The sequence below is a fragment of the Mesorhizobium sp. B2-3-6 genome, assembly GCF_006442305.1.
In the GTDB taxonomy this organism is placed as follows: Bacteria; Pseudomonadota; Alphaproteobacteria; order Rhizobiales; family Rhizobiaceae; genus Mesorhizobium.
Map to the genome: position 1 here is coordinate 111514 of NZ_VFVW01000002.1, position 57671 is coordinate 169184.

Genomic DNA, 57671 nt, shown 5'->3' on the forward strand with positions numbered 1-57671 from the left:
GCCGACTACTGCGTCGAGCTTCATGAGACCCACGGAACGACCTTCTTCGAAGGGAAGTTCTCGACGCAGGATCCAAAAATCTCGCTGAAGATGATCGAATTGATCCGCAGGAAGCTCGGCGACGATGCAATGATCCGCATCGATTCCAACCAGGCCTATTCGCTCAGCACCGCCCGGCGACTGACGCGGCCGCTGGAAGAGCTTAGCGTGCGCAATTGGGAGGATCCAGTGGCGACGATCGAGGAGATGCGCGAACTCAGGCGCCATTGCTCGATCCCGTTCTCGACCCACAACATCGACATCGCCCGCGCCATGGACCTCAAGGTGCCCGACGCCTTCGTCGGCAATCCAACCGCGCATGGCGGCATCGGCCGCATGCTGCGCTTCGTCGGCGCCTGCGAGCACGCCGGCATCGATTTCTGGTGCTACAGCGGCGACAGCGGCATCGGCAGCGCCGCTTACCTGCATCTGTGCGCGGCACTCGGCTGGATACGGGAACCGAACCAGTCGCTGTTTCGCATGCAACCGACCGACATCACCGAGGAAGGACCGTTTTGCCCGAGGAACAATGTCGTGCCTGTGCCGGAGGAGCCCGGTCTCGGCATCACATTGTCGCGAGAACGGCTCGCTGCCTGCCATCGCGATTTCGTCGAGAACGGGCCCTGCAACAAATATCATGATCGGGCAAAGCCCGGAACTTACCGTCGTTTGCCGCTGAACTAGATGAGGGCGGCCGGCCAAAACAGAAGAAGCCAGCCACCGCGATCCCGATCGGAAAGGGTGGCCACGGACCAGAGGAAGCAGTGCAGCCCAGAAACCGGCACGTCCACGCCAAGGACTGGATGGACCGGACAAAACCGCGTGCTACAGTCCCGGTCTACAGGCCTCTGGCGACCGGAAACGGTGTAGTCGCGAATTTTCGTCAACCATAAGAAACAGGGGAAAGGGTCAAACCCATGAGCAAGAATTATCGCATTCTCGACCTCATCCGGCGCAACCGCTCGCCGCTCGAAAATCACCTCATCGACGGTCTCGTCGACGGCCGTGTCAGCCGCCGCGACTTCATCCGCCATGGCAGCCTGCTCGGCCTGTCGCTGCCGCTGCTGGGCGGCATCACCACGGCCGCGGGCCTCGGCGCCATGCCGTCGCTCGTCCGGGCGCAAGGCGCGCCAGGCGCCACAATCCGCGTTGCAAGCAGCGTGCCGGCGGCGACGATCGATCCTGTCACCATCGCCGATGCCGGCGGCCTGCTGATCATGCAGCAAGTCGCGGAGTTCCTCTGCGTCGACGGCCCCGATCTCGTGCTCAAGCCGGCGCTGGCTGAAAGCTGGAAGCCGAACGACAACGGCTCGGTGTGGACTTTCAAGCTGCGCAAGGGCGTGAAGTTCCATAGCGGCGGCGAGATGAAGGCCGACGACGTGGTGGCCAGCATCGACCGGATTGCCGACCCGGCCAACTCGTCCAACGCACTGTCGGTGTTCACCGGCATCCTGTCGAAGGGCGCCAGCAAGAAGGTCGACGACTACACGGTGGAATTCCACCTCGACGCCCCGAACGGCAATTTTCCCTACATGGTGTCGTCCGATAATTACAACGCCGTGATCGTGCCGGCGAGCTACAAGGGCGACTACGAAAAGAGCTTCGACGGCACCGGGCCCTTCAAGATCGACAAATACACGCCAAAGGTCGGCGCGTCCTTCGTCCGCAACGAAGGCTACTGGGGCGAGAAGGCGCTGCCGGAACGCACCGAATTCACCTTCTTTGCCGACATGCAGCCAATGATCCTGGCGCTGCAGGGCGGGCAGGTCGACATCATCAACCAGATGCCTGTCCTGTCTGGCGTGGCGCTGCTCAACGATCCCAACATCGACATCATCAGCCTGAAATCGTCGGCGCACCAGCAACTGCACCTGCGCTGCGACGACGGGCCGATGAAGGATGCGCGCGTGCGCCGCGCCATCGCGCTCAGCCTGGACCGCGACAAGCTGGTCGCGGGCCTGATGAAGGGGCGCGCCGTGGCCGGCAACGACAGCCCGTTCGCCCCGGTTTATCCCTCGACCGATGCGAGCGTGCCGCAGCGCAAGCAGGACATCGCGCAGGCCAAGCAGCTCATGGAGGCGGCGGGCGCGGGCAAGGGCTTCAAGATGACGCTGACCACCGAGCGCTATCTCGAAATCCCCGAATACGCCCAGCTCATCCAGAACTGGGTCAAGGAAATCGGCATCGAGCTCGAGCTCAACATCCTCGACCAGAGCGCCTATTACGGCGACGCCGTGTTCGGCAAATCGAACTGGCTGGACTCGGAAATGGGCATCACCGACTACGGCCACCGCGGCGTGCCGAACGTCTATCTTGCCGCCCCGCTGAAGAGCGAAGGCACATGGAACGCGGCGCACTTCAAGAACAAGGACTACGACGCGCTGGCGACCAGCTATATCGCGGCCCTCGATCTCGAAGCGCAGAAGGCGACGGCAGGCAAGATCCAGAAACTTCTGCTCGAGGAGACGCCGGTCATCTTCGGCTATTTCTACGACTATCTGACGGCGACGGCGAAGGGCGTGGCCGGCGTGCAGCCGACCGCGATGTCGCAGCTGTTCCTCGAAAAGGCGTCGAAGGCCTGAGCGGAAGGGAAAGCCAATCCTATAACAGCCAGCTTCCTGACGGGAGCTGGCTACTCAGGGAGTGTTAGCCATTCTCTCGTTCCTTGTCCGGCGCGTCTCGCTTTCGCTCGTCACGCTGTTCCTGCTCAGCATCATGGTCTTCCTGGGCGGGCAGGTGCTGCCCGGCAATGTCGGGCGCGCCATATTGGGGCCGTTCGCCGACCAGCGCGCCGTCGATGCGCTCAACCATTCGCTCGGCGTCGACCGGCCACTGCTTGCCCAGTACTGGAGCTGGATTTCAAACTTCGTCCAGGGCGACATGGGCACGTCCTACATCTTCCGCTCGCCAGTCGCCCCCTTCGTCATCGATGCGCTGGGGAATTCGATGAAGCTGGCGGCGGTCGCCTTCGTGCTGGTGGTGCCGATCGGCATCCTTGGCGGCGTCGTCGCGGCCCTCAACCTCAACCGGCCGCTCGACCGCATCATCAGCCTTGGCGGCTTGTCGGTGACGGTGCTGCCGGAGTTCGTCACCGGCATCATCCTGATCCTGATCTTCGGCGTCTGGCTGCGCTGGCTGCCGATCTCGGCGGCATGGCCGCGCGATGCCGGTTTCTTCACGCAGCTTTACTACCTGATCCTGCCGGCGCTGCCGCTGTTCCTGGTGCTGTTCGGCTATATCGCGCGCATGGCGCGCTCGGGCATGATCGAGGCGCTCGATTCCGACTATACGCGAACCGCTGTGCTCAAGGGCCTGCCCTGGCGCACGGTGATCTGGCGCCATGTGCTGCGCAATGCGCTGCTGCCGACCATCACCGTCATTGCCACCCAGACCGGCTATCTCATCGGCGGGCTGGTGGTGATCGAGACGCTGTTCCGCTACCAGGGTATCGGCTCGCTGATCTTCACCGCTGCGCGCGGCAAGGATTTCCCGATGCTGGAATCGGGCATCCTGACCATTGGCATCGTGTATGCCGTGGCCACCCTTGTGGCCGACTTCCTCTATTCCGTGCTCAATCCACGCATCCGGCTGGGGTCAGAACAATGAGCGCCGTCCAGACCAGTCCCGCCAGACAGGACGACACCCGCCAGCGCAGCCCCCTGGCGGAGGTTTTGTCCTCGCTGCTTCGCTCCGGCACCTTCCTCGTCGGCATCACCATTGTGCTGTTCTGGGTCGCCTGTGCGCTGTTCGGCGAACATTTCGCGCCCTACGATCCGCTCGCCGACGACATCATCAACGCGCTGGCGCCGCCTTCGGCCGAACACTGGTTCGGCACCGACCAGATCGGCCGCGACGTCTTCTCGCGCGTCATCGTCGGCTCGCGCGACATCCTGACCGTGGCGCCGCTGGCGACATTGCTGGCGACGGTGGCCGGCACGGCGCTCGGGCTGCTCACCGGTTACTTCCGCGGTATCGTCGACGATGTCGTCAGCCGCATCCTGGAAGCCTTCATGGCAATCCCGGTGGTGATCGTGGCGCTGCTCGCCATCGTGGCGCTCGGCACGTCCAAGACCACCGTCATCGTGGTCATCGGCCTGAGCTTCGCGCCGATCATCGCGCGCACCGTGCGCTCGGCGGTGCTGGCTGAGCGCGAGCTCGACTATGTCGCCGCGGCCCAGCTCAGGCATGAGAGTGCGCTGCATACGATGTTCGTCGAGATCCTGCCCAACGTCATTCCGCCGATCCTGGTTGAAACGACCGTGCGGCTTGGTTATGCCATTTTCGCGGTTGCCACGCTTTCCTTCATGGGCTTCGGCATCCAGCCGCCGTCGCCGGACTGGGGGCTCTCGATTTCCAGCAATTACGGCATGATCGGCGGCGGCTTCTGGTGGACCGTGCTGTTCGACGCGCTCGCCATCGCCTCGCTGGTGATCGGCGTCAACCTGGCGGCCGACGGCGTGCATGGAGCCTTCAATGACTGAACCCTCCAAGACCCGGAAGGCGCAGGCCCAGAACGCACTCGACCTCAACGACCTGTCGGTCGCTTATCGTGTTTCCGGCCGAAACCGGGCGGTGCTGCGCAATCTCAGTCTCACCATCGGCCAAGGCGAGGCCTATGGGCTGGTCGGCGAATCCGGCTGCGGCAAATCCACGGTCGCCCTTTCCGTCGTGCGCTACCTGCCGCGAAACGGTTCCATATCAGGCGGCGCGATCTCGCTCGACGGACAGGACGTCATGAAGCTCGATGCCGAGGCGCTCAGAAAGATGCGAGCCGAAAGCGTCTCAATGGTCTATCAGGACCCCGGCAAGGCGCTGAACCCGTCGATCCGCATCGGTCGCCAGCTGACCGAGATCTTCGAGCTTGGGGGCAAAACGGGGCAGGCAGCCGAGGATCGCGCAATCGCCATGCTGAACCGGGTGCGGATCTCCGATCCGGTCAGCGTCATGCAACGCTATCCGCACCAGCTTTCCGGCGGCATGCAGCAGCGCGTGGCGATCGCCATGGCGCTGGCCAACGATCCTTCGATGCTGATCCTGGACGAGCCGACGACCGGCCTCGACGCGACCGTCGAAGCCGAGGTGCTCGACCTGATCGCGCAGCTGCGGCAAGAATTGTCGGCCTCGATCCTGTTCATCAGCCACAATCTCGCCGTCGTCTCCAACATGTGCGATCGCGTCGGCGTGCTCTATGCCGGCATGCTGGTCGAGGAAGGGCCGACGGAGGCCGTCTTCAACGATCCGCGCCATCCCTATACGGTAGCGCTGCTGCGCTGCCTGCCGCGCGGCGGCCAGCGCAAGGACCAGGGCCGCCTCGACACCATCCCGGGCTTTTTGCCCGGCATCGGGGCCGACATCAAGGGCTGCCCCTTCACCGACCGCTGCGCTCTCGCTACCGACCGCTGCCGCAACGAGTTGCCGCCGCTCTACGAACTGGGCGGCCGGCTGTCGCGCTGCCACTATCACGAGAAGGCGCAATCCCTGCCGCGCGCGACGCCCGGCGACGCGCCCGCCGCGCCGAAAGCCGCAGCCGCGCCGGTATTGCGGGTCGCCGGGCTGAACAAGACCTTTGCCAGCCATGGCCATTCGCTGCGCGCGGTGAAGGACGTGTCGCTCGATCTCAGGCCGGGCGAAACGCTCGGGCTGGTCGGCGAGTCCGGCAGCGGCAAGACCACTTTCGCCAGGCTGCTGCTCGGCCTCGTGCCGCCCGACGACGGCGGCAGCATCGAGCTCGAGGGCAAGGCGCTGGCGCCGCGGCTGGGGGACCGCAGCGACGACCAGGTCAAGGCGATGCAGATCGTCTTCCAGAACCCGGACTCCGCACTCAACCGCTCGCATTCGATAAGGCATCTGATCGGCCGCGCGCTGAAGCGGCTGGCCGGCTTGAGCGGCAAGGCGCTCGAGGCGCGCCTCGACGACCTCGTCCGCTCGGTGCGGCTGACCGACCGGCATCTGGCCGTGAAGCCGCGCCAGCTGTCGGGCGGGCTGAAACAACGCGTTGCCATAGCGCGCGCCTTCGCCGGCGATCCACGCATCGTCGTGTGCGACGAGCCGACCTCCGCGCTCGACGTGTCGGTGCAAGCCGCGATTCTCAACCTGCTCGCCGATCTGCAAGCGAAGGAAGACGTCAGCTACATCTTCATCTCGCATGACCTTGGCGTGGTGCGCTACCTCTCAGACAAGATCGCCGTGCTCTATCTCGGCCGCATCATGGAACTCGGCCCGTCGGAAGACGTCTTCTCCGGCCCGCATCATCCCTACACCGAAGCGCTGCTGTCGGCCGTGCCCAGGCTCGACCAGACCGAGACGGCGCGCATCCGTCTCGACGGCGAAATCCCCAGCGCCGCCAATCCGCCGCCGGGCTGTGTCTTCCACACGCGCTGCCCACGCAAGATCGGCCCGATCTGCGAACAGCAGGAACCGCCGCTGGCCGAGGCGCGCCCCGGGCACTCGATCCGCTGCCATATTCCCTACGCGGAACTCGCCAGGCTGCAGAGGCCGGCAGCGGTCGATACCGAGCCGGCGTAGCCGAACATACGGCCCCTGCCCTTCACGGATGGCCGGCCATGCTGAAGGACCGGTCGCCTTCGGCAAAGCCCTGCTCGCCGGCCCAATCCCTCGTCAGCGCCCGCAATCCCGCCAAGGCCACGTCGAGCACATCCGACGACGCCGGATTGCTGGGATAGGCAAGATAGATCGGCCGCTGGAACACGGGCGTGTTCGCGACGCGTTTCATTTCGCCGCGCTCGATATGGCCGCTGACGGCGCTGAGCGGCAGATAGGCGGCGGCTTGCTGCGACAGCACGTGCTGCAAACCGATGAAGACCAGGCCGGCCGAAATGGCCGGCTTGACCATGCCGGCAAACGCCCGATCATGCTCGATGCGGAATTCGAGCCCCCAGTCCATCAGTATGTAGTTCTCGGTCCATGGCTTCGTCTGCGCGGCATGCTGGACAAGCACGACCTGATCGACGGCCAGCGTTTCGTAAACGATTCCGGGATGCGGCCGCGGCAGATAGAGGATGCAGATGTCGAGCAGGCCTTCGGCCAGTTGGTCGATCGCCAGATCGGGAAAACTGCCCTCGAGCCGTAACGCAACGTTCGGCCGCTCGGCGCGCATCCATTCGACCCATGGCGAAGTGATGCGCTCCCACAGATAGGCGGGCGCGGTCAGCCGGAGCAGTGTTTCATAGCCATCGGGAACGGCGATGTCCTGCCTCGATTGCTCCCAGGTGCGGGTGATGGCGGACGCATGCGGCAGGAACTGGCGGCCGGCCGGCGTCAGCGTGATGCCATCGCGGTCGCGGATGAAAAGCCGTCGCCCCAACTGCTCCTCCAGCACTCTTATCCGCGCACTGACGGTGGACTGGGCAAGGTTCAGCCGATTGGCCGCGACGGTGAAGCTGCCATGCTCGGCAATCTCCAGGAAACTGCGCAGGTTTTCGGTGTCCATGCCTTGGCTCTCCGCATCGAAAATTCCGATGGCCCCTATCAAAAAATATCGCTTTCCGCTCGCGGTCAACGATGAACTAGATGGCCTGCCCCAAGACAAGCGAGGATTGCAGCCATGCCGAAGCATTTCGAGAGGATCGACATCGCCCGCCGGAATCTCACTGCAATCGAAAATTCCGCTGTCGACGAATTGCTGGCCGGCCGGCTCGACCGGCGCGATTTCCTGCGCCATGGCAGCGTTCTCGGCCTTTCGCTGCCGTTCTTGGGCAGCCTTGTCGCCGCCGCCGGTCTCGGCACGCAAGAAGCCCGCGCCGAAGGCAAAGCGGGCGGCACGGTGCGCGCCGGCGTGGCGACGCCAGGCGGGGCCATCGATCCCGTCACCTACTACGACAGCGGCAGCTACCAGCTGGTTTTCCAGACCGCCGAATTCCTCTGCGTCACACAGCCGGACCTCACGCTGAAGCCGGTGCTGGCGGAAAGCTGGTCGCCGAACGAGGACGGCAGCGTCTGGACGTTCAAGCTGCGCAAGGGCGTGAAATTCCACAATGGCGAGGACTTCAAGGCCGACGACGTCGTCGCGACCTTCGACCGGCTGGCCGACCCGGACGGGGCCTCGAACGCGCTTTCGGTGTTCAAGGGCCTGCTGTCGAAGGGCGGCACCCGCAAGGTCGACGACCACACCGTCGCCTTCCATCTCGACGTGCCGAACGGCAGCTTTCCCTATTCGGTGTCGATCGACAACTACAATGCCGTCATCCTGCCGGCGAGCTACAAGGGCGACTACGAAAAGACCTTTGAAGGCACCGGCCCGTTCCGGCTGGAGAGCTACACGCCGAAAGTCGGCGCTACCTTCATCCGCAACCCCGATTATTGGGGCGAGAAGGCGTTGCCCGACCGGCTCGAGTTCAAATTCTACGGCGATGTCCAGCCGCGCATCCTGGCGCTGCAGGCCGGCGAAGTGGACATTCTCGACGCCGTTCCGCTCGATGTCAGCCAAGTGGTGCTGAACAGCCCCGACATCACCGTGCTGCGCGTCGCCTCGACCGCGCACCGCCAGCTCCACATGCGCTGCGACATGGCGCCTTTCACCGACAAGCGCGTGCGCCAGGCGCTGGCGCTGTGCATCGACCGTTCCAAGCTGGTGGATGGGCTGTGCCGCGGGATGGCGGCGACCGGCAATGACAGCCCGTTTGCGGCGGCCTTCCCCGCGACCGACAGAACGGTGCCGCAGCGCGCCCAGGACATCGCCAAGGCCAAGCAGCTTATGGAAGCCGTGGGCCTCAGCAGCGGCTTCGACATCACGCTGACGACGCTGCGCTACTCCGACATTCCCGGCTACGCGCAGCTGTTCCAGAACTTCGCCAAGGAGATCGGCGCGCGCGTCTCGCTCAACATCGAGGACCAGGACAAATATTACGGCAAGGCGGTGTTCGGTCAATCGGACTGGCTGGACAGCCCGCTCGGCATCACCGACTACGCCCATCGCAGCGTGCCGAACGTCTTCCTGAAAAGCCCGCTGGTCAGCGACGGCCCGTGGAATGCGGCGCATTTCAAGAGCGCCGCCTATGACGGCATGGTCAATTCCTATCTCAAGGCGCTCGACATCGGCGCGCAGCGGGCGGCGGCGTCAGACATCCAGAAGCTGCTGCTCGACGAGACGCCTGTCATCTTCAGCTATTTCCCCGACCTCCTGGTGCCGGTGCGCAAGAATGTCAGCGGGCTGCCGCCGATCGCCGCCGGCCTGCTGCTCGACCGGGTGTCGCTGGGATAGAGGCTGGATGGACAATTTCTGCTTTCGGGCGGCGAGGCTATCCGCCAGCGGGGCTGCGAAGGGCGATGGGGGGCCATCGTTCGAGCCGCTCGACTCAGGAGAAGCCCGCCGCCCGGAAACCCACTCCGAGACGACTCAATCCAGGTCCATCTCGCTTTGCGCCAGCACTCTATGACAAAAGAAAAGAAACGGGAGACTACCATTCGCAAGCCTCATTTGCGCGGCCGCGGGCCGCATTTTCCCTTGCTCGACACGATCGTGCAGTATGAGTTCGAGCCCGGCTACGTCGCCTTCACCATGCCGATGCAGAAGCGGCTGCGCGTGCAAGTGGGATCGATGATCGTCGCCGACACGACCAGGGCGCTGGTGTTCTACGAATCCGATCACCTGCCGGTCTACTATTTCCCGATGAGCGACGTGCGCGAGGAATTCCTGCTGCCGAGCAGGACGACGACGGAAGATCCGTTCAAGGGCCTGGCCACGCACTACTCGCTCAACACCGGCATCACGCTGGTCGAGGATGCCGCCTGGCGCTATCTCGACCCGGTCAAGGGCTGCCCACCGATCGCGGACTACATGTCCTTCTACTGGCCCAAGATGACGCATTGGTATGAGGAGGACGAGGAGATCTTCGTCCACGCCCGCGACCCGTTCCGGCGGGTCGACTGCCTGCCGTCCTCACGGCGGGTGCAGGTCATCCTGGACGGCGAGCAGGTCGCCGATTCACGGCGCGGCGTGTTCCTGTTCGAGACCGGCCATCCGGTACGCCATTATCTGCCGATCTCCGACACGCGGCTCGATATGTTCGCGCCCAGCCGCTACATCTCGCGCTGCCCCTACAAGGGCATCTCCAACTACTATCACGTGACGACGGGCAAGAAGCGCCACGAGAACCTCGTCTGGTACTATCCCGAGCCGGTGCATGAGGCGGAGCGCATCAAGGGCCTGGTCTGCTTCCATCACGAACTGGTCGACAAGATCCTGGTCGACGGCGTCGAGATCCCGAAAGAAGCCACGGCCGCCTCCGACGGCTATTTCTAGCCGTGTCGCAATGCCCGCGCTGAAGGCTTGATCGGAACGCGGGACAGCGCATACCCTCCCTGAAGCAGGGAGGGTTATCGATGGATCTTTTCAAGCTGGACGGCGATGTCGCGCTGGTTACCGGTGCCGGCAGCGGCATCGGCCAGGCAATCGCGATCGGATTGGCGCAGGCCGGCGCCGACGTCGCCTGTTTCGGCCATGCATCGAAGGGCGGGCTGGAGGAGACCGCACAGCGTATCACCGCGCTTGGGCGCAAGGCGCTGGTGCTGACGGGCACGGTGACGTCCGAGAGCGATCTCGCGGCGGCGACCGACCGCGTCGAGAGCGAACTCGGCGCCCTGACGATTGCCGTCAACAATGCCGGCATCGCCGGATCGGAGCCGGCCGAGACAATGGCCCTGGAGACGTGGCGGAAGGTGCACGAGGTCAATGTCGCCGGCGTGTTCCTTTCCTGCCAGGCCGAAGCGCGCAAGATGCTGGCGCGGCGCAAGGGCTCGATCGTCAACATCGCCTCGATGTCGGGCACCATCGTCAATCGCGGGCTGACGCAGGCGCATTACAATTCCTCGAAGGCCGCCGTCATCCACATGTCGAAGAGCCTCGCCATGGAGTGGGCCGACCGCGGCCTGCGCGTCAACGTGGTCAGCCCGGGCTACACGCTGACGCCGATGAACAAGAGGCCCGAGGTGGCGGAGGAGATCAAGATCTTCAAGCGCGACACGCCGATGGGGCGCATGGCGACGCCCGAGGAAATGGTCGGGCCGACCGTGTTCCTGGCCAGCCGCGCGTCGAGCTTCGTCACCGGCCTCGACCTGATCGTCGATGGCGGCTACGTCTGCTGGTAAGGTGGCTCGGCAGGTGGGTTGGGTGCGACCTCGCCTGCGGTCCGAATTATGCATCCAGCAAGCCTTAGTCATTGCGCGCGATAAGTGTTGGTATATATAATTTCATCTCATGAAACGGTTCTGGCGATGGGGCTTGCCGGGCCGATAGCCGAGGTCAGGGGACCCTGATGGCTCGCATTTTGCAGGGCGTCATAAGGCTGGCAATCGACCCGCAGGTGATCGTTGTCGCAGCGATCCGTCGGCAGCTATGACGCCGACCTTTCAGCACCATTTCCGCAAATCAAACACTCAGCACAATCCACCTGCGCCGGTTTTGGCCGCGCGATGGCGGAAACGGCCTTGCGCAACGGCAGGTCTTTCCAACACAATCAAGAAAAAACCCAGCAAGGGCAGAAAGACGCAAGAAGGGAACGAACGATAACCGTCACAGCTTGAAGGAGAACAAGCATGTCATTTCGGAGCGGAGTTTCTAAACTGTCCATGGGCGCCGCCGCGCTCGCGGCACTGAGCCTGCCAACGCTTTCCGTCCACGCCGCAGCCCCTGAATCCAACGATCCCATCAAGATCGCGCTGTTCGACTGGACCAGCGTCAATCTCAACGCCAAGATTCTCGGCGGTATTCTCGAAAAGCTCGGCTACACCGTCGAATATCCGACCGCCGATTACCTCTCCAGCCTGACCACCGGTCTCACCAATGGCGACCTCGATATCGGCCTGGAATTCTGGGACACGACCGCCGGCGAGGCGATGAAGGCTTCCGACGCCACCGGCCAGACCGAGCGCCTCGGCAAGCTCGGCCCCAAGGCCAAGGAAGAGTGGTGGTTCCCCGAATATATGAAGGAGAAATGCCCGGGCCTGCCCAATTGGGAAGCGCTGAAGGATCCGAAATGCGCCGAGGCCTTTTCGACGGCCGAGACGGCGCCCAAGGGTCGTTATCTCGGCGGTCCGGTGACCTGGGAGGGTTTTGACGACGAGCGCGTCGAGGCACTCAAATTGCCATTCACCGTCATCCACGCCGGCACCGACGCGGCGATGTTCGCGGAGCTCGATTCCGCTTACCAGCGCAAGGCGCCGATCATGCTGTGGATCTATTCGCCGCATTGGGCGCCGGCCAAATACAAGGGCGAATGGGTTCAATTCCCCGAATACACGCCCGAATGCTACAGCGACCCGAAATGGGGCACGAATCCCGACGCCAAATATGATTGCGGCAAGCCGCATGGCGAGATCTGGAAATATGCCTGGAACGGCATGAAGGACAAATGGCCCGTCGCCTACAAGGTGGCCAAGGCCTACACGGTCGACACCGACGAGCTCAACAAGATGAGCGGCGAGATCGACCTCGGCGGCAAGACGCCGGAGGACGTCGCCGCCGCCTGGATCGCCGCCCACGAAGCCGATTGGAAAGCCTGGGCACAGTGATCGCTCCGACTGGAGAATGAGACCCGGCCGTCGATCGGCCGGGTCTCAATCGTCGATATTCCAGAAGGACGCTTGAATGCCTGACAAGACCGAACAGGAATCGAACGCTGCGGGCGCGCCAAAGGATGCCCGCTCGATAAAGCTGGCCTGCCGCAATGTCTGGAAACTGTTCGGTTCGAACGCAGCCAGCTTCATCCGCGAGCGCGACGGCAAGGCCAGCATGGCCGATATCGCCGCTGCCGGACTGGTCGGGGCGGTACGCGGCGTCGATCTTGAAATCCGCCAGGGCGAGGTCTTCACCATCATGGGGCTCTCGGGGTCGGGCAAGTCGACCCTGGTGCGCTGCATGTCGCGTCTGGTCGAGCCGACGCACGGCAAGGTCGAGTTCGAGGGCAAGGACCTGCTCAAGATCTCCGATGCGGCGCTCATCGAACTCAGGCGCCACCGCATGGGCATGGTGTTCCAGAATTTCGCGCTGCTGCCGCATCTCAACGTGCTGGACAACATCGCCTTTCCGCTCAGCATCCAGGGGCAGGACCGCGCGACGCGCGAAGCACGCGCCCGCGACGTGATCGAGCTTGTCGGCCTGCGCGGCCGCGAGCATTTCTATCCGCGCGAGCTGTCAGGCGGCCAGCAGCAGCGTGTCGGCATCGCCCGCAGCCTGGCGACCAAGCCGGAGATCTGGTTCCTCGACGAGCCGTTCTCGGCGCTCGACCCGTTGATCCGCCGCGAGATGCAGGACGAGCTGATGCGATTGCAGACCATGCTGCACAAGACCATCGTCTTCATCACCCATGATTTCGACGAGGCGATAAGGCTGGCCGACCGCATCGCCATCATGAAGGATGGCGAAGTCATCCAGATCGGCACGCCGGAGGAGCTGGTGGTCAATCCGGCGACCGACTATGTCTCCGAATTCACCCGCGACGTCGACCGCGCCAAGGTGATCTCGGCGAAGAGCCTGATGCGCGCCTGCGACGGCGCCGAGCATGGCGGCACGGTGGCGCCGGAGGCCAAGATTGCCAGCTTCTCGGCCAGCATCGTGGCGGGCGGCAGACCGTTCGCGGTGATCAACGGCAGCGGCAAGCCGATCGGCGAGGTGACGCCGCAAGCGGTTGTCGACCTGCTCGCCGGCATCGAGAGGTCAGGAGCCGGTGCATGACAGTAACGGCAAGCGCCAGTGGGACGAGGCCGCGACCGGCGCAGACCCGGCTGCTGGTCTGGGCCGCAGCGCTTGGCGTGGTGCTGGTCGTGTTCCTGCTCCAGGACAGTCTCCCCTGGGCCGTCAATTATCCGGCCGAGGCGATCGTGCCGGTCGCCGACTGGATCAGCGCCCTGATGCGCTGGATAAAAATAAACCTGTCATGGCTGACGCGGTCGATCACTGCCGTGCTCGGCGTGCCGCTCGACTTCGCGCTCGACCTTCTGGCTAAGAATTTCAAGATCGGCCACGGCGCCGACGCCTATGTGCTGCCGCGCCTGTCCTGGATCGGCATCTGCGCGGCGGCCTTCCTCGCCGGGCATGCCGCTGGCGGTCGCAAGCTCGGCATGCTGGTCGGCGGCTGTTTTCTCTACATCGCGCTGTTCGGCCAATGGACCAGCGCCATGCTGACGCTGGCGCTGATTTCCATCGCCGTGCCATTCTGCATCGCCACGGGATTGTTCGTCGGCATCTGGGCTTGGCGGAAACCCTGGGCGGAGCGGCTGGTGGTCTCCCCTGCCCTCGATCTGATGCAGACCATCCCGACCTTCGCGTACCTCATCCCGATGCTGCTTCTGTTCGGCAACAGCCCGGTTTCGGCGATGATCGCCACCGCCATCTTCGCCACGCCGCCAATGGTGCGGGCAACGATGCTCGGCCTGTCGCGGGTGCCGTCCGAGATCGACGATTTCAGCGAGATGGCCGGCTGCACGGCGCGGCAGAAACTGTGGCGCGTGCTTTTGCCGTCGGCGCGGCCGACGCTGATGGTCGGCGTCAACCAGGTGATCATGCTGGCGCTGAACATGGTGATCATCGCCTCGATGATCGGCGCCGGCGGGCTAGGCTATGACGTGTTGCTGGCGCTGCGTGCGCTGAAGGTCGGCGAAGCCATGGAAGCGGGGCTGGCCATCGTGGCGCTAGCCATCGCGCTCGACCGGCTGAGCCAGGCCATCGCCGCCAACCATGCAAAAGGTCACGTCCACCGGCAAGTCCAGCCCGCCTTCTGGCGGCGCAATCTGACGCTGGCCGTCGCCATCCTGATCGTCACCACACTGCTTGGCCTCTTCGTGCCTGCCTTCGCGGCGGTGCCGAAGGCGATCACCTTCACCACCGCGCCATTGTGGAAAGCGGCGGTGAATTGGGTGACGATCAACTTCTTCGATGTCATCGAGGCGTTCCGCGTGGCGCTGATCCTTAACGTGCTGAACCCGGTGCGGGCCTTCTGCGAGGGCTTTCCGTGGCTGGGCGCGGTGTTCCTGCTCGGCCTTGCCGGCTTTCAGCTTTCCGGGTTGCGCCTGGCCGCTCTGGTGGCAGTGCTGACCGCCTTCTGCGCCGTCACCGGGCTGTGGGAAAAGACGATGGCGACCGTCTATCTCTGCGGCATCTCGGCTTTCATCGCTTGCCTGATCGGCATTCCGATCGGCCTGATGGCCGCGCGCAGCGACCGCTTCGAGAAGGTGACCACGCCCGTCATCGACACGCTGCAGGTGCTGCCCTCCTTCTGCTTCATCATTCCGGTGGTGATGCTTTTCCGCGTCGGCGACGTCACCGCGATGATCGCAACGATCGCCTTCGCCGTGGTGCCGGCGATCCGCTACACCAATCACGGCATCAGGCAGGTGCCGCCGGCACTGATCGAGGCGGCCAAGGTTTCGGGCTGCACGCCGCGCCAGACTTTCTTTCGCGTGCAATTGCCACTCGCGCTGCCCGAGATCATGCTGGGCGTCAACCAGACGATCCTGATGGCGTTGGCGATGATCATCATCTGCGCCATGGTCGGCACCCGTGATCTCGGCCAGGAGGTGTTCATCGCGCTGTCCAAGGCCGATTCGGGCCGCGGCATCGTCGCAGGGCTCGCCATCGCCTTCATCGGCATCGTCGCCGACCGGCTGTTCAATGCCTGGACGGCCAAGGCACGGGCGAGGCTGGGTTAAAGCTCAACCGGCGAACTTATCAAGGGAGGAAGACATGACCAGCAGGATTGCCCGCTGCACCTGTGGCCAATTGCAGATCCGCTGTCCGCAACAGCCGGCCAAAATATCGCTTTGCCACTGCCTGGACTGCCAGCGGCGCACCGGCAGTCCGTTCGGGATAGCGGCTTTTTTCGATGCCGACGCGATCGACATCGACGGCTCATCCCAGACATTCCGGCGCAATTCCGACAGCGGCTTTCCCGTCACGTTCCACTTTTGTGGAAACTGCGGCTCGACGGTGTTCTGGTATCCGTCGCGCAAACCGGAGGCGGTCGCTGTCGCGGTCGGCTGTTTCGCCGATCCGTCTTTCCCCGCGCCGACGCAAGCCGTCTATGGCGAAAGCCGCCACGACTGGGTCGTGTTGCCGGCCTGAAAGCCGCTACTCCGCCGCGACGCCCTTCACTTCCAGATAGCTCTCCATCGAATCGTCCAGCGCCTGCAGCCACGGCGTATGGTGCAGCGGCGCCATGGTGCCGGTCATCAACGAGCGGTAGGAATGGTCGCGGAAGCTCATGATGTCTTCCACCTTGTGGTGCTCCCATTCCATGAAGGTCTGGTTGACCGCCTCGACGTCGAAGCCGGGATAGTCGGTCTGGTCCATCAGTTCCTTGGTGTAGTCGCCCTGGAACCAGATCATCTGCTCGGCGTCTTCCAGCGTCTCCTCGCGCGCCCGCCATCTGGCGCCGTGCTCGGCCATTGCCTGCGCGGACGGCAGCTTGATGCGGCCCATGATCACGTCGCGCGCGAACCAAGCCTGCGCGTCGAACATGTTGAAAGTGTAGAACTGGTCCTGCATGCCGATGTAGAAAAGCTTCGGGTTCTTCTCCCAAACGACGCCTTCATAGAGATCCAGCGGCCACATGCGGTTGGCGGTCTTGAGCTTCAGGTCGTCGGTGAGGAAAGGGAAGGAATGGAGATAGCCGGTGCACAAGATGATTGCGTCGATATCCTTGGTTGAACCATCCTTGAAATGCGCGGTCTTGCCGACGACCTTCTGGAGCAGCGGCACCTCTTTCCAGTTCTCAGGCCATTTGAAGCCCATCGGCTTGGAGCGGTAGCTCGAGGTGATCGACTTCGCCCCGTATTTGTAGCACTGCGAGCCGATGTCCTCGGCCGAATAGGAGCGGCCGATGATCAGGATGTCCTTGCCCTTGAATTCCATCGCGTCGCGGAAATCGTGGCTGTGCAAGATGCGGCCGTTGAAGGTCGAGAACCCCTCGAAATAGGGAACGTTTGGCACCGAGAAATGCCCGGACGCGACGACGACATTGTCGAACTCTTCCGAATAGGTGACGTCGTTGGTGCGGTCATGCGCGGTGACGGTGAATTTCTTCGTCTCGTCCGAGAAGGTCACCATGCGCACAGGACTGTTGAAGCGCACCCATTTGCGCACGCCTGACTTTTCGACGCGGCCCTTGATGTAGTCCCACAGCACGGCGCGCGGGGGATAGGAGCCGATCGGTCGGCCGAAATGTTCCTCGAACGTGTAGTCGGCGAATTCCAGGCATTCCTTCGGCCCGTTCGACCAGAGATAGCGATACATCGAGCCGTGCACCGGATCGCCATGCTCGTCGAGGCCGGTGCGCCATGTATAATTCCACAGGCCGCCCCAGTCGGACTGCTTTTCGAAGCAGACGATCTCGGGAATGTCTGCCCCTTTGTCGGCCGCTGACTTGAAGGCCCTGAGCTGTGCTAGGCCGGACGGTCCGGCCCCGATGACGGCAACGCGAGTGTTCATTTCCGGGCCTCCATTTTTTTGATTTCCCCAGCGAAACAAATTTCACTGGCAGTGACAGTAATTGGCCCTTCGGCACTGTCAACAGTCATCTGCGGGAACGGCGTTTGCGCACGGCGGATTCCTGGCGAAGAACCCGCATTGCCCGAAATCGCGGGATTGGCGCATGCGGCATAAGACGGCTTGCCGACGCGGCTGCGCTCATGTATCGCCACCGAATATGTTCACCTTGAGTGAAATAAATCCGCGAAGTCCGGGGGGCGACATGGCGAAAAACGCTTCAAATCCGAAGGCCGGTGCTGGAGCCGGCGGCGCAAAGGCAAAGCCGCTGCCAAAGGTCTCAGTGGACGGGAAGACCATCCGCGCGCCGCTGACACAGAACCCGCACGCCATCCGCGACACGCGTGAAAAGGTGCTGGAAGTGGCGATCGGCCGCGAGGTGCGCGCGTTCCGCAAAAAGCTCGGCATCACCGTCGCCGATCTGGCGGTCGCCACCGACATTTCGCTGGGCATGCTGTCGAAGATCGAGAACGGCATCACCTCGCCGTCGCTGACCACTTTGCAGGCGCTGTCGCGGGCGCTGGGTGTTCCCGTCACCGCCTTCTTCCGCCGCTTCGAAGAGGAGCGCAGCGCCGTTTTCGTCAAGGCGGGCGAAGGGTTGGACGTCGAGCGCCGCGGCACGCGGGCCGGCCACCAGTACAATCTGCTTGGTCACATCGGCTCGAACACCAGCGGCGTCGTCGTCGAGCCTTATCTGATCACGCTGACCGAGGATTCGGACGTGTTCCCGACCTTCCAGCACGAGGGCATGGAATTCCTCTATATGCTCGAGGGCGAGGTCGTTTACCGACACGGCAGCAATCTCTATCCGATGAAGCCCGGCGACAGCCTGTTCTTCGACGCCGACGCCCCGCACGGACCGGAGCAACTGACGAAACTGCCCATGCGCTATCTGTCGATCATCTGCTATCCGCAGAGCGCGGGGTAAGGGGACTCGATTTCCTTGTTTACAGCATTGGCGATTGGCGAAAGCCGAAGTGGCATCCGATCTCCCCCCTTGAGGGGGAGATGTCCGGCAGGACAGAGGGGGGCGAACCGCGATGACGCATAATCTCGTATCCGCCAACAACCGCCGCAATGCGCGCAGGATGCGCAAGGTGATGACCGACGCCGAACTCAAGCTCTGGAATGAGATCAGGGCACATAGGTTGATGGGACTGGGGTTTCGGCGCCAGATGCCTATCGCCGGCCATATCGTCGATTTTGCATGCCCGGACAAAAAGCTGATCGTCGAGCTTGATGGTTCCCAGCATGGCCAAGCCGAAGCGTTGGAATTGGACGCTGCAAGAACCGCCAAGTTCGAAGCCCTGGGCTGGACCGTCCTGCGCTTCTGGAACGACGATGTTATCCGCGACATCGACAGTGTCTGCCAGCATGTCGTGATTGTGGCTGGGCTGGGCGGCGCGTCGTGAGTTTCGCGGAGCGTTAGAGGTTGGACATTGGGCAAGGCCTGCGCTCCACGGCGCCCCCCTCTGCCCTGCCGGGCATCTCCCCCTCTTCGGGGGAGATTGGCTGCTTGAGGGGCAGCGCCAATACCGGCGATTCAGTCAGGCCCAAACCCCGGTGACGTCGCACTTCCATCATCCAACTTCGAGAGCCATTCCACCAGCGTTGGCCGATACCGCGTCAGCCCCTTGTAGGTGGCAAGCTCCTCGGGCAGGTCGCGGATGACACGGTGCAGGCGGCGGGCCCATTTGGGCTGCGTCACCAGTTCGTCCATCTTGATCAGGTAGCAGCGGATCGGGAAGACGATGGCGTTGGAGCGCGGCAGGCGCCAGAAGCTCTGCAACTCGACGCGCAGATGCACCTTGTCGCCGAGATTGTCGGGCGTCACCGTCGCCCGGTCCGGGCCCCATTTGTGATAATTCTCGGGGCTGGTGTCGAGGCGCGGATTGACGGTCATGGTCCAGTTGAGGCGACGCGCCGGCTTGCCTTGCTGGATGTTGGTGAGGAATTTCAGGGCGCGCGTGAAAATCCCCTTTTCGTGCGCCAGCGGCACCGGCGCGTGCCACTCGAAGAAGTTCATGCCGATGTCGAAGTCGAGCGACCAGTCGGCTTGGGTGGTGACCATTCCGGCATCCATCCAAAGATTGCCGTCGCGCTGATCGAGGATGCAGAAATCGCCCTGGCTCTGGCGGGTGATGTACTCCATCGGCCCGTAAGGCAGCGTCGTTGTGTCGCCGAAGGTGAAGGTGTCGTCGATGCCGAGCGGCCGGTTGATCCAGCGCCAGCGATCGCCGTCTCGGGTCAGCGTGAAATGCTCGGGATAGCCCAGCGCCTGCTGCTCCATCAGAAGTTCGAGCAGATCCCAGCCGGCGAGCGTCATGTGCGGCAGCGACTGGCAGCGCAACGGATCCTCGGCCAGGACCAGAGCGCGGTCCTGCATCTCGGCGACATAGTGCTCATCGACATCTATCAGGTTTTCCAGCACGCTGCCCTTCGGACCGACGACATGCGGCTCGATGTTGACCGCATACATGTAGCTGTCTTCATGGAACGGAAACGGGAACCGCCTGATGTGCTCAGGGCTGTTCCTGAAGGTGAAGTCGTCGCGAAACGTTTCCTTGCGAAAGGTGATGCCCAAGCTCGCCTCCTATCTTTCCAAGACCAGCGATTTGCCTTCGAAGCGCGACACGCACGGCATGATCTTGCAGCCGGAGCGATGATCTTCCTCGCTCAGCCAATGGTCGTTGTGGATGAACTTGCCGTCGGACGCGATGACGTTGGTCTCGCACTGGCCGCAGACGCCGCCGCGGCAAAGATAGGGCGGATCGACGCCGGCCGCCTCGATCGCCTCGAGCAGGCTCTGCTGCTCGCCGACGCGGATGGTCTTGCCGCTGATTGCCAGCGTCACGTCGAAGGGCAATCCCGGCTGCGGTGCCGCGAAATGCTCGAAATGCACGGTCTCCGGTGGCCAGCCAAGCGCGGCGGCGCGCTCGCGCACCCAGCCGATCATGCCGGCCGGACCGCAGACATAGAGATGCGCACCGAGCGGCTGCGACGACAGCAGCCGGTCGAGATCGACGCGTTCCCCGCAGTCGTCGTGATAGAGCCGGACCCGGCGGCCGTAACGCTGTTGCAGCACATCGGCATAAGTGCCGAGCGAAGCCGTGCGGCAGGTGTAGTGCAGTTCGAAATTGCCGCCCTCGCCCGCCAACTGCGCGGTCTGGGCCATGAAGGGCGTGATGCCGATGCCGCCGGCCAGCATCAAATGTTTCTTCGCCCTGAGATCGAGCGAGAACAGATTGACGGGATAGGAGATCACCATCTCCAGCCCGGGCCTGACGCTCCGGTGCATAAACAGCGAGCCGCCCCGGCCGACATCGTCGCGACGTATCGAGATCGTGTATTCGCGCGTGTCGAGCGGCGAGCCCATCAGCGAATAGGGATTGAGCCTTGTGCGGTCGCCGTCGCGCATCTCGACCACGACATGGGCGCCGCCTGAAAAGGTCGGCAACAGCTCGCCGTCGCGGCGGCGGAAATGAAAGCGGGTGACCAGCTCGTTGACGGGCACAACATCGCTGACGACGACGTCGAGCTTGGTGGTGCCGGTGCTCATCGGAAGACCTCCTCGAACGGAGGAATTTCGCTGCGATCCTCGGCATTGATGCAGACGCCCTGGAACGCCGCCAGCCGCCGCGAATAGTGGTCGCGTACCAGAAGTAGCAGGCCGCAATGCGAGCAGGTGGCGGGTTGCGTCGTTACATTCTCGGTGATGCCCTTGCAATGCACGCACTGCACGCGGCGCGCCAGCGAGCCGCGATGTTCGGTCTGGATCGCGGTGTGGTCGATGCCGGCATCGAGCGCCACCTGCATGGCCTGGCCGATCAGCCCTTCGGTACCGGCGAGATAGAGGCGCAGGCCCATATGCGCGTTATCAAGCGTCTGTTTCAGCCGCGGCAGCAGACTGGCGAAGGACGGCGCCTGGTGGAAGCGCGCCGGTTTCAGCGCTTCGAGAGCGGCGACTTGCCTGTCGTCCGGCCCGGGAATGAAGACGATCTCGGCACCGTCGAAGAACCCGTCCGGAGCCGTTTTGGCCATGTCCGCTATCGCGAGCGCACCCTCGGCATCGGCGATGAAAAGATGGTGCTTGCCGGGCTGCGGAGACAAGCTTCCGTAGACGGGCCGGCTGATGATCGACTTGGCTGCCATTCTCTGCTTCGTGCCTCGAACCCTCGCCTTCGACTATGCCTCAGCCTTTCGCCGTGCGCTTGGTCTTCTTTGGGTCGTCGAACGGCAATGGCTGCGCCGTCGCCTTGATCGATCCGCTCCTGTTGCGGATCTCGAGCCTTGTGTCCTTGACGGCGCAGTCGACGTCGAGGCGGGCGATGCCCATCGATTTCTCGACCAGCGGCGAATACATGGCGCAGGTGACGACGCCGACTTTCTTCCCATCGCGATAGACCGGGGCGCCCTCGTCGGCCGGCTCCTTGCCGTCGAGCAACACGCCATAGATCTTGAAGCGCTCCTTGCCCTTGAGACGGTAGTGCTCCTCGGCGCCGCGAAAGCCGGTCTTTCCCGGGCTGACGGTGAAGTCGAGGCCGAGTTCCCACAGCGTGTCGCCGGGGCCTTCATTCTCGAACGGATATTTCTGCGAATTGTCGTAGGGATAGAACAGGAGATAGCTCTCGACGCGCAGCATGTCGAGCGTAGTGAAGCGGCACGGGATGATGCCGGCGCTCTTGCCCTCGTCGAGGATCCTGTCCCAGATCGTGCCGGCATCCTGGCCGCGGCAGAAGATTTCATAGCCGCGCTCGCCGGTATAGCCGGTGCGCGAGATCATCACCGGAAAACCGAAGAGCTGCGTCTGCATGTGATGGAAATAGTTGAGGTCGCGAATGCCCGGCACGTGCCTGGCAAGATAGTCGACCGCCGCCGGCCCCTGCAGCGAGAGGTCGTGCAGATTGTCGTCGAAGCGCAGCGACACGTCCCTGCCCATCGCCGCCCGCTGCAACTCCTCATGTCCGGTTCCCGAGCCATGCACCACCATCCAGCTATTCGGCCCGGTGCGGTAGAGGATGCAGTCGTCGGTGAATTTTCCCGCCTCGTTGAGCATGCAGGCATAGGCCGATTTGCCGGGATAGATTTTTTCGACGTCGCGCGTGGTGGCGAGATCGATGAGGTGCGAGGCGTGCGGGCCTGTGATGTGGACCTTCTTCAGGCCCGAGACATCCATCAGCCCGGCCTTGGTGCGGATAGCGATGTATTCCTCGTCGGCATCCTTGTCGTAGGTCCAGGCGGTGCCCATGCCGCTCCAGTCTTCGAGTTTCGAACCCAGCGCGCGATGGCGATCCGCCAGGGTTGAAAATCTCCAGGATGCCGTCATCCGATCCTCCGTTCGATATTTTGATTATGTTCCCTGCTCCTGTGCGCGCGGGCTGGAGCTTTGAGCGAATATTGATCGCAAACGCGTGGGGCCTGCAATCCCCTGAAAGCAAATAATTTCATTGTCAGGCAAAATTCGTCATCCGAACAAGGCGGTTAACTGTGCGTAAATTCGTCTTGACAATTTCCGAATTCGGTCTGAATTTATGAAAAAAATTTCACTCTCTTGAAAGAGAACGGCGGACGGTGGATTCGGAACCGGACGTCGAAAAAGGGGAAAACCGATGTCAGACCTGCAGCAGCGCATCGAGGCGCTGTACCGTTCCGACTTGCGCGGATCCGCGCTCCTGATCATCTGCCTGTGGGCGACGATCCTCTTCGTCCTCTTCATGACATGGCCGCATATCCCGCATGACGGCATCAAGGCCGTCGTCGCGATTGCCGCCGCCGCGGTGCTGATCTTCAACACGGCGGCGATCCTGGCCATGGTCAACCACTACAAGGAGGACAAGGAGTTCATCTACGGGCTCGACATCAAGAACTACGACCGCAACCGCAAATCCTGAGGGGGGAGAGAAGCATGTCCCGCTACACGCCGCCGCAACAGAGCAAGGCCGGGCAGGTCTTCGATATCGCCGTCGTCGTGGTCGCCATCTTCGTGGCGCTGTGGCTGCCGCTGAAACTGGGATTGGCGGGAGCAGCCAAGTCCATCGATGCGCTCGACGCCAAGACCTGGGAGGCGCTCGGCCAGAACCCGACCATGGCGTCGATTTGGGAAAGGCTCGGCTATACGCCCGAGACCGCGCACGACATCATCCAGAACCGTTTCCACTACATCATCGACTGGCCGACGCTGGTTGTCATGGCAGCCGTGTTGATCGGTTATTTCGTGTTCCTGTTCCGGGCATCCGACCGTGAATATCGCGACGTCATCAACGAGAAGTTCGACGAGAAATAATCCGGGGACAGACCATGTGGATAGTACTCTCTTACGCATGCTGGGGCATCTCGATCGTGCTTGCGCTGTGGATGCTCTACGATTGGTTCAAGGTCGATACGACCTACTCCGAGGATGTGCTGACGTCCTCGCGCGAAGGCGAACTTGAAGCCGCTTCCGAAAAACACCGGATCTGAGTGGGGATTGATCGATGACGGTCGTGGTTGAAACTGCGGGTTCGGCAACAAATGGCGACAGGGTCTCGCTGCTTCGGGTGCTTGGCCCGGCCCATGTCTGGGCGTTGGGTGTGGGCATCGTCCTGGTCGGCGAGTTCACCGGCTGGAATTTCTCCGCCGACAAGGGCGGCGCGCTTGCCGCGCTGATTGTCTGCTGGGTCGTCGGGCTGCTCTATACCTCGGTCGCCATGATCGATTCCGAAGTGACGTCGACGGTCGCCGCCGCGGGCGGCCAATATGCGCAGGCCAAGCACATCGTCGGGCCGCTGATGGCCTTCAACGTCGCGCTGTTCCTGGTCTTTGCCTACACGATGCTCGAAGTGTCGGACGCCATCCTGCTCGGCGACACGATCGTCGCCAAGGCGGGCGTCGAGGGTCTCACCCACAACTCCTTCATCGCCGCCACCATCGTCGTCCTGGCATGGCTCAACTATCGCGGCGTGCTGATGACGCTCAACGTCAACTTCGTCATCACCGCGATCGCCTACATCTCCATCGTCATCCTGTTCTTCTCGGTCAGCCCGTGGACGCAAGGCGCGGTGCTGAAGCTCAACGAATTGGTCACCCCGGACAATGCGCTGCCCTATGGCTGGATCGGCGTCATCGCCGCTTTCCAGTTCGGCATCTGGTACTATCTCGGCATCGAGGGCACCACGCAGGCGGCCGAGGAAGTGCGCTCGCCCGCGCGCTCGCTGCCTTATGGCACGATGGCCGGTATGATCACGCTTCTGATCGCCGCCGCCATGACCTGGTATGTCTGCGCCTCGCTGATGCCCTGGGAATATCTCGGCATCACTTATTATCCGCTGTGGGACGCCGGCAAGCTGACCGGCAACCCGCTGCTGGAAAACCTGCTGTTCATCGCCACGCTGCTTGCCGCACTGGCGTCCGCCAATGGCTGCATCAACGACGCGGCGCGCGCCTGGTTCTCGCTCGGCCGCGATCGCTACCTGCCGAGCTGGTTCTCGGCGGTGCACCCGAGATACCGCACGCCCTACCGCTCGATCCTGTTCCTGCTGCCGATCGCGCTCGCCTTCGCCTTTATCGCCGACCTCAACCAGGCGATCACCTTCTCGATCCTGTCCGGCGTGCTGCAATATACGTTCATGAGCATCAACATCATGATGTTCCGGAAGAAGTGGCCTCTGGGTTCGATCCGCCGCGGCTACACGCATCCCTTTCACCCGCTGCCGGCGATCGTCTTGTTCTGCCTGTGCGTGGTCACCTTCTTCGCCATCTTCCTCGGCTTCGGCTCGCAGCTCATCGCCATGGTCGCGTTCTATTTCCTGATCTCGCTGTGGTTCCATTTCTACCGCTACAAATTCGTACGGCGCGGCGACCAGTTCACCATGCCGTGGCCGAAACCGCAGGGCTATTGATGGGAGTAGGCCCGTCCGAATTGGGCGGGCCTGGCATGACGAAATGTCCGAGGTGACGTCAGCACTGCTTGCCGGGGCGGCTGTCCTGGCTCTCGTCCTGCACTTTGCCTGGCTGGCACGCCGCAGCCGCAACAGGGCTGCCGTGGCGCGCGCCGCCGACCAGGCCAGCATCCGCGCCGTCATTGCCGACGCAGAAGATGTCTCGGACGGCACTGCCGGCGTCATCACCTGGGAAGGCTCGTGGAACGGCCAGCGCGTGCAGCTGCGCACCATCGTCGACACGCTGGCGACGAGAAAGCTGCCGGCGCGCTGGCTCAGCGTATCGATAACGGAGAAAACAGCCGTGCCCGGCACGTTCGACATGATGATGCGGCCGGGCTCGCCGACGACATTCTCCAATTTCGACCATCTCGACCACACGCTGCCGAAGGCGCCCGGCTTTCCCGCCGAGGCGGTGCTTCGAACGGACCGCAGAGGCGTGCGCTTCCCGCAAAACATCATCGCCGACCATCTGGAGCCCTTTTCAGAAGGACGCGCCAAGGAGCTACTGATCACGCCAAAGGGTGTGCGTATCGTCTGGCTGCTGGCCGAAGCCGAGCGGGCCCGCTACGGTGTCTTCCGGCAAGCCGCTTTCGGTGACGCGCAAATCGACCCGGCGCTGATCTCGCGGCTGCTCGTATCCCTTTCGGGACTGCGCGGCGCGATCAACAGGAACGAACGGAAAGCGGCATGACCGGCGCAACCCCCTCGCCCGGACCTACCAGCCCATATATCGTCTTGGGCGCGGCAACCCTGCTGCCGGGCAGCGGCCACGTCATGCTGGGCGTTCCCACGCGCGGCCTGCAGTTTCTTTTCTTCATGGTCATCCTAGCCTGGGTGACGGCGAAGATCGCCCCGCCCGACGCCAGCTTTGTCGGCCGCCACGCCGGCGGCTTCCTGATCTATGCGCTGTCGATCCTCGACGCCTACAAGATGGCTCGTATCCGGACCGCCAAATGGGCCCATTCCATGCGCCGACAAGGCGATGGGCCGCCGGATGGGACAAAACACAACGCGTAACGAGAGGAATATTTTTTTCATACCAATTGAATTCCCCGAACTCATTCGATACATCATTTTTAGCTACAAAGGGTCTGGAGGCTGGCATGTGCGGAATCGTTGGACTTTTCCTCAAGGACAAAGCGCTGGAGCCGCAGCTCGGTGCGATGTTGTCGCAGATGCTGGTATCGCTCAGCGATCGCGGACCCGACAGCGCCGGCATCGCGATCTATGGCGCGCCGTCCCGCAACGAGGCCAAGATCACCATCCAGTCGCCGAGGCCGGAGCGTGATTTCCGTGGACTGGACGCCGAACTCACCAAGGCGCTCGGCGTGCCGGTGAGCGTCATGGTAAAATCGACGCATGCCGTCATCAGGACCACGCCCGAAAAGGTCGATGCCGCGCGTGAGACCATCCAGTCGCTCAGGCCCGACATCCGCATCATGGGTGCCGGCGAAGCCGTGGAAATATACAAGGAAGTCGGCTTGCCCGAGGCTGTGGTCGACCGCTTCGACATCCGTGGGATGACCGGAACGCATGGCATCGGGCACACCCGCATGGCGACGGAATCGGCGGTGACGACGATGGGCGCGCATCCGTTCTCGACCGGCGCCGACCAGTGCCTGGTGCACAATGGCTCGCTGTCCAACCACAACAACGTTCGCCGCGAACTGGTCCGCGAAGGCATGACATTCGAGACCGAGAACGACACCGAAGTGGCGGCCGCCTATCTCTCCTCCCAGATGGCGCATGGCAAGAACCTCGGCGAGGCACTGGAGGGCACCCTCTCAGATCTCGACGGTTTCTTCACCTTCGTCGTCGGCACCAAGAACGGCTTCGGCGTGGTGCGCGACCCGATCGCCTGCAAGCCCGCCGTGATGGCCGAAACGGACCAGTATGTCGCCTTCGGCTCGGAATATCGCGCGCTGACCAAACTGCCCGGCATAGACAATGCGAGAGTCTGGGAACCGGAACCCGCAACCGTCTATTTCTGGGAGCATTGAGTTCATGCCGGCAACAAAACTTTCAACCGCGGCGGCGAGCGACCATGCCTCCCGGGTGTTCGACCTGGACCAGATGTCGCTGCGCGAGCTCAACCAGGCACTGCACAATCTGACGCCAGGCTCGAACGAGACCGCCTGGGAAGTGTTGAACCCGAAGGGCAGCCATTCGGTCGCCGTCGGCGTCGACCAGCCGGTCAGCATCGATGTGCGCGGCAGCGTCGGCTATTACTGTGGCGGCATGAATTCCGGCAGTGCCATCACCGTGCATGGTTCGGCGGGACCCGGCGTCGGCGAAAACATGATGTCGGGGTCGATAACAGTCAAAGGCGACGCCAGCCAGTATGCCGGCGCCACCGGCAAGGGCGGGCTGCTCGTCATCGAGGGCAATGCGTCCTCGCGGTGCGGCATTTCGATGAAAGGCATCGACATCGTCGTGCACGGCAATATCGGCCATATGTCGGCCTTCATGGCACAGTCCGGCAATCTGGTGGTGCTGGGCGATGCCGGCGACGCGCTCGGCGATTCCATCTACGAGGCACGGCTATTCGTGCGCGGCAAGGTCGACAGTTTGGGCGCCGACTGCATCGCCAAGGAAATGCGGCCCGAACACCTCGAACTCCTGCAAGGCCTGCTCGATCGTGCCGGCGTCACCGGCGTCAAGCCGTCGGAGTTCAAGCGCTACGGCTCGGCGCGCACGCTCTACAATTTCAATATCGACAACGCCGACGCGTATTGAGGCAGCATGACCTATCGCAACCCGCCGACGACGCCGCGCAAATCCGCGACTTTCGACGACTACACGCTTTCCGAGATCCGCCGCGCCGCGGCCACCGGCATCTATGACATCCGGGGCGCCGGCGCCAAGCGCAAGCTGCCGCATTTCGACGACCTTCTGTTCCTGGGCGCATCGATCTCGCGCTATCCGCTCGAAGGCTATCGCGAGCGCTGCGACACATCAGTCGTGTTGGGCTCACGCCATGCCAAGAAGCCGATCGAGCTGAAAATCCCGATCACCGTTGCTGGCATGAGCTTCGGCTCGCTGTCGGGCCCGGCCAAGGAAGCGCTCGGGCGCGGCGCGACGCTGTCGGGCACCTCGACCACGACCGGCGACGGCGGCATGACCGAGGAAGAGCGCGGCCATTCCAAGCAACTCGTCTACCAATATCTCCCCTCGCGCTATGGCATGAATCTGCGCGACCTGCGGCGCGCCGATGCCATCGAGGTCGTCGTCGGCCAGGGCGCCAAGCCCGGCGGCGGCGGCATGCTGCTCGGACAGAAGATCTCCGATCGCGTCGCCGAGATGCGCACGCTGCCCAAGGGCATCGACCAGCGCTCGGCCTCGCGCCATCCCGACTGGACCGGGCCGGACGATCTCGAGATCAAGATTCTCGAACTGCGCGAAATCACCGACTGGGAGAAGCCGATTTACGTCAAGGTCGGCGGCGCCCGCCCCTATTACGACACAGCGCTTGCGGTGAAGGCCGGCGCCGACGTCGTCGTCGTCGACGGCATGCAGGGCGGCACGGCGGCGACGCAGGAAGTGTTCATCGAGAATGTCGGCCAGCCGACGCTCGCTTGCATCAGGCCGGCGGTGCAGGCGCTGCAGGATCTCGGCATGCATCGCAAGGTGCAGCTGATCGTCTCGGGCGGCATCCGCAACGGCGCCGATGTCGCCAAGGCGCTGGCGCTCGGCGTCGACGCGGTCTCCATCGGCACGGCTGCCCTTGTCGCGCTCGGCGACAACGATCCCCGCTGGGAGGCGGAGTACAACGAGCTCGGCACCACATCAGGCGCCTATGACGATTGGCACGAGGGCCGCGACCCGGCCGGCATCACCACGCAGGATCCCGAACTGATGAAGCGGGTCGATCCGGTGGCCGCCGGCCGCCGGCTGGCGAACTATCTCAAGGTGATGACGCTGGAGGCGCAGACCATCGCCCGCGCTTGCGGCAAGAACAGCCTGCACAATCTCGAACCCGAGGATCTCGTCGCGCTCACGATCGAGGCCGCCGCGATGGCCGGCGTGCCGCTGGCCGGCACCAACTGGATACCGGGGAAGAACGGCTTCTGATCAACAAAGGGCCGAAGGCCATATGCTCTAGGGCCAACAATCGACAAAAAATGGGGAACTTCCGTGACAGTTGATCTTACAGAGTTCGCAAGGGCGAAAAACGTCAAATATTTCATGATCTCCTACACCGACCTGTTCAGCGGGCAACGCGCCAAGCTGGTGCCGGCGCAGGCGATATCAGATATGCAGAAGGATGGCGCCGGCTTCGCCGGTTTCGCTACCTCGCTCGACCTCACGCCGGCACATCCCGACATGCTGGCGGTGCCGGATCCGAATTCGGTTATCCAGCTGCCCTGGAAGCCTGACGTCGCCTGGGTCGCCGCCAACTGCATCATGGACGACAAGGAGGTCGACCAGGCACCGCGCAACACGCTTAAGCGACTGATCGCGGAAGCCGCTAACGACGGCATGCATGTCAAGACCGGCGTCGAGGCGGAATTCTTCCTGATCTCGCCCGACGGCAAAACGATCTCCGACGAATATGATACGGCGGCGAAACCATGCTACGACCAGCAAGCGTTGATGCGCCGCTACGACGTCATCGCCGAGATCTGCGACCACATGCTGGCGCTCGGCTGGGGCGCCTACCAGAACGACCACGAGGATGCCAACGGCCAGTTCGAGATGAACTGGGCCTTCGACGATGCGCTGGCGACCGCCGATAAGCATTCTTTCTTCAAGTTCATGGTCAAGTCGATCGCGGAAAAGCACGGCCTGCGCGCCACCTTCATGCCCAAGCCCTTCCAGGGACTGACCGGCAATGGCTGCCATGCGCACATCTCGGTGTGGGACAAAACAGGCAAGACCAATGTCTTTGCCGACAATTCGATGGAGCTCGGCCTGTCGGCCAAGGGCAAGAACTTTCTTGGCGGCATCATGAAACATGCCTCGGCTCTCGCCGCCATCACCAACCCGACGGTCAACTCCTACAAGCGCATCAACGCCCCGCGCACCATTTCAGGCGCCACCTGGGCGCCAAACACGGTGACCTGGACCGGCAACAACCGCACCCACATGGTGCGCGTGCCCGGCCCCGGCCGTTTCGAGCTGCGGCTGCCTGATGGCGCGGCCAACCCTTATCTGCTGCAAGCCGTCATCATCGCCGCCGGCCTCGACGGCATCCGCTCCAAGGCCGACCCCGGCAGGCGCTACGACATCGATATGTACCAGCACGGTCACACGGTGGAGGGCGCGCCGAAATTGCCGCTCAACCTGCTCGACGCGTTGCGCGAATTCGACAATGACAAATCGCTCAAGACGGCGCTGGGTGAGGAATTCTCGTCGGCTTATCTAAAGCTGAAGCACCAGGAATGGAATTCCTATGCTTCGCACTTCACGCAATGGGAGCGCGACCACACGCTGGATATCTGACCGGCGCAGCGTGCGAGCGACCTCGGAATGAACGTATGAAATATTCGATCTTCTCGCTCGCCCGCGCCGCCTTCTCCGGCCACAAGAACTGGCAGCGCACCTGGCGCGACGCCAGCCCGAAGGACCGCTACGACGTGGTGATCATCGGCGGCGGCGGGCATGGTCTGGCCACCGCCTGGTTCCTCGCCAGCGAGTACGGCATCAGGAATGTGGCCGTGCTGGAAAAGGGCTGGATCGGCTCCGGCAATGCCGGCCGTAACACCACCATCATCCGTTCCAATTACGGCCTGCCCGGCAACACCGGCTTCTACGAATTATCGATGAAGCTGTGGGAGCGGATGGAGCAGGACCTCAACTACAACACGATGGTCAGCCAGCGCGGCGTCATCAATCTCTACCATTCCGATGCGCAGCGCGATGCCTATGCGCGGCGCGGCAACACGATGCGCGTCAACGGCATCGATGCCGAATTGCTCGACCTTGCCGCGGTCAAGAAGATGATGCCGTTCCTGAATTTCGACAATGCGCGCTTTCCCGTGCAAGGTGGGCTCTTGCAGCGGCGCGGCGGCACGGCGCGGCACGACGCGGTGGTCTGGGGCTACGCCCATGCGGCGAGCGCGCTCGGCGTCGACATCATCCAGAATTGCGAAGTGACGGGCTTCGTGCGCGACGCCAACGGCAAGGTGACCGGCGTCGAGACCTCGCGCGGCAAGATCGGCGCCGGGAAAGTCGGCATGGCCGTCGCGGGCTCCTCCTCGCGTGTCGCCGCGATGGCGGGCCTGCGCCTGCCGATCGAAAGCCATGTGCTGCAGGCCTTCGTCTCCGAGGCGATCAAGCCGCTCATCCCCAATGTGATGACGTTCGGCGCCGGCCATTTCTACGTCAGCCAGTCGGACAAGGGCGGCCTGGTCTTCGGCGGCGACATAGACGGCTACAATTCCTACGCCCAGCGCGGCAATTTGCCTGTGATGGAAGACGTCTGCGAAGGCGGCATGGCGCTGATGCCGATGATCGGCCGCGTGCGCCTGCTGCGCCAGTGGGGCGGCATCATGGACATGTCGATGGACGGCTCGCCGATCATCGACAAGACGCCGGTCGACGGGCTCTACCTCAATGCCGGCTGGTGCTATGGCGGCTTCAAGGCGACGCCGGGCTCAGGCCTCGTCTTTGCCCACCTGCTGGCCCGCGACCAATCCCACAAGGAGGCCGCCCGCTTTCGCCTCGACCGGTTCCGGTCTGGTGCGATGATAGACGAAAAGGGCCAGGGCGCCCAACCGAACCTGCACTGAAGGCCCTGCCATGCGCATCACCTGTCCCTTCTGCGGCGAACGCGACCTCGGCGAGTTCACCTATCTCGGCGACGCCAAGCCGATGCGTCCGGAGGCTGGCGCTTCGGAGGACGACGTCTTCGACTACGTTTACCTGCGCGACAATGTCGCCGGCGTGATGGACGAGAATTGGTATCACGGCGGCGGCTGCCGAGCGTGGCTGAAGGTCACCCGCAACACGCTGACGCACGAAATTTCGGCCGTGGAGCCGGCGGCGGGCGCCGGGGCGAGGCAGGTTGCGAAATGAATTTTTCTGTCCAGCTCAGCGCCGCGGTGAAGGCCGGTACGTCTTTACCTCCCCCTTGTGGGGAGGTCGGACCGCAAGTCCGGGTGGGGGTCGGCGCCGCCCCCCCACCCCGCTGCTTCGCAGCGACCCTCCCCACCAGGGGGAGGGTAAGAAGCGGCAGGGCGATGAGGGGCAGCGCGACGCCAGTGCATGGGGCTGCATCGTGATTTCCTCCCAGTCCAATCGTCTCTCCACTGGCGGCCTCGTCGATCGTTCGTCACCGCTGAGCTTCCGCTTCGATGGCAAGACGTTCTTCGGCTTCGAGGGCGACACGCTGGCGTCGGCGCTGATCGCCAACGGCGTCAAGCTGGTCGGCCGCTCGTTCAAATACCACCGTCCGCGCGGCATTCTGACCGCCGGCTCGGAAGAGCCCAACGCGCTGGTCGAACTGCGCACCGGCGCACGCCGCGAGCCGAACACCAAGGCCACGACCGCCGAGCTCTATGAAGGGCTCGAGGCCGCCAGCCAGAACCGCTGGCCGTCGCTCCATTTCGACGTGATGTCGGTCAACCAGCTCTTCGCGCCGATCTTCGTCGCCGGCTTCTACTACAAGACCTTCATGTGGCCGGCCAAATTCTGGGAGGCGATCTACGAGCCGGCGATCCGCCGCGCCGCAGGCCTCGGCCGCGCCGCCGGCGTTGCCGATCCCGACCACTATGACAAGGCCTGGGCGCATTGCGACGTGCTGATCGCCGGCTCCGGCCCGACCGGGCTTGCGGCGGCCCTTGCCGCCGGCCGCTCCGGCGCCCGCGTCATCCTGTGCGAAGAGGATTTTATTCCCGGCGGCCGTCTGCTCTCGGATGGCGGCACGATCGATGGGCTGCCGGCAGCCGAGTGGCTGTCGCGAACCCTGGCGGAACTCGAGGCAATGCCCGATGTCCGCATCATGACCCGCACGACGCTGTTCGGCGTCTACGATGGCGGCACCTATGGCGCGATCGAGCGGGTCAACGACCATCTGCCCTCGCCGCCCGAGCACCAGGTGCGCCAGCGCATGTGGCGCATCGTGGCCAGGCGTTGCGTCGTCGCGGCCGGCGCCCTCGAGCGGCCGGTCGTCTTTGCCGGCAACGATACGCCCGGCGTGATGATGGCTTCGGCCATGCGGACCTATGTCGCGCGCTATGCCGCCGCGCCGGCAAAACGCATCGCGCTGTTCACCAACAATGAGGATGGCTGGCGCACGGTCGAGACAGTACTCGGCGCAGGCTTGCAGATTGCGGCGGTCATCGACGCACGGCCTGACGTCTCGCCCGCCCATCGTTCGCTCGCCTCGAAGAGCGGCTTCCCGGTGCTGCATGGCGCCGTCAGCCGTGCGGACGGCGGCAAGGACGGTGTGAGGAAAATCTCCGTCTCTCTCACCGGCGGCGCGCGAGCCGAAGTGGAAGCGGACGGGCTTGCCGTCTCCGGCGGCTGGAACCCGGCGGTCGGGCTCACCTCCTATCATCGCGGCCGGCCGAAATGGCGCGACGACATCGCCGCCTTCGTGCCCGACGGCGCGCCTCCCGGCATGGTCGCCGCCGGTGCAGCCAATGGCTCGTTCGGTCTCGGCGCCTGTTTGGCGGGAGGGTTTGCAGCAGGCGCGGCGGCCGCGCTCGACGCCGGGCGCAGCGGCAAGGCCGGCACAGCGCCAACTGCCGATGACGAGGCGTTCTCGTTGACGCCGCTCTGGCATGTCGCCGGCAAGGGCAAGGCGTTCGTCGACCAGCAGCACGATGTCACAGCTTCCGACATCGAACTGGCGCAGCGCGAGGGCTTCGAGTCGGTCGAGCATCTGAAGCGCTACACCACGCTCGGCATGGCGACCGACCAGGGCAAGACGTCCAACGTCGCCGGCCTTGCCATCATGGCCGCGGTGTCGGGCAAGTCCATTCCCGAAACCGGCACCACGATCTACCGCCCGCCCTATGTGCCGGTCGCGATCGGCGCCTTTGCCGGCCATCACCGCGACGAGACTTTCCACGCCACAAGGCTGACGCCTTCGCATCACTGGGCCGTCGAACAGGGTGCCGTCCTCGTCGACACCGGCCTGTGGAAGCGCGCGCAATGGTATCCGCGCACGGGCGAGAAGGACTGGCTGGAATCCGTCACACGCGAGGTCAAGGCGGTGCGTTCCGGCGTCGGCTTCTGCGATGTCTCGACGCTCGGCAAGATCGACGTGCACGGCCCCGATGCCGGCGCCTTCCTCGACCGCGTCTACATCAACACCTTCTCCAGCCTCGCCGTCGGCAAGGCGCGCTACGGGCTGATGCTGCGCGAAGACGGGTTCGTCTACGACGACGGCACGACCTCGCGGCTGGCCGAGGATCATTATTTCCTCACCACCACCACCGCCAAGGCCGGGCTGGTGATGCAGCATCTCGAATTCTGCCGGCAGGTGCTGTTTCCCGAATTGGACGTGCAACTGACCTCGGTCTCCGACCAGTGGGCGCAATTCTCGATCGCCGGGCCGAAGACGCGTGATCTGCTGAAGGAGATCGTCGACCCGACAGAGGATCTGTCGAACGAGGGCTTCCCGTTCATGGGCGCGCGCGAAGTTGCGTTGCGCGGTGGCATCAAGGCACGGCTGTTTCGCATCTCTTTCTCCGGCGAAATGGCGTTCGAAATTTCGGTGCCGGCGCGCTATGGCGAGGCGCTCGTGCGCAATCTGATGCTGGCCGGCAAGCCGTTCGGCGTGACGCCATACGGCACCGAGGCTCTTGGCGTCATGCGCATCGAAAAGGGCCATGTCGCCGGACCGGAACTGAACGGCACGACCACGGCCGCCGACCTCGGCCTGGGCAAGATGATGTCGACCAAGAAGGATTTTGTGGGCCGCGTCATGGCCGGGCGCGAGGCGCTGGCCGCGCCGGACCGGCAGGTCGTCGTCGGCATCAAGCCGACCGACAAGGCGCGGCGGCTGCGCTCCGGCGCGCACATCGTTCCGAAGGGCCAGACGCCCGGACCTGATAACGACCGGGGCTATGTCACCTCGGTCTGCTTCTCGCCGACATCGGATCAATGGATCGGGCTTGCTCTCGTGGAACGTGGTCGCGAGCGTATCGGCGAGACCGTGCGCGCGCACGATCCGCTGCGCGCAGAGGAGTATGATGTCGAACTGTGCAATCCCGTCTTCTACGATCCGGATGGAGGGTGCCAGCGTGGCTGAATTTACCTGGGATGCGCGCAGCCCTCTCGACCGCACGCTGGTCGTCGGTCCGCATGGCGCGCAGGGCGATGCCGGCGTTTCGCTGACCGAGATCCGCAATTTCGACCTCGTGCAAGTGATGGCACGCCGCGGCAAGGCGGGTGACCTGGCCAGGGCTGCGACGGCGTGTTTCGGCATTGCCGGTCCGGATGCGCCCAAGGCGGTGCGGATTGCGGACGCCACGCTGATCTGGTCCGGGCCGGATCAGTTTTTCGTGCTGTCGAAGAGTGGCAAGCACGGGATGAAGGCGCTTGCTCCTCTGCTTGCCGGATCGGCCTCGCTATCCGACCAGTCGCATGCGCGGGCGCTAATCAGCATCTCCGGTGACAAGGCGCGGGCGATGTTGGCCAAGCTGTCATCGCTCGATCTGCATGCCGGTGTGTTCGCGGTCGGCTCTGCCGCCGCAACCTCGATGGATCACACCAGCGTCACGCTCTGGCGTGGGAATGATCGGGCGGACGGACAGGCGGTGTTCAACGTTCTGGTCTTCGCGACCTTTGCCGAGAGCCTGTGGCACACGATGCTCGATGCGGCGGCGGAATATGGTGTGGATATCAGCCATTCCGAGGAAGTGACGTAGCCTTGCGCACGCCCTTCCCTTCTCCCCTTGTTGTAGGAGAAGGTGGCCTCGCGGAGCGAGGTCGGATGAGTGGTGCTCCAGCTTGGCAATGACGGCACGCCGTCACCCACCCCCTCAACCGTCTCGGCGCTGGGCACTGATCCACCGCCCTGGGGCGAGCCACGGATCTCGCCCCGTCCTTCGGACCCCACAAGGGGAGAAGGAAGAACCTGCCCCACCACCGCCTTGCCAAACCCACCCGCACTGCTATTCTTGCTGCTAAAATAATTTCACGCACAGGCAAACTTGTTTCTCGAACCGCAAGGCTGAGATGAGCCAGTCGCCCTACCCTGCCGTCGCATCCGGACCACCCCGGCCGAGCCTGATCCTGCGGCCCGGCCAGATCGCGCTGCCGCCGGGCATGGAGCGCTATACGGTCCAGGGCAAGGGTGCGGTGCTGATCGAGGTCGAGGCCGGCGACACGATCACAGTGCGCAATGTCGAGGGCGGCCAGGCTTGCGAACTGCTGGCGTGGGATGGCACCGGTGCGACCGATCCCTCCATCCTCGGGGAAAACTCCAACAGCAATGCCGCCGGCATCAAGGCGCTGCTTGCCGAGGGCGATGACAGCCTCGCGTCCCTGCGGCGCGGGCTCGCACGCCGGCAGGTGCGGCTCGACCAGGCCAAGGCGGTGCGCGTGTTCGGCGGCGCCACGCCGGCCGGCACCGAACAAGCTTTCACCGTCGTGCGCGACGGCTCGGTGGTGATTGCCGCGCCCGGCGGGCCGATGCTGGTCGACGGCCATGATACGGCGACGCCGCTTACCGTGATCGTGCGGCGTGCCACCATCCGTCCGGCGGCGAAGTCGCTATTGGCCGACCCGCTCGCCGATCCGGTGCTCGATTTGCGCGTCCATTCGGCGACGGCGGAATCCTACTTCGTCAAAGCCGGCGACTATCTGCAGATCATCGACGTCGACGGGCGCCAATGCACCGACTTCCAGTGCTTTTCGGCGCGCAAGCTGGACAAGGGGCTCGACCATCCGCTCGATGTGACGACGACACGCACGCTGATGGGCGCGAGCTATCCGATGCCGGGGCTGCACTCGAAATATTACGACCAGGACATGGAGCCGCTGGTCGAAGTGGTGCAGGACACATGCGGCCGGCACGACGCCTTCGCGCTCGCATGCGCCGCCAAATATTACGATGACATCGGCTATCCCGGCCATGCCAACTGCTCGGAGAACTTCAACCGCGCGCTGTCGGACAAGGGCGTCACACCACGCGCCGGCTGGATGGCTATCAACTTCTTCTTCAACACGGCGATCGACGCGCATGGCGTCATGGTCTCCGACGAGCCATGGTCGCGGCCCGGCGACTATGTGCTGCTGCGGGCCCTGACCGACATCGTCTGCGTGTCCTCCGCCTGCCCCGACGACACGACGCCGGCCAATGGCTGGGACCTGACCGACATCCATGTGCGCACCTATTCCGGCCAGCACAAATTCTCGCGTGCGATCGCCAGACGCATGACGCCCGATTCGGAACCGAAAATGACCCGCGAGACCTCCTTTCATTCGAGCTTTGCCAAGCACACCCGCGACTTCGTCGAGTACAGGGGCTATTGGCTGGCCAATTCCTTCGCCAGGGAAGGCGCGATCGCCGAATACTGGGCCTGCCGGCAGGACGCCGTGATCATGGACCTGTCGCCGCTGCGCAAATTCGAGGTCACCGGCCCGGATTCCGAAGCGCTGCTGCAGTACACGCTGACCCGCGACGTCAAGAAGCTCGGCGTCGGCCAGGTCGTCTATTCCGCCATGTGCTACGAGCATGGCGGCATGATCGACGATGGCACGCTGCTCAGGCTCGGCAAGGACAATTTCCGCTGGGTCGGCGGCGACGATCTGTCCGGCGAATGGCTGCGCGAGACGGCGACAAAGCTCGGCCTCAACGTGCTGGTGCGCTCGTCCACCGACCAGATGCACAATATCGCCGTGCAGGGGCCGAAGAGCCGGGATATCCTGAGGAAGGTGATCTGGACCTCGCCGCTGCAGCCGTCGATCGAGGAACTGGAATGGTTCCGCTTCGCCGTCGCGCGCATCGGCGGCGGCAATGGCGTTCCGGTCGTCGTCTCGCGCACCGGCTATACCGGTGAACTCGGCTACGAGATCTGGTGTCATCCGCGCGACGCCGAAAAGGTCTTCGACGCGATCTGGGCCGCCGGCCAGCCGCATGGATTGAAGCCGATGGGCCTGCAGGCGCTGGACATGGTGCGCATCGAGGCCGGGCTGATCTTCGCCGGTTACGAGTTCTCCGACCAGACCGACCCGTTCGAGGCCGGCATCGGCTTCACCGTGCCGCTGAAGTCCAAGACCGACGACTTCATCGGCCGCGAGGCGCTGATCCGGCGCAAGGAGAACCCGCAGAACAAACTGGTCGGGCTCGACATCGATGCCAACGTCGCGGTCGGCCATGGCGATTGCGTGCATGTCGGCCGCGCCCAGATCGGGGTCGTCACGTCGGGCATGCGCTCGCCGGTGCTGAACAAGACCATCGCGCTGGCGCGGCTCGATGTCACCCACGCCGCCATCGGCGCGCGAGTTGAAATCGGCAAGCTCGACGGCCACGCCAAGCGGCTGCCGGCGCGAGTCGTGGCCTTCGCCCATTACGATCCGCAGAAGACCAGGCCGCGTTCCTGACCGCGGCCTTCCGGGCATACGGGATTGCCCGTCGGCGGCGCCGCGGGGCACATTTGTGCGCCCGCCCGCAAGCGTGATGTGCACGGCGCGACAAAACGCTTGACGTGAAAGCGCGCCGGATCAATCTTCACTCCTAAGAAAAAAATACGACTGAGTGGAAACACTGAAGTCGCGGCGATATTGGCCGGGAGCAAGCTTCGCACAGCCGAGGCGTCGCCGGCGGGGAACATCAAAAAGGGGAATTCACCGACATGAGCACCATAAGCACGGTCCTGGACCAGCCTGCCGAAAGCAAGCTGCTCAGGCATATCGACTGGCGCGGCGCCTTCTGGGTGGCGAGCGGCGTTCCAGCCCTTGTCCTGTTCTCGATCGGCGGCATTGCCGGCACGACCGGGACGCTCGCTTTCCTGATCTGGACGGTGTCCATGGTCATGGGCTTCCTGCAATCCTTCACCTATGCCGAGATCGCCGGCCTGTTCCCGAACAAATCGGGCGGCGCCTCGATCTACGGCGCCACCGCCTGGCTGCGCTACTCCAAGTTCATCGCGCCCTTGTCGGTGTGGTGCAACTGGTTTGCCTGGTCGCCGGTGCTCTCGCTTGGCTGCTCGATCGCCGCCGCCTATATCCTCAATGCGCTGGCGCCGGTGCCGATCTTTACCGACACGTCGCCCGAGGTCGCCGCCTATATCGCGGCACATGCCGGAACGAGCGCCGGCGACGCCATTACCGCGGTGACCGCGGCGGCGACTCCGGCGATCCGCACGTGGTCGGCGTTCAGCCACACACTGGGTCCGGTGTCCTTCACCTTCAACGCCACCTTCTTCATCGGCGCCGTGCTGATGCTGATGATCTTCTCGATCCAGCATCGCGGTATCCTGGGCACCGCCAATGTGCAGAAATATATCGGCCTGCTGGTCATCGTCCCGATGCTGATCGTCGGCGTCGTGCCGATCTTCACCGGCCAGATCAACTGGGCCAATTTCTCGCCGCTGGTTCCCTTGGCCGCCGCCTATGCGCCAGAGCCCGGCGCCTGGAACATCGCCGGCTGGACGCTGGTGCTCGGCGGCATGTTCATCGCCGCCTGGTCGACCTACGGCTTCGAGACCGCCGTCTGCTACACCTCCGAGTTCAAGAACCCGGGCACCGATACCTTCAAGGCCATCTTCTATTCCGGCCTGCTCTGCATGCTGCTGTTCATCCTGGTGCCGTTCACCTTCCAGGGCGTGCTCGGCCTCAACGGCATGCTGGCGACGCCGATCATCGACGGCTCAGGCGTGGCGGATGCTCTCGCCGGCATGGTCGGCGGCGGCGGACTTATCCACAGCCTGCTGGTGATGCTGATGATCCTGGCGCTGGTGCTGTGCATCATGACGGCTATGGCCGGCTCCTCGCGCACGCTCTACCAGGGCTCCGTCGACGGCTGGCTGCCGCGCTACCTCAGCCACGTCAACGAGCATGGCGCGCCGACGCGGGCGATGTGGACCGATCTGTGCTTCAACCTGATCGTGCTGGCGATCGCCTCGGCCGACGCGACAAGCTTCTTCTTCATCCTCGCCGTATCCAATTGCGGCTACATCATCTTCAACTTCCTCAACCTCAATGCCGGCTGGATCCATCGCATCGACAACGGCCATATCGCGCGGCCGTGGAAGGCCCCGAGCTGGCTGCTCGGCGTCGGAGCGATCTTCGCCTATGTCAACGCGATCTTCATGGGCGCCGGCGCCAAGGTGTGGAACCCGATGGCGCTGTGGGCCGGGCTGATCACCGCGGCGCTGATCATCCCGGTGTTCTGCTTCCGCCATTACATCCAGGACGGCGGCAAGTTCCCCGACCACATGCTGGCCGACCTCGGCATGGCGGGAGCGGACCTCTCGGTGAAAAAGGCGGGCATGCTGCCCTATCTGACGCTGGTCGCCGGAGTGGCGGTAATGCTGATCGCCAACTGGTTTTTCGTCATCTGATTGCCTGACGGGCAAGCGGCCTTCGGCTCCGCAAGAACAGAAATCGGCCGGTCTCAAATGAGACCGGCCGATTTGGTTCATTCAGCCGCCAAAGCGAGTTGCGGCCTCTCGACGCCTTCGACGGTTTCCGGTTCGGGCGTCTGTTCGTCGGTCGGCACCTTCTTTCGCTCACGGCCGAAGAACAGGGCGTAGCCAGCGGGCAGCACCAGGATGGTGAGCACGGTTGCAACCAGAATGCCGCCCATCATGGCGTAGGCGAGCGGCCCCCAGAACACGCCGCGCGAGATCGGGATCAGCGCCAGCACCGCGGTCATTGCCGTCAACACGATCGGCCGGAAACGGCGCACAGCCGAGCCGATGATCGCTTCGGAGCGTTCCATGCCTTTCGCGATGTCCTGGTCGATCTGGTCGACGAGGATGATGGAGTTTCGCATGATGATGCCGAGCAGCGCGATGACTCCGAGGATGGCGACGAAGCCGAACGGCGCGCCGCTGATCAAAAGGGCCGCGGCCGCACCGATGATGCCGAGTGGACCGGTGGCCAGAACAAGCATAGCCTTGCCGAAATGCTGCAGCTGGACCATCAGCAATATGACGATGACGGCCAGCATGATCGGCGCCTTGGCGGCGATGGAAGCCTGGCTTTCCGCCGAATCCTCGGCACCGCCCTGGATCTCGATCTTGTAGCCGGGCGGCAAGCCGTCGCGCAGGCCCTTCATGTCGTTGTACATCTTGGTGACGACGTCGTTTGACTGCACGCCGTCGGGCAAGGTCGCCCGCACGCTGATGGTCGGCAAGCGGTCGCGCCGCCACTCGACGCCTTGCTCCAGCACCGGCACAACCTTGGCCACCTGCGACAGCGGCACGAAGCCACCGAAATCGGTCGGGATGTAGATGGAATCGACCGAGGACAGCAGGGTGCGACTGGCATCCGGTTCGCGGGCGACGATGGACACCGTTTCTTCGCCGTCGCGGAAGTCGCCCAACGGCGCGCCGGACATGGACGCCTGCAGCATCTGGCGGATGCGCTGCGAGGTGACGCCCAACGCACGGGCGCGGTCCTGGTCGATGACCAGCTTCATCGCCGGCACAGGTTCCAGCCAGTCGTCATGGACGGCGCCGAGCAGCGGGTTGGCCTGGAATTTTGCCTTCACCTGGTCGGCAATGCGCCGCACTTCCTGGCGGTCCGGGCCCATGACGCGCATCTGCACCGGCCAGCCTGTCGGCGGGCCGAGGAACAAGCGGTCGACCTTGCCGCGGATGGAGGGGAAGTCCTGCGCCAGGATGGTGCGCAGCTTGACGATCAGCCGCTCGCGCGCCGGCTCGTCATTGGCCATCACAAGAAGCTGGGCGAAGTTAGGATTCCTGAGCTGCTGGTCCAGCGGCAGGAAGAAGCGCGGCGCGCCTTCACCGATATAGGTGGCGATGAAGCGCTTGTCCTTGTCGTCCATCATCTTGGCTTCCAGCGCCTTGGCCTGCGTCTCGACTTCCTTGATGCTGGTGCCTTCCGGCAGCCAGAGATCGACGAGGATTTCCGGGCGAGACGATTGCGGGAAGAAGTTCTGCGGAATGAACTGGAAGGCCCACAGGCTGGTGGCGAAGGTCACCAGCGTCATCGTCAGCACGATGATGCGATGGCGCACGGCCCAGGTAACGGTCGAGCGAAGCCGGCGATAGAAGCTGGTGTCGAAGACGTCGTGATGGGAACCGGCATGCTTGCGCTGCTTGAGGATCATATATCCCAGCCATGGCGTGAAATAGACCGCCACGAACCAGGACACGACGAGCGCGATGCCGACGACGTAGAACAGCGTGCGGACATATTCGCCGGCGGTGGAGGCGGCGAAGCCGACCGGAATGAAGCCGGCGGTGGTGATCAGCGTGCCGGTCAGCATCGGGAAGGCGGTCGAGGAGTAGGCGAAACCCGCCGCCTCGATCTTGACCAGCCCCTCCTCCAGCTTGCGTTCCATCATCTCGACGACGATCATGGCGTCGTCGACAAGCAGGCCGAGCGCGATGATCAAGGCGCCAAGCGAAATGCGCTGCAGGTCGATGCCGATCTCGTACATGATGGCGAAGGTGGCGGCCAGGACCAGCGGGATGGCGATGGCAATGACAAGTCCGGAGCGCCAGCCGATCGACAGGAACGAGACGACGAGCACGATCAGCAGCGCTTCGCCGAGCGCATGCATGAACTCGCTGACAGCGTCCCTGACGACCTCGGGCTGGTCCGATATCTGATCGACGGAGACGCCATAGGGCAGCGCCTCCTCGAATCGCTTGTAGGTCGCCTCGACGTCCTTGCCGACATCCGTGACGTTGAAGCCCTTGGCCATGACGACACCGAGCTGGACGCTCTCGTGGCCATTGAACCGGTACTTGCGCTCGAAAGGATCCTCCAGCCCCGAGCTCACTGTGGCGATATCGCCAAGGCGCGTTACCTGGTTGCCGGCGCGCAAGCGCAGCTCGCGAATGTCGGCCGCCCTGGTGACGTCGCCCTCGACCGAAATGCGGACCGAGCGCAGCCCGGTGTCGACAGAGCCTGCCGGGTCGACATTGTTCTGTCCCTTGATCGCGTTCTGCAGGTCGGTCAGCGTCAGGCCGCGCTCGGCTAGCGCCTTGGACGAGACGTCGATATAGATCTTCTCGGGCTGGTCGCCGATGATGACCGCCTTCTCGACGCCGGGCGTCGTCAGCAGCATATCGCGGGCCTGGATGGCGAACTTCTTTAATTCGGGATAGCTGAAGCCATCGCCGCTGATCGAATGCAAGGTGATGAAGGTGTCGCCGAATTCATCGTTGAAATAGGGGCCGAGCAGGCCCTGCGGCAGATCGCCTGCTATGTCGCCGACCTTCTTGCGCACCTGATAGAAGGCGTCGTTGACCTGGGCAGCATTGGTGTCGCCCTTGATCTGAACCGTGATGATGGCGCTGCCGGCGCGCGTGTAGGAGCGCACGAAGTCGAGATGCGGCGTTTCCTGCAGCTTGCGTTCGATCTTGTTGACGACCTGGTCTTCCATCTCCTGGATCGAAGAACCCGGCCAGATCGCCTGCACGACCATGACGCGGAAGGTGAAATCGGGATCTTCCTTCTGGCCCATGCGCATCAGGCCGAGCGCACCGGCAAGGATGATCAGGCCGAACAGGAAACGTGCGATGCTCGGATGCCCGATCGCCCAACGCGAGAGGTTGAAAGGCCGCTTTTCAGTGTTGCTGTCGGTGGTCATGGCGCCAGTCCAGTCCAATTGATCTGCAGGGCAGGTTCATCATGCCGTTCATGCGTTCTTCGTCTGGCTTCCGGGCGGCGAAGCTCCCTCAAGCGGAGAGACTCGCATCGCGTGTGACGCGACAATGATGCGGGGGAGCCATCTTGCCGGCGTCTCGACGATCGGGCGCCTGCCGCCCGGAAACCATGGCCTGCCCGGTCTTGCGGCTCGCGCCGCCAAGATAGGGAAGGGTTTCGTTGTGCCTGGCTGTCAGCGCAGGCTGCTGGTGGCAGCGTCTTCCGCCGCCGAGGCGGACTGCTGGAGACTGTCGCCGGACAGCTTGACCTTCAGATTGTCGGTCATGAACTGGGTGCCAGCGGCAACCACGACGTCGCCCTGCTTGAGGCCGTCGGCAACCGCGACGCCATCGGCGGTGAAGTTCGCGATCTTGACCGGACGCGAATGCACGGTGTCGCTGCCGCGGTCCACGGCCCAGACGATCTTCTGGCCGTCCTTTTCAGCCAGGGCGCTGAGCGGGATCGAGACCAGCTGGGTCTTGCTGTCGATCGAGGCCTGCACGTTGGCGGTCATGCCGAGCAGCACGCGCGGATCGTTGGGAAGCGAGACGCGAACGGCGAAGGTACGCGACTGCGGGTCGGCGCTGCCGGCCACTTCGCGGACCTTGCCGGCAAGCGTCAGCGCATCGTCCGCCCAGAAGCTTGCCTTGACCTCCTTGCCCGGCCTGAAGCCGGCAATATCCATTTCCGGCACCGCGATCAGCACTTCCTTCTCGCCATCGACGGCAACCGTCATCACGGGCGTGCCGGCACCGACCACCTGGCCGACATCGGCACTGACCGCGGTGACGATGCCGTTCTCGCTCGCCTTGAGGTCGGTATAGTGGACCTGGTTCTGAGCCTGGGCGAGGGTCGAGCGGGCGGCATCGCGCGTCGCGACCGCCTGGTTGTAGGCCAGCGTCGCCTGCTCGAGCTGCGATTTCGGCGCGAAATTCTTGGCATAGAGCTGCTCGGCGCGCTTCCTGGCGAGATCCACCGTCTCGACCTGGCGCTCGGCGGCGTCAAGGCTCGCCGCGGCGCTTTTGACCGAAAGCTCGTAATCGGAGGGATCGATGCGGGCGAGGACGTCGCCCGAGGTGACATGCTGGCCGATGTCGACGAGCCTCTCGGTGACCTTGCCGGCAACGCGGAAGCCGAGATTCATCTCGGTGCGGGCACGCACCGAGCCGGAATAATCGAGCTGGCGGGTGGTCTGCGCCGCGCCGATCTCGACGACCTTGACGGGGCGGATGATATCCTTGACCTCCGCCTTCTCCTGGGAACAACCGGCAAGGCCGAGCGACGCGACGATCAGGCCGGCAACCGGCAGCCAGCGGATAATGGAATTGGACGAAGACACCTTAGCACTCCCAAACTGGAGATTGATTGTCGTTACCGGCGCCCGGCGGGCGGCGGCTACTTCTTCAAGGCCTTGATCGCATACTCGATGAGGTCGTCGGGCATCGCCCGGTTGGTCTTGGCAAGACACTGGGCCACCATCTGCGGGTGGCACAAAATGACCGTGGCGGCGCCGAAGCAGCGCGACGCAATCACCGGATCCTGCTCCCTGAATTCGCCGGCCGCGATGCCCTCGCGGATCACCTCGGCAAAAAGATCGTGGATACTGTCGACATGCTTGTCGATGACGCCCCAATCGCGCTCGAGGGCGACGATGACCATCTCATGGACCTTCTGGTCGTCGAGCATGACCTCCATGGTCATCTTGTACTGCGCGTGCACGTAGCGCCGCAGCCGTTCCTCGGCGCTGATCGGCAAATGCATGATCTCGTAGGCCATCCTGTAGCTGGCCCCGAGCATCCGGCCACAGACCGCCTGGTGGATTTCGACCTTGGACGCAAAGAAGCGATAGATGTTGGCTGGCGACATGCCGAGTTCGCGGGCAATGTCGGCGACATTGGTCTTGCCGTAGCCATAGTGCCGGAACAGGCGCTCGGCGCAATCGAGAATGCGCGTTACATTCTCCTGGCGAGCGGCATCGGCGACGAGGTTGGCGGTTTCGGACATAGCCTCTTTCGATTTACTAGTGATGAATTTTAATTTTCGTCACTCGTAAATCGAAAGGAACGCGATGTCAACGCGGATTCGGCGTACGCGTACAAAATGGTGACAGATGGTGACAGTCGCAGGTGTGCAATGACCGACGTTGCCGATTGCGAATGGCGCTCATCCCGTCATCATCAAGGGCGTAGCAAGGAGCGGAGCGACGCGCAGACTCTCAGAATCCATGCTGCGACCTCTGTCGAAAAATAAATCGGCTCAAAGGGTTAGGCCGACCAGCATCCACAATCTTGGAAGGCCATTGTCGGCCGTCGGATCACGGCTGCCGGGTCGCGGCATGGAGCCTAGGGCTCCGCGACGGAGCTTCGCTCCTGCAACGCTCTGGGATGACCAACTCGCGGATGCTGGTGCAAACTGCTACGAGTTGGCGCTGCCACTCTTCGCCATCTCCCTTAGCCGGAATTTCTGGATCTTCCCCGTCGAGGTCTTGGGAATCTCGGCGAACACCACCGCTTTCGGCAGCTTGAAGCGGGCAAGCAGCGCACGGCAATGCTCGATGATCTCGGCCTCGGTCGCTGTCTTGCCGGGCTTCAGCTCGACATAGGCGACCGGCACCTCGCCCCATTTCTCGTCCGCCCGCGCCACCACGCCGCAAGACGCAACGGACGGGTGCTTGTAGAGCGCGTCCTCGACCTCGATCGAGGAAATGTTCTCGCCGCCCGAAATGATGATGTCCTTGGAGCGGTCCTTGAGCTGGATATATCCATCCGCATGCATGACGCCGAGATCGCCGGAGTGGAACCAGCCGCCGGCGAACGCCTCGTCGGTGGCCTTGCGGTTCCTGAGATAGCCTTTCATGACGATGTTGCCGCGAAACATGACCTCGCCGATGGTCTGGCCGTCGGCGGGCGTCTGCGTCATCGTTTCGGGATCCATCACCGTGAGGCCTTCGAGCGCGGCGTAGCGGACGCCTTGCCTGGCCTTCCTCGTGGCCCTCTGCCCCTTCTCCAGATGATCCCACTCATTGTGCCATTCGTTCACCACCGCCGGGCCGTAGGTCTCGGTCAGACCATAGAGATGCGTGACGGCGAAGCCGGCATCGGCCATGCCGGTGAGCACCGCTTCCGGCGGCGGCGCGGCGGCCGTGTTGAAGGTGACGGCTTGCGGGAACTGGCGCTTGTCCTCATCCCTGGCGTTGATCAGCACCGACATGACGATCGGCGCGCCGCACAGATGGGTGACGTCATGGTCGGCGATGGCGTCGTAGATCTGCTTCGGCCGAACCCAGCGCAGACAGACATGGGTGCCGGCCTGGACGGCCAAGGTCCACGGAAAGCACCAGCCATTGCAGTGGAACATCGGCAGCGTCCACAGATAGACCGCATGCTTGGCCATGCCGGCATGGACGGTGTTGGCGTAGGCCATCAGGGCAGCACCCCGATGATGGTAGACGACGCCTTTCGGGTTGCCTGTCGTGCCCGAGGTGTAGTTGAGCGAAATGGCGTCCCACTCGTCGTCAGGCATCGACCAGGCAAAATTCCCCTCGCCCTCGGCGACGAAGGCCTCGTAGTCGAGAGTGCCGATGCGACCGCCCTTCGGATAGGGAGCGTCCGCGGCGTAGTCGGGATCGTCATAGTCGATGACCAGGGGCTTCACCTTGGCCAGGTCAAGCGCTTGCCGAACCACTTCGGAGAATTCGCGATCGACGATAAGCACTCTGGTCCCGGCATGGTCGAGCTGGAAAGCGATCACGGCGGCGTCGAGGCGAGTGTTGAGCGAATGCAGCACCGCCTTGGTCATTGGCACGCCGAAATGCGCCTCCAGCATCGGCGGCGTGTTCGACAGCATCACCGTCACCGTGTCGCCCTTGCCTATGCCGCGCCCGGCAAGCGCCGAGGCGAGCTGCAGCGAACGCCGCCAGAAATCGCGATACGTCACGCGCTGCCGGCCATGGATGATGGCGACATGATCGGGATAGGTCTTGGCTGCCCGCTCCAGATAGGTGAGCGGCGTCAGCGGCTGGTGGTTGGCAGCGTTCCTGTCGAGATCCTGTTCGTAAGGGTTGCCCATCGTGTCCTCCCCGTATGTCCCTTTGCCGACAAGTTCTAACCACAGGCTGGGGCCGCGTCACCAGCAACGATGCCACGACAAAGCGCGTCTGGCGCAATGATGATCTAGATTTGGCGCGCGTAAAGGCATCGCGTACCTCCGCGCGGTTTGACTTTTGTCGAGAGCCGTGACTAATGTCAGCCGAGGAGAAGGCATGGCGATCCGACCGGCAGAACAACTTATCCACAAGGCCGCCTGGCTCTATTATGCGCATGGCCTGCGCCAGGACCAGGTGGCGAGCCAGCTTAACATTTCCCGCGCCTCCGTTGCCATGTATCTGCGCAAGGCGCGAGAGACCGGCATCGTCAACATCTCGACCTCGACCCAGCTTTTCACCGACGACGTCATGGCGCGCAAGCTCGAGGATGCACTCGGTCTCGACGCGGTCTGGATCGCGCCGGAAAACGGCCATATCGCCGATCCCGCCACCGACATCGCGGTGCTGGCGGCGAGCGTCTTTCTCGAACTGGTGAAAAAAGGCGACCGCATCGGCGTCGCCTGGGGACGCACCGTCTACATGATCGCCGACATCATGTCCTACGCCGATCTCCAGGATGTCACCGTGGTGCAGCTCTGCGGCAATCTCGGCGCGCCCTATTCCTATCGTCCCGACCAGTGCACGATGGAGATCGCCCGGCGGCTCAACGCCAAGGGCATCAATTTCTACGCGCCGCTCGTGCTGACCACCGAAGAGCTGGCGCGCGGCCTGCGCGCCGAGCCTGTAATCCGCGAACAGCTGTCGAGCATCCACGAATGCGATCTGGCGCTGTATTCGGTCGGCGCCGTCGATGCCGACAGCCATCTGGTCAAATGCGGCGCGCTGACATCAGACGAAATGGCCGACCTGCGCAAGGCGGGCGCGGCCGGCGTCATTGCCGGGCAGATCATCGATGCCGAGGGCAAGGTGCTCGACTGCGGCTACAACCGGCGGGTGATCTCGGCGGAGCTTTCCTCGCTGCGCGCCATTCAGAAGCGGCTGATGGTGGTGCAGGAGAACAGCAAGTTCGAACCCCTGCTCGCGGCGATCGCCGGCGGCCTTTGCACGCATCTGGTGGTCGGCGCCGATATGGCGCAGCGGCTTCTGGATCATGCCGGAGCGCCAGGCAAAAAGGTATCCTAGAGACCATTCCTGCCGCGGCCGTCATCAAGGCGTCGTGGCATTCCTGTTTCACCACTATGACAGCAACTGGACGAAGCTAATGAAGAACCTGTGGAATGACGGCGACGCGGAGAAGATGGTTGCCGACTATGCAAAGAAAGGCGTCGGACGCGATCTCGCGCTGCGCGTCTACACGACGCGCCTGCTGGGCGGCGAACCGCGACTGGTGCTGCATGGCGGCGGCAACACTTCCTGCAAGACCAAGGCGACCGACCTCGTTGGCGACGAATGGGACGTGCTGTGCGTCAAGGGCAGCGGCTGGGACATGGCCGTCATCGAGCCGCAGGGCTTGCCGGCGGTGAAGATGGGCGCGCTCATCAAGGCGCGCGCGTTGGACAAGCTCTCCGACGAGGACATGGTCGCGCTGCAGCGGGCGAACCTCATCGATCCGTCCTCGCCCAATCCTTCGGTCGAGACTTTGCTGCATGCCTTCCTGCCGCACAAATTCGTCGACCACACGCACTCGACCGCCATCCTGGCGATCGTCGACCAGGAAGACAGCAAGCCGTTGGTGAAGACGGTGTTCGGGGCCAAGATGGGTTACGTGCCCTACATCATGCCGGGCTTCGACCTCGCCAAGGCGGCTGCCGACGTTTTCGACGCCGACCCTGATGTGGAAGGCCTGATCCTCGACAAGCACGGCATCTTCACCTTCGGCGACGACGCCAAGCAGGCCTACAACCGGATGATCCACTATGTGAATGTCGCCGAGGAGTATGTAGCCAAGCATGCCAAGCCCAAGGCGGCAAAGGCCGCGCTTCCGGCGAAGCTCGCGACGCCGGCTTCCATCGCTCCTATGTTGCGCGGCGCCGTGGCGGTGGCACGCGGCGAAGGCCGCTTCGACCGCATGATCAGCGATTTCCGCACCTCGGATGCGATCGTCGATTTCATCAATTCGGCCGAGATCGCCGACTACGCCGCGCGCGGCGTGTCGACGCCGGACCTATCGATCCGCATCAAGACCGGGCCGATGGCGGTGCCGGCGCCAGATGCGGACAAGGCCGGCGACTACAAGGCCGTCATCAAGAGCCATGTCGACGCCTTCGCCAAGGAATACCGCGCCTATTTCGACACCAATGACGCGCTCGACGACGTCAAACGCACCATGCTCGACCCGATGCCGCGGCTGACGCTGGTGCCAGGGCTCGGCATGTTCGGCCATGGCCGCACGCTCAAGGATGCCAGGATCGCTTCCGATGTCGGCGAAATGTGGATCGAGGCCGTGCGTGGCGCCGAGGCGGTCGGCCGTTTTCATCCGCTTTCCAAGGCCGACCTGTTCCCGCTCGAATACTGGTCGCTGGAACAGGCCAAACTCGCCTCCAACAAGCCGAAGCCGCTGACCGGCCAGGTCGTGCTGATCACTGGCGGAGCCGGTGCGATCGGCGCCGCGACAGCCAAGCTTTTCGCCGACAATGGCGCCCATGCGGTGGTCGTCGATCTCGATGGCGAAAAAGCCGCTGATGCGGCCAAGAAAGCGGGTAACAATTCGATCGGCGTCGCCGCCGACATCACCGATCCGGCGCAGGTGCGTGCCGCCTTCGACAGTGCGGTCGCCGTGTATGGCGGCGTCGACATAGTGGTGTCCAATGCCGGTGCCGCCTGGGAAGGCCGGATCGGCGAACTTGACGACGCGCTGCTGCGCAAGAGCTTCGAGCTCAATTTCTTCGCCCACCAGTCGGTGGCGCAGAACGCGGTGCGCATCATGCTCGAACAGGGTACCGGCGGCGCTCTCCTGTTCAACACCTCTAAGCAGGCGGTCAATCCGGGTCCGAAATTCGGCGCCTACGGCGTGCCGAAGGCGGCGACGCTGTTCCTGTCCAGGCAATATGCACTGGATTACGGCGCGCATGGCATCCGTTCCAACGCCGTCAATGCCGACCGCATCCGCTCCGGGCTGTTGACCGACGCCATGATCGCCAGCCGATCGGGCGCACGCGGCGTGTCGGAAAAAGAGTACATGTCCGGCAATCTGCTCGGCCAGGAGGTGACGGCGCAGGACGTGGCGCAGGCTTTCCTGCACCACGCGCTGGCCGACCGCACAACCGCCGACGTAACGACGGTCGACGGCGGCAATATCGCGGCGGCGCTGCGGTAGCACCGTCACGCACAGCGCAGACGGCAGGCTTGCAAGAACACCCGTTTGTAGCTACATTGTGGCTCAACAGTAAGGAGTCGCAACATGGCTACGGATACGGTTGTCCGCGCTCGAATTGATGCCGCGACAAAGGTCCAGGCTACCGAAGCCCTGGCGGCAATGGGACTGTCGGTCTCCGACGCCATTCGCCTGCTGCTGGTCCGCGTCGCCGCCGACAAGGAATTTCCCTTTCCGGTGAAGGTGCCGAACGCAACCACCCAAAAGGCCATTGCCGAATTGGAAAAAGGCAAAGGCAAGCGTTTCGCGTCAGCCGACGAATTGTTCAAGGATCTGGGCATCTGACATGCCGACGCCCGTTCACTCCGGGCAATTCCGCAGGGACGTTAAGCGCATGGAGAAGCGTGGCAAAGATCTCGATAAATTGCGCGAGTTGTTGGGCCTGCTCATCGCCGGACTGGAACTGCCGGCGCGTTATAAGGATCACCCTCTAAAAGGCGACTGGAAAGACTATCGGGATGCGCATGTAGAACCTGATTGGCTCTTGATCTACCGCATTGCCGACGATGAGCTGCGGCTTGCCCGCACCGGCTCCTACTCCGATCTGTTCAACGAATGAAGACAGCAAAAAAGCCGCCTGCAGTTGCTGCAAGCGGCTGTTCCAAGTGTGAGCGAATTGCAATATCGATTGGCCTACTTCGCGTTCGGGTTCGGCATCCAGGCCGGCATGGCGACATCGGCATGGGCGAACTGCGGCAGCTTGGCCGACAGGTCCTCCATATTCTTGATGTCCTTGTCGAGAAGGTCCTTCTGGGTGATCAGCGTCGGCGGCACGACGACGTTGTGTCCGGGGTCTTCGCCGGCCAGCAGCTGCGCCAGCGCACGCACCGAGACCTGGCCGACGACGGCCGGATTGGTGGCCGCGGTTGCCGCCCAGGCGCTGTCGGGCTCGCGCATCGCCGCAATGTCGGAGGTCGAGATGTCGGCCGAATAGATCTTGATGTCCTTGTTCAGGCCCGCCTCGTCGACGGCGATCTTCACGCCCTTGGCGAACTCGTCATAGGGAGCAAACATCACCTTGATGTCGGGATGGGCGGTCAGCACCGAGCGCGCCTGGTTGGCGACCGAGTTGGCGATCGGGTTGTCCAGCGTGCCGAACATGGCGACTTCGTTGATGCCCGAATATTTCTTCTTCACGTCGACCCATGTTTCATTGCGGCGGTCGAGCGGGGCTATGCCCGCGACATAGACATAGCCGGCCTTCCAGCTCTCGCCATTGTCCTTGACCGCCTGCTCGAGCGCGAGGCGCGCAAGGTCGCGGTCTGACTGCTCGATCTGCGGGATCTTGGGGTTTTCGACGTTGACGTCGAAAGCGACCACCTTGATGCCTGCGTCGACCGCGCGCTGGGCGGCGTCCTTCATCGATTCCGTCAGGCCGTGCTGGATGATGATACCCTGCACGCCGAGCGCGATGGCCTGGTCGACCATGTCGGCCTGGAGGGCGGCGTCCTGGCGGCTGTCGAGCACGCGCAGGTCGACGCCGAGGGCCTTGGCCTGCGCCTCGACGCCGGACAGATAGGCCTGGAAGAAGTCACCGGTCGAGAGATAGCGCACCAAAGCGATCTTGACGCCTGGCTTGTCGAACGGCGCCGGGCGATCGGCAGCCAGGGCCGTCCCTTGCACCAGCAACGCCGCGCCGGCGAGCCCGAGCGCTGCCTTGCCCAAAAGTCTTCTTGTGATGTTCACGTCGTTTCCTCCACTTGTTGAAATGCAACCCGGTCGAAATCTATGTCCTGCCCCTGCCGGAAAGAGCGAAGGTGAAGACAAGGGCGAAGACCAGAACGGCGCCCTTGATGAAATCCTGCGTGTAGTACGGCGCGTTCATCATCGTCAGGCCCTGCAGCAGGACACCGACGAAGACGGCGCCGACAGCCGTGCCGAACGCGTTCGGCTTGGCGGCGCCTAGCACCGCGTAGCCGATGAGCGCCGCGGCGACGGCGTCGAGCAGCAGATTATTACCCGAAGCGATGTCGCCGCGTCCAAGCCGGGCGGCGAGCAAAATACCGCCGATCGAGGCAAAAACTCCTGAAATGATATAGGCCCAGATTTTGTATGCCTTGACAGGCGCGCCGGCGAGTTCGGCGGCGCGCTCATTGGAGCCGACTGCATACATCATGCGGCCGAAGCGGGTGTATTCGAGGAAGAACCAGATCAGCACCGCGAGCACCGCCAGGACGACGACCGAGACCGGAACGAGATTGGGAATGAAGAAGTCGAAGCGGTGGCGGCCGAGCGCCAGGAACGCCTCGCCGAACTTGCCGTTGGCGACCGACCCGTCGGGCATGGTCATGCCCGTGGCGATCGAGCGGCCTTCGGTCGGGATGCGCTGCAGGCCGACCAGCAGGAACATCATGCCGAGCGTCGCCAGCAGGTCCGGCACGCGCATATAGACGATCAGCCAACCATTGATGAGCCCAACAATAACGCCGATCAGCAGGCAGACGATGACCGCGACGACAGCGTTCTGCTCCAGCACCACCATCACATAGGCCGCAGCCATCATGGCTGACGTGGCGACCGAGCCGATCGACAGGTCGAAGCCGCCAACGACCAGCGTGGCGGTGACGCCAAGCGCCAGCACGCCGGTGATAGCGACCGACTGGAAGATGAAGACCGCGCTTTGCGGCGAAATGAAACCGTCGGCGGCAATCGCGAAATAAGCGACGAGCCCAAACAACAGGACGATGAAACCGTAGCGGATGGCGTGGTTGCGCTGCGTCATTCAGCGCCCCCGCGCGCCGCTGCCGTTTTTACCCAACTCGAACCCATGCTCTCCATTCCAATTGTCATCGTCAGCTCTTCAATTCCAGCCGGTCAAGCCGCGCGGTGCGGCAGCCCGCCGGCCACCTCGGCCAGCAGGCGATCGAGATCGATGTCCGCGTTGCGGTGTTCGCCGACGATGGTCTGCTCCGACATCACCAGGATACGGTCGGCCGTCTCCAGCGCCTCGTCGAGTTCGGTGACGAACAAAAGCGTCGCGCGGCCATTGGCGCTTGCCCTCAGCTTGGCGGCGATGTCGCGCCTCGCAGAGATGTCGACGCCCTGAAACGGCTCATCGAGAATGAACAGGCTTGCATCCTGCGCCATCCAGCGGGCGACCATCACCTTCTGCTGGTTGCCGCCGGACAATGCCGACATTTCGTCCTTCTCGGAGCGGCAGACGATGCCCAATTCCTGGATCTGCCGGCGCGCCGTGGCGCGTTCCAGGCGGCGCTTGAGCACGCCCAGGTTCGACATCCTTCTCAGAAACGGCAGGCTGACATTGCGCTCGATGTTGAAGCCGCCGACGATGCCGCTAGTGGCGCGATCCTTGGCGACGAGGAAGACGCCGGCGGCGATCGCATCGCCGGCCGAGCGCGGCGCGTAGGGTTTGCCGTTCATCGTCATGGTGCCGGCGAGCGGCCTGCGCACGCCGAACAGCGTCTCGGCAAGTGCTGTCTTGCCGACGCCGACCAGCCCGGTGACGGCAACGACCTCGCCGTCGCCAAGCGTCAGCGATATCGGCCTGGCGCCCTGGGCGATACGCAGGCCCTCGACGGTCAGCACCGCCCGGGCCGAATGCCTGACGACGATCTGGTCGAGGTGGATCTTGCGGCCGAGCATGGCATTGACCGCGCCTTCGTAGTCGAGCGGCTTCTTGTCGAAGACGCCGGACACGGCGCCGTCGCGCATCGAGACGATGCGGTCGGCAAGCCGCCTTATGTCGGACATGCGGTGCGAGATATAGAGGATCGCCACGCCTTGCGCGCGCAGCCTGTCGACCAGCGCAAAAAGCCGATCGGCTTCGGCGCTCGATAGCGATGAGGTCGGTTCGTCGAGGATCAGCACTTTCGGCTGATGTGCCAGCGCGCGGGCAATCGCCACCATCTGGCGATCGGCCAGCGAGAGATCGCTGACGCGCGCCTTCAAGTCGATCGCCAGGTCCATGCGGTCGGCAACCGCCTTGGCCTCGCGACGCACACGGACCGGGTTGAAGAGCACCGGGGCGCCACTGCCGCTCAGCCTGTCCAATGTCAGGTTGGTCGCCACGTCAAGGTCGGCGACGACACCGTCATTGATGTTCTGGTGAACGGTGACGACGCCAGCGCGGATCGCTTCCGCCGGTCTTCCCGGCGCAAAGTCCTGGCCGGCCAGGGTCACGGTGCCGCCGTCGCGCTCGTAGACGCCGCTGACGATCTTGACGAGGGTGGATTTGCCGGCGCCGTTGGCACCCATCAGGACGGTCACTTCACCGGCATGGAGTTCGAGCGAGACGCCGCCAAGCACCTCGTTGCGGCCAAAGGATTTCCTCAGTCCCTCTACGCGGAACACGGCATTGCCGACCATGCGTTCCTCCCTGACGGTGACGCTATGGGCTACATCGGCAATTGTCAACACGATTGACAATTGCCAGAGCGCTACCTAGCTTGGCCCCGCCGCCGTGGCTCCGCTATTATAGGGGACGAGCAGGAGAGGTGAGGATGACCGGGAAGACGCCGTTCGAAGCACTGTCGGTGGAGACGCTCGCCAGGCGGCTCGGCAGCAACGAGGCGCTCACCCAGCGCATCGGCGAGGACACCAGCCGCTGGAAGGTGCGCGAGGTCGGCGATGGCAATCTGAATCTCGTCTTCATCGTCGAGGGCGGCAAGGGCGCGGCGGTCGTCAAGCAGGCCCTGCCCTATGTCCGGCTGGTCGGCGACAGCTGGCCGCTGCCGCTGAAGCGTTCCTTCTTCGAATATCACGCGCTCACGCGGCAGGAGGCGCGCGCGCCGGGCTCGGTGCCGGCCATCTACCATTTCGACGAGACCCAGGCGCTGATCATCATGGAGTATCTGTCGCCGCACATCATTTTGCGGCGGGCGCTGATCGAGGGCCGGCAATTGCCGAACATTGCCAGGGATATCGGGCTGTTCATGGCCCGCACCCTGTTCCGCGGCTCCGACTTCTCGATGGTGACCAAGGATCGCAAGGCGGACCTGGCGCTGTTCGCCGACAATGTCGAGCTGTGCGACATCACCGAGAACCTGGTGTTCTCCGACCCCTATTTCGACGCCAAGATGAACCGGCACACTTCGCCGCAACTCGACGCCCTGGTCGCCGAGTTGCGCGCCGACCGCGACCTCAAGGTGGAAGCGCAGCGCCTGAAGCATCTTTTCGCCGCCAATGCAGAGACATTGCTGCATGGCGACCTGCATTCCGGCTCGATCATGGTCACGGATAGAGAGACCAGGATGATCGACCCTGAATTCGCCTTCTACGGGCCGATGGCCTTCGACGTCGGCATGTTGCTCGCCAATTTCTGGATGGCCTTCTTCTCGCAGCGGGGTCATGAGCAGAGCGGCAAGCGCGACGCCATGCGCGCTTATCTGCTCGATGTCACGGCGCAGACGTGGTCGGTGTTCCGCACCGAATTCTCGCATCTATGGCGCACGGAGCGCAACGGCATGCTTTATCAAAAGAGCCTGTTCGAGGATCAGGGCGACAGGCTCGGCGCCGAGCAGGCGCTCGACCATGTGCTGCACCAGATCTGGGACGACCTCCTCGGCTTTGCCGGCATCGAGGTGCACCGGCGCATCCTCGGCCTCGCCCACAATGCCGATTTCGAAACCATTGCCGACGAAGACCTGCGCGCCACATGTGAAGCGAGGGCGCTGAAGTTCGGCCGCCACATCGCCGTCAACAGGCGTCATATTCACAGCATCGACGAGGTCAACAACCTGGCCGCGCTGATCGAACAGGAGAACCGCATTTGAACGTCGGCGAGCGCCACTATCGCACCATCTGGCTGAGCGACGATGGGCGCTCGGTGGAGATCATCGACCAGCGCTGGCTGCCGCATGACTTCCGTATCGTGAAGGTCGACACCGTTAATGGCATCGCCACCGCCATCTGCGACATGTGGGTGCGCGGCGCGCCGCTGATCGGTGTGACCGCTGCCTATGGCGTTGCCATGCAGATGGCGGACGATCCGGCGGATGCCGCGCTCGATGCCGTCTGGGAGACGCTCCACGAGACGCGTCCCACGGCGATCAATCTGCGCTGGGCGCTGGATGAGATGCGGCGCTTCCTGCGGCC

Annotated in this window: 49 protein-coding genes (2 of these 49 only partly in view); 36 read left to right on the forward strand and 13 right to left on the reverse strand. The window is 63.6% G+C overall.

What is annotated here, in order from left to right:
• The 5 genes from FJ953_RS06295 to FJ953_RS06315 form a co-directional block, all read left to right on the forward strand.
• On the forward strand, nucleotides 1–723 hold the 3' portion of the coding sequence (locus FJ953_RS06295) for a mandelate racemase/muconate lactonizing enzyme family protein (protein WP_140623578.1). Its footprint begins 462 nt before the window's first position; 723 of the gene's 1185 nt are visible here — the last part of the coding sequence; the start codon falls outside the window, past its left edge; the stop codon is at nucleotides 721–723.
• Between the two features lie 233 nt (nucleotides 724–956).
• Nucleotides 957–2621 (forward strand): ABC transporter substrate-binding protein, encoded by a 1665-nt coding sequence (locus FJ953_RS06300; RefSeq protein ID WP_140514726.1) that lies wholly within the window; start codon nucleotides 957–959, stop codon nucleotides 2619–2621.
• A gap of 70 nt (nucleotides 2622–2691) precedes the next feature.
• The gene (locus tag FJ953_RS06305; RefSeq protein WP_140498118.1) at nucleotides 2692–3645 is read left to right on the forward strand and encodes an ABC transporter permease; all 954 of its coding nucleotides are present in this window, start codon (nucleotides 2692–2694) and stop codon (nucleotides 3643–3645) included.
• Nucleotides 3642–4520, forward strand: a complete 879-nt coding sequence (locus FJ953_RS06310; protein WP_140497909.1) for an ABC transporter permease — start codon at nucleotides 3642–3644, stop codon at nucleotides 4518–4520. The genes FJ953_RS06305 and FJ953_RS06310 overlap by 4 nt, the downstream gene beginning before the upstream one ends.
• The gene (locus FJ953_RS06315) at nucleotides 4513–6564 is read left to right on the forward strand and encodes an ABC transporter ATP-binding protein (protein ID WP_140514724.1); all 2052 of its coding nucleotides are present in this window, start codon (nucleotides 4513–4515) and stop codon (nucleotides 6562–6564) included. Before FJ953_RS06310 ends, FJ953_RS06315 begins: the two co-directional genes overlap by 8 nt.
• Before the next feature lie 22 nt (nucleotides 6565–6586).
• Here the strand turns inward: FJ953_RS06315 and FJ953_RS06320 are convergent, their stop codons facing one another.
• Complete coding sequence (locus FJ953_RS06320; RefSeq protein ID WP_140497905.1) at nucleotides 6587–7489, reverse strand: LysR family transcriptional regulator; 903 nt, start codon at nucleotides 7487–7489, stop codon at nucleotides 6587–6589.
• A 114-nt stretch (nucleotides 7490–7603) separates the two neighbouring features.
• Between FJ953_RS06320 and FJ953_RS06325 the strand changes: the two genes are divergently transcribed.
• The 7 genes from FJ953_RS06325 to FJ953_RS06355 all read left to right on the forward strand — a co-directional run bounded on the left by FJ953_RS06325 (nucleotide 7604) and on the right by FJ953_RS06355 (nucleotide 16114).
• Nucleotides 7604–9259 carry an ABC transporter substrate-binding protein gene (locus tag FJ953_RS06325; protein ID WP_140564296.1) on the forward strand — a complete coding sequence of 552 codons (1656 nt, stop codon included), beginning with the start codon at nucleotides 7604–7606 and terminating at the stop codon, nucleotides 9257–9259.
• A 171-nt stretch (nucleotides 9260–9430) separates the two neighbouring features.
• Nucleotides 9431–10300 (forward strand): DUF427 domain-containing protein, encoded by an 870-nt coding sequence (locus FJ953_RS06330; RefSeq protein WP_140497901.1) that lies wholly within the window; start codon nucleotides 9431–9433, stop codon nucleotides 10298–10300.
• An 80-nt stretch (nucleotides 10301–10380) separates the two neighbouring features.
• Nucleotides 10381–11145: an SDR family oxidoreductase gene (locus tag FJ953_RS06335; protein WP_140497899.1), complete on the forward strand. Its 765-nt coding sequence runs from the start codon at nucleotides 10381–10383 to the stop codon at nucleotides 11143–11145.
• Between the two features lie 447 nt (nucleotides 11146–11592).
• Nucleotides 11593–12567 (forward strand): ABC transporter substrate-binding protein, encoded by a 975-nt coding sequence (locus FJ953_RS06340; RefSeq protein ID WP_140497897.1) that lies wholly within the window; start codon nucleotides 11593–11595, stop codon nucleotides 12565–12567.
• Nucleotides 12568–12643: 76 nt separating this feature from the next.
• The gene (locus FJ953_RS06345) at nucleotides 12644–13729 is read left to right on the forward strand and encodes a glycine betaine/L-proline ABC transporter ATP-binding protein (RefSeq protein WP_140623580.1); all 1086 of its coding nucleotides are present in this window, start codon (nucleotides 12644–12646) and stop codon (nucleotides 13727–13729) included.
• The gene (locus FJ953_RS06350; protein WP_140623582.1) at nucleotides 13726–15702 is read left to right on the forward strand and encodes an ABC transporter permease subunit; all 1977 of its coding nucleotides are present in this window, start codon (nucleotides 13726–13728) and stop codon (nucleotides 15700–15702) included. Before FJ953_RS06345 ends, FJ953_RS06350 begins: the two co-directional genes overlap by 4 nt.
• Before the next feature lie 34 nt (nucleotides 15703–15736).
• On the forward strand, nucleotides 15737–16114 hold the full coding sequence (locus FJ953_RS06355; protein WP_140514715.1) for a GFA family protein: 378 nt from the start codon (nucleotides 15737–15739) through the stop codon (nucleotides 16112–16114).
• A 6-nt stretch (nucleotides 16115–16120) separates the two neighbouring features.
• Here FJ953_RS06355 and FJ953_RS06360 read toward each other — a convergent pair whose 3' ends face one another.
• On the reverse strand, nucleotides 16121–17479 hold the full coding sequence (locus FJ953_RS06360) for an NAD(P)/FAD-dependent oxidoreductase (RefSeq protein ID WP_140514713.1): 1359 nt from the start codon (nucleotides 17477–17479) through the stop codon (nucleotides 16121–16123).
• A 262-nt stretch (nucleotides 17480–17741) separates the two neighbouring features.
• Here FJ953_RS06360 and FJ953_RS06365 point away from each other — a divergent pair, with 262 nt between their 5' ends.
• Together FJ953_RS06365 and FJ953_RS06370 are read left to right on the forward strand one after the other, a co-directional pair.
• Complete coding sequence (locus FJ953_RS06365) at nucleotides 17742–18464, forward strand: XRE family transcriptional regulator (RefSeq protein WP_140497887.1); 723 nt, start codon at nucleotides 17742–17744, stop codon at nucleotides 18462–18464.
• 112 nt (nucleotides 18465–18576) lie between these two features.
• A complete protein-coding gene (locus FJ953_RS06370; protein WP_140558275.1) occupies nucleotides 18577–18948 on the forward strand; it encodes an endonuclease domain-containing protein in 372 nt (123 codons plus the stop codon).
• Between the two features lie 131 nt (nucleotides 18949–19079).
• Here FJ953_RS06370 and FJ953_RS06375 read toward each other — a convergent pair whose 3' ends face one another.
• Genes FJ953_RS06375 through FJ953_RS06390 form a run of 4 tightly spaced genes read right to left on the reverse strand, consistent with a single transcriptional unit; the run spans nucleotide 19080 to nucleotide 22862 of the window.
• Nucleotides 19080–20120, reverse strand: a complete 1041-nt coding sequence (locus FJ953_RS06375; protein WP_140558277.1) for a DUF3445 domain-containing protein — start codon at nucleotides 20118–20120, stop codon at nucleotides 19080–19082.
• Nucleotides 20121–20129: 9 nt separating this feature from the next.
• Entirely contained in the window at nucleotides 20130–21095 is a 966-nt protein-coding gene (locus FJ953_RS06380) for a PDR/VanB family oxidoreductase (RefSeq protein WP_140623584.1), read from the reverse strand.
• Nucleotides 21092–21688 (reverse strand): dimethylamine monooxygenase subunit DmmA family protein, encoded by a 597-nt coding sequence (locus FJ953_RS06385; protein ID WP_140623586.1) that lies wholly within the window; start codon nucleotides 21686–21688, stop codon nucleotides 21092–21094. The genes FJ953_RS06380 and FJ953_RS06385 overlap by 4 nt, the downstream gene beginning before the upstream one ends.
• A gap of 40 nt (nucleotides 21689–21728) precedes the next feature.
• Nucleotides 21729–22862, reverse strand: a complete 1134-nt coding sequence (locus FJ953_RS06390) for an aminomethyltransferase family protein (RefSeq protein WP_140497877.1) — start codon at nucleotides 22860–22862, stop codon at nucleotides 21729–21731.
• Between the two features lie 283 nt (nucleotides 22863–23145).
• Here FJ953_RS06390 and FJ953_RS06395 point away from each other — a divergent pair, with 283 nt between their 5' ends.
• From FJ953_RS06395 to FJ953_RS06470, 16 genes are all read left to right on the forward strand, one after another.
• Entirely contained in the window at nucleotides 23146–23427 is a 282-nt protein-coding gene (locus FJ953_RS06395) for a hypothetical protein (protein WP_140497875.1), read from the forward strand.
• Nucleotides 23428–23441: 14 nt separating this feature from the next.
• Nucleotides 23442–23819, forward strand: a complete 378-nt coding sequence (locus tag FJ953_RS06400) for a hypothetical protein (protein ID WP_140497873.1) — start codon at nucleotides 23442–23444, stop codon at nucleotides 23817–23819.
• Nucleotides 23820–23833: 14 nt separating this feature from the next.
• The gene (locus tag FJ953_RS06405; RefSeq protein WP_140497871.1) at nucleotides 23834–23995 is read left to right on the forward strand and encodes a hypothetical protein; all 162 of its coding nucleotides are present in this window, start codon (nucleotides 23834–23836) and stop codon (nucleotides 23993–23995) included.
• A gap of 14 nt (nucleotides 23996–24009) precedes the next feature.
• On the forward strand, nucleotides 24010–25413 hold the full coding sequence (locus FJ953_RS06410) for an amino acid permease (RefSeq protein WP_140514701.1): 1404 nt from the start codon (nucleotides 24010–24012) through the stop codon (nucleotides 25411–25413).
• Between the two features lie 43 nt (nucleotides 25414–25456).
• A complete protein-coding gene (locus FJ953_RS06415; protein WP_181175005.1) occupies nucleotides 25457–26146 on the forward strand; it encodes a hypothetical protein in 690 nt (229 codons plus the stop codon).
• Nucleotides 26143–26472, forward strand: coding sequence for a hypothetical protein (locus tag FJ953_RS06420; RefSeq protein WP_140497867.1), 330 nt, complete (start codon nucleotides 26143–26145; stop codon nucleotides 26470–26472). The genes FJ953_RS06415 and FJ953_RS06420 overlap by 4 nt, the downstream gene beginning before the upstream one ends.
• 86 nt (nucleotides 26473–26558) lie before the next feature.
• Nucleotides 26559–27455, forward strand: a complete 897-nt coding sequence (locus FJ953_RS06425) for a glutamine amidotransferase family protein (RefSeq protein ID WP_140520861.1) — start codon at nucleotides 26559–26561, stop codon at nucleotides 27453–27455.
• Nucleotides 27456–27459: 4 nt separating this feature from the next.
• On the forward strand, nucleotides 27460–28191 hold the full coding sequence (locus FJ953_RS06430; protein ID WP_140551135.1) for a GXGXG domain-containing protein: 732 nt from the start codon (nucleotides 27460–27462) through the stop codon (nucleotides 28189–28191).
• A 6-nt stretch (nucleotides 28192–28197) separates the two neighbouring features.
• Nucleotides 28198–29526, forward strand: coding sequence for an FMN-binding glutamate synthase family protein (locus FJ953_RS06435; protein ID WP_140514697.1), 1329 nt, complete (start codon nucleotides 28198–28200; stop codon nucleotides 29524–29526).
• A 63-nt stretch (nucleotides 29527–29589) separates the two neighbouring features.
• Nucleotides 29590–30897, forward strand: coding sequence for a type III glutamate--ammonia ligase (gene glnT, locus FJ953_RS06440; RefSeq protein WP_140623589.1), 1308 nt, complete (start codon nucleotides 29590–29592; stop codon nucleotides 30895–30897).
• Nucleotides 30898–30932: 35 nt separating this feature from the next.
• The gene (locus FJ953_RS06445) at nucleotides 30933–32186 is read left to right on the forward strand and encodes a sarcosine oxidase subunit beta family protein (protein WP_140623591.1); all 1254 of its coding nucleotides are present in this window, start codon (nucleotides 30933–30935) and stop codon (nucleotides 32184–32186) included.
• A 10-nt stretch (nucleotides 32187–32196) separates the two neighbouring features.
• Nucleotides 32197–32472: a sarcosine oxidase subunit delta gene (locus tag FJ953_RS06450; RefSeq protein ID WP_140520863.1), complete on the forward strand. Its 276-nt coding sequence runs from the start codon at nucleotides 32197–32199 to the stop codon at nucleotides 32470–32472.
• A gap of 202 nt (nucleotides 32473–32674) precedes the next feature.
• Complete coding sequence (locus tag FJ953_RS06455; RefSeq protein ID WP_140623593.1) at nucleotides 32675–35656, forward strand: sarcosine oxidase subunit alpha; 2982 nt, start codon at nucleotides 32675–32677, stop codon at nucleotides 35654–35656.
• Nucleotides 35649–36275, forward strand: coding sequence for a sarcosine oxidase subunit gamma family protein (locus FJ953_RS06460; RefSeq protein WP_140623594.1), 627 nt, complete (start codon nucleotides 35649–35651; stop codon nucleotides 36273–36275). Before FJ953_RS06455 ends, FJ953_RS06460 begins: the two co-directional genes overlap by 8 nt.
• A gap of 310 nt (nucleotides 36276–36585) precedes the next feature.
• Entirely contained in the window at nucleotides 36586–38955 is a 2370-nt protein-coding gene (locus tag FJ953_RS06465; RefSeq protein WP_140623596.1) for an aminomethyltransferase family protein, read from the forward strand.
• A 251-nt stretch (nucleotides 38956–39206) separates the two neighbouring features.
• Nucleotides 39207–40916: an APC family permease gene (locus FJ953_RS06470; protein ID WP_140497849.1), complete on the forward strand. Its 1710-nt coding sequence runs from the start codon at nucleotides 39207–39209 to the stop codon at nucleotides 40914–40916.
• 77 nt (nucleotides 40917–40993) lie between these two features.
• On the opposite strand, the gene FJ953_RS06475 is transcribed toward FJ953_RS06470, so the two are convergent.
• The 4 genes from FJ953_RS06475 to FJ953_RS06490 all read right to left on the reverse strand — a co-directional run bounded on the left by FJ953_RS06475 (nucleotide 40994) and on the right by FJ953_RS06490 (nucleotide 48267).
• Nucleotides 40994–44143 (reverse strand): efflux RND transporter permease subunit, encoded by a 3150-nt coding sequence (locus FJ953_RS06475; protein ID WP_140555450.1) that lies wholly within the window; start codon nucleotides 44141–44143, stop codon nucleotides 40994–40996.
• 249 nt (nucleotides 44144–44392) lie between these two features.
• The gene (locus FJ953_RS06480) at nucleotides 44393–45538 is read right to left on the reverse strand and encodes an efflux RND transporter periplasmic adaptor subunit (protein WP_140623598.1); all 1146 of its coding nucleotides are present in this window, start codon (nucleotides 45536–45538) and stop codon (nucleotides 44393–44395) included.
• A gap of 56 nt (nucleotides 45539–45594) precedes the next feature.
• On the reverse strand, nucleotides 45595–46203 hold the full coding sequence (locus FJ953_RS06485) for a TetR family transcriptional regulator (RefSeq protein ID WP_140580697.1): 609 nt from the start codon (nucleotides 46201–46203) through the stop codon (nucleotides 45595–45597).
• Nucleotides 46204–46614: 411 nt separating this feature from the next.
• Nucleotides 46615–48267 (reverse strand): acyl-CoA synthetase, encoded by a 1653-nt coding sequence (locus FJ953_RS06490; RefSeq protein ID WP_140623600.1) that lies wholly within the window; start codon nucleotides 48265–48267, stop codon nucleotides 46615–46617.
• A 193-nt stretch (nucleotides 48268–48460) separates the two neighbouring features.
• On the opposite strand from FJ953_RS06490, the gene FJ953_RS06495 reads away from it, so the two are divergent.
• From FJ953_RS06495 to FJ953_RS06510, 4 genes are all read left to right on the forward strand, one after another.
• Nucleotides 48461–49426: a sugar-binding transcriptional regulator gene (locus FJ953_RS06495; protein ID WP_140497839.1), complete on the forward strand. Its 966-nt coding sequence runs from the start codon at nucleotides 48461–48463 to the stop codon at nucleotides 49424–49426.
• 79 nt (nucleotides 49427–49505) lie between these two features.
• The gene (locus FJ953_RS06500) at nucleotides 49506–51560 is read left to right on the forward strand and encodes a bifunctional aldolase/short-chain dehydrogenase (RefSeq protein ID WP_140623601.1); all 2055 of its coding nucleotides are present in this window, start codon (nucleotides 49506–49508) and stop codon (nucleotides 51558–51560) included.
• 84 nt (nucleotides 51561–51644) lie between these two features.
• Nucleotides 51645–51902, forward strand: coding sequence for a type II toxin-antitoxin system RelB/DinJ family antitoxin (locus tag FJ953_RS06505; RefSeq protein ID WP_140514672.1), 258 nt, complete (start codon nucleotides 51645–51647; stop codon nucleotides 51900–51902).
• Between the two features lies 1 nt (nucleotide 51903).
• Nucleotides 51904–52176 (forward strand): type II toxin-antitoxin system YafQ family toxin, encoded by a 273-nt coding sequence (locus FJ953_RS06510; protein ID WP_140514670.1) that lies wholly within the window; start codon nucleotides 51904–51906, stop codon nucleotides 52174–52176.
• A gap of 74 nt (nucleotides 52177–52250) precedes the next feature.
• On the opposite strand, the gene FJ953_RS06515 is transcribed toward FJ953_RS06510, so the two are convergent.
• The 3 genes from FJ953_RS06515 to FJ953_RS06525 form a co-directional block, all read right to left on the reverse strand.
• Nucleotides 52251–53303: a substrate-binding domain-containing protein gene (locus tag FJ953_RS06515; protein WP_140623603.1), complete on the reverse strand. Its 1053-nt coding sequence runs from the start codon at nucleotides 53301–53303 to the stop codon at nucleotides 52251–52253.
• A gap of 40 nt (nucleotides 53304–53343) precedes the next feature.
• A complete protein-coding gene (locus FJ953_RS06520) occupies nucleotides 53344–54339 on the reverse strand; it encodes an ABC transporter permease (protein ID WP_140623605.1) in 996 nt (331 codons plus the stop codon).
• A 92-nt stretch (nucleotides 54340–54431) separates the two neighbouring features.
• Nucleotides 54432–55943 carry a sugar ABC transporter ATP-binding protein gene (locus FJ953_RS06525; protein WP_140623607.1) on the reverse strand — a complete coding sequence of 504 codons (1512 nt, stop codon included), beginning with the start codon at nucleotides 55941–55943 and terminating at the stop codon, nucleotides 54432–54434.
• Between the two features lie 134 nt (nucleotides 55944–56077).
• On the opposite strand from FJ953_RS06525, the gene mtnK reads away from it, so the two are divergent.
• Nucleotides 56078–57349, forward strand: coding sequence for an S-methyl-5-thioribose kinase (gene mtnK / locus FJ953_RS06530; RefSeq protein WP_140623609.1), 1272 nt, complete (start codon nucleotides 56078–56080; stop codon nucleotides 57347–57349).
• Nucleotides 57346–57671: the 5' portion of an S-methyl-5-thioribose-1-phosphate isomerase gene (gene mtnA / locus FJ953_RS06535; RefSeq protein ID WP_140623611.1), read on the forward strand. It continues 769 nt past the right edge of the window; only the first 326 of its 1095 coding nucleotides appear in the window; it begins with the start codon at nucleotides 57346–57348; its stop codon lies off the right edge, out of view. The genes mtnK and mtnA overlap by 4 nt, the downstream gene beginning before the upstream one ends.

Excerpts from the sequence above, each read along its gene's own strand:
- FJ953_RS06415 (WP_181175005.1), top strand. The coding sequence starts at position 25,457 with ATGTCCGAGGTGACGTCAGCACTGCTTGCCGGGGCGGCTGTCCTGGCT.
- FJ953_RS06380 (WP_140623584.1), bottom strand. The coding sequence starts at position 21,095 with ATGAGCACCGGCACCACCAAGCTCGACGTCGTCGTCAGCGATGTTGTG.
- FJ953_RS06410 (WP_140514701.1), top strand. The coding sequence starts at position 24,010 with ATGACGGTCGTGGTTGAAACTGCGGGTTCGGCAACAAATGGCGACAGG.
- FJ953_RS06310 (WP_140497909.1), top strand. The coding sequence starts at position 3,642 with ATGAGCGCCGTCCAGACCAGTCCCGCCAGACAGGACGACACCCGCCAG.
- FJ953_RS06320 (WP_140497905.1), bottom strand. The coding sequence starts at position 7,489 with ATGGACACCGAAAACCTGCGCAGTTTCCTGGAGATTGCCGAGCATGGC.
- FJ953_RS06465 (WP_140623596.1), top strand. The coding sequence starts at position 36,586 with ATGAGCCAGTCGCCCTACCCTGCCGTCGCATCCGGACCACCCCGGCCG.
- FJ953_RS06350 (WP_140623582.1), top strand. The coding sequence starts at position 13,726 with ATGACAGTAACGGCAAGCGCCAGTGGGACGAGGCCGCGACCGGCGCAG.
- FJ953_RS06355 (WP_140514715.1), top strand. The coding sequence starts at position 15,737 with ATGACCAGCAGGATTGCCCGCTGCACCTGTGGCCAATTGCAGATCCGC.
- FJ953_RS06370 (WP_140558275.1), top strand. The coding sequence starts at position 18,577 with ATGACGCATAATCTCGTATCCGCCAACAACCGCCGCAATGCGCGCAGG.
- FJ953_RS06405 (WP_140497871.1), top strand. The coding sequence starts at position 23,834 with ATGTGGATAGTACTCTCTTACGCATGCTGGGGCATCTCGATCGTGCTT.
- FJ953_RS06445 (WP_140623591.1), top strand. The coding sequence starts at position 30,933 with ATGAAATATTCGATCTTCTCGCTCGCCCGCGCCGCCTTCTCCGGCCAC.
- FJ953_RS06345 (WP_140623580.1), top strand. The coding sequence starts at position 12,644 with ATGCCTGACAAGACCGAACAGGAATCGAACGCTGCGGGCGCGCCAAAG.
- FJ953_RS06300 (WP_140514726.1), top strand. The coding sequence starts at position 957 with ATGAGCAAGAATTATCGCATTCTCGACCTCATCCGGCGCAACCGCTCG.
- FJ953_RS06325 (WP_140564296.1), top strand. The coding sequence starts at position 7,604 with ATGCCGAAGCATTTCGAGAGGATCGACATCGCCCGCCGGAATCTCACT.
- FJ953_RS06390 (WP_140497877.1), bottom strand. The coding sequence starts at position 22,862 with ATGACGGCATCCTGGAGATTTTCAACCCTGGCGGATCGCCATCGCGCG.
- FJ953_RS06475 (WP_140555450.1), bottom strand. The coding sequence starts at position 44,143 with ATGACCACCGACAGCAACACTGAAAAGCGGCCTTTCAACCTCTCGCGT.
- FJ953_RS06435 (WP_140514697.1), top strand. The coding sequence starts at position 28,198 with ATGACCTATCGCAACCCGCCGACGACGCCGCGCAAATCCGCGACTTTC.
- FJ953_RS06470 (WP_140497849.1), top strand. The coding sequence starts at position 39,207 with ATGAGCACCATAAGCACGGTCCTGGACCAGCCTGCCGAAAGCAAGCTG.
- FJ953_RS06525 (WP_140623607.1), bottom strand. The coding sequence starts at position 55,943 with ATGGTCGGCAATGCCGTGTTCCGCGTAGAGGGACTGAGGAAATCCTTT.
- FJ953_RS06400 (WP_140497873.1), top strand. The coding sequence starts at position 23,442 with ATGTCCCGCTACACGCCGCCGCAACAGAGCAAGGCCGGGCAGGTCTTC.
- FJ953_RS06365 (WP_140497887.1), top strand. The coding sequence starts at position 17,742 with ATGGCGAAAAACGCTTCAAATCCGAAGGCCGGTGCTGGAGCCGGCGGC.
- FJ953_RS06430 (WP_140551135.1), top strand. The coding sequence starts at position 27,460 with ATGCCGGCAACAAAACTTTCAACCGCGGCGGCGAGCGACCATGCCTCC.
- FJ953_RS06395 (WP_140497875.1), top strand. The coding sequence starts at position 23,146 with ATGTCAGACCTGCAGCAGCGCATCGAGGCGCTGTACCGTTCCGACTTG.
- FJ953_RS06340 (WP_140497897.1), top strand. The coding sequence starts at position 11,593 with ATGTCATTTCGGAGCGGAGTTTCTAAACTGTCCATGGGCGCCGCCGCG.
- FJ953_RS06520 (WP_140623605.1), bottom strand. The coding sequence starts at position 54,339 with ATGACGCAGCGCAACCACGCCATCCGCTACGGTTTCATCGTCCTGTTG.
- FJ953_RS06315 (WP_140514724.1), top strand. The coding sequence starts at position 4,513 with ATGACTGAACCCTCCAAGACCCGGAAGGCGCAGGCCCAGAACGCACTC.
- FJ953_RS06330 (WP_140497901.1), top strand. The coding sequence starts at position 9,431 with ATGACAAAAGAAAAGAAACGGGAGACTACCATTCGCAAGCCTCATTTG.
- FJ953_RS06335 (WP_140497899.1), top strand. The coding sequence starts at position 10,381 with ATGGATCTTTTCAAGCTGGACGGCGATGTCGCGCTGGTTACCGGTGCC.
- FJ953_RS06505 (WP_140514672.1), top strand. The coding sequence starts at position 51,645 with ATGGCTACGGATACGGTTGTCCGCGCTCGAATTGATGCCGCGACAAAG.
- FJ953_RS06490 (WP_140623600.1), bottom strand. The coding sequence starts at position 48,267 with ATGGGCAACCCTTACGAACAGGATCTCGACAGGAACGCTGCCAACCAC.
- FJ953_RS06510 (WP_140514670.1), top strand. The coding sequence starts at position 51,904 with ATGCCGACGCCCGTTCACTCCGGGCAATTCCGCAGGGACGTTAAGCGC.
- mtnK (WP_140623609.1), top strand. The coding sequence starts at position 56,078 with ATGACCGGGAAGACGCCGTTCGAAGCACTGTCGGTGGAGACGCTCGCC.
- FJ953_RS06420 (WP_140497867.1), top strand. The coding sequence starts at position 26,143 with ATGACCGGCGCAACCCCCTCGCCCGGACCTACCAGCCCATATATCGTC.
- FJ953_RS06485 (WP_140580697.1), bottom strand. The coding sequence starts at position 46,203 with ATGTCCGAAACCGCCAACCTCGTCGCCGATGCCGCTCGCCAGGAGAAT.
- FJ953_RS06450 (WP_140520863.1), top strand. The coding sequence starts at position 32,197 with ATGCGCATCACCTGTCCCTTCTGCGGCGAACGCGACCTCGGCGAGTTC.
- FJ953_RS06495 (WP_140497839.1), top strand. The coding sequence starts at position 48,461 with ATGGCGATCCGACCGGCAGAACAACTTATCCACAAGGCCGCCTGGCTC.
- FJ953_RS06385 (WP_140623586.1), bottom strand. The coding sequence starts at position 21,688 with ATGGCAGCCAAGTCGATCATCAGCCGGCCCGTCTACGGAAGCTTGTCT.
- FJ953_RS06425 (WP_140520861.1), top strand. The coding sequence starts at position 26,559 with ATGTGCGGAATCGTTGGACTTTTCCTCAAGGACAAAGCGCTGGAGCCG.
- FJ953_RS06500 (WP_140623601.1), top strand. The coding sequence starts at position 49,506 with ATGAAGAACCTGTGGAATGACGGCGACGCGGAGAAGATGGTTGCCGAC.
- FJ953_RS06360 (WP_140514713.1), bottom strand. The coding sequence starts at position 17,479 with ATGAACACTCGCGTTGCCGTCATCGGGGCCGGACCGTCCGGCCTAGCA.